We start from the raw sequence: 46404 nt of genomic DNA, 5'->3' as shown, positions 1-46404 counted from the left end.
AAGGCTTGTAGCAGATACCGAGAACGAATAACTAAATCAGCTTTTTCAGATTGAAGATTTTGCCTGGCGGCAATAGCGCAGTGGAACCACCTGACCCCATGCCGAACTCAGAAGTGAAACGCTGTAGCGCCGATGGTAGTGTGGCATTCGCCATGCGAGAGTAGGACACTGCCAGGCACCCAATTGAAGAAGCCCGCTCATTTGAACGGGCTTTTTTATTGCCTGAAATTCAGTCATTTCAGCACAATTTCCCGTGCTATTCCCTCCGCACAGGGCAGCTCCATGTTGACTACCCCATCTTCCAGCTGGATATCGATCTTGAAACCAAGCCGTTTGGCCAGGTTGATCATGCCGCGGTTGCTGGGCATGGTCATGCCCGACAGCTGGCCAATGCCGCGCTCCCTGGCATAACGCACGATCTTCTCCATCATCAATTTGCCAAGCCCCAACCCTTTCAGGTCGGACCGTACCAGAATGGCAAACTCGGCATCGCTCAGATCCGGCGTCGAAATGGCGCGAACCACCCCTAAAATCTGATCTTTTCGTTCCCCATCCTGTCCCACGGCGACAAAGGCCATCTCCCGGTCGTAATCGATCTGGGTCATGCGGGCCAGCTCTTCGTGCCCTAGCTCCCCCACATCGGCGAAGAAGCGCTTGTACCTGTCTTCATCCGATACCTTGAGGACAAATTGCTTGTGGGCAGGTTCATCCTCCGGTCGGATGGGGCGCAGCAGCACATGGCTCTGATCCTTGAGCCAGGCCCCCTCTTCCAGCTCGGTGGGATAGGGACGGATAGCCAGCCTGCAGCTGCCTTCTTCATGGGGTTGCAGGGTCAGGCTGGCGTCCAGCACCACCATCTCGGCGCCGCAGGCCTGCAGCGGGTGCAGATCCAGCTGCTGGATCTCGGGGAAGGCGAGCAGCAGCTCCGACAGTTGGCACAGCACCTGGCCGAGGGCATCGATATCGAGCCGCTCCGGACTGGCCTGCTCACGGATCTTGCGACTCTTGAGCGCCCCTATGATCTGGTAGCGTGCCAGCGCCTGGTTGAGTGGCGGCAGGGCCGCCATCATCTCCTGCGGTTCAGCCCCTGATTCACCGAGCAGGATGACAGGGCCAAACACCGGGTCTTGTTGCAGCCGGATCCGCAGCTCCAGACCGCCGCTGCGCCGTGCCATCCGCTGTACCAGCAGGCCTTCGATGCGGGCACCGGGGTCGTGTTGCCTGACTCGATCCAGAATGGCGTCCGCAGCCTGGGCGACTTCGGCCGAGGTGCGCAGGTTGAGCATGACGCCGTGCACGGCCGACTTGTGGAGTATGTCTGGCGAGCGCAGCTTGACCGCGACCGGATAGCCGATCTGCTCCGCGGTCAGGGTAGCCTCGATGGCATCGGAGACGATCCAGGTCGGCAGGGTAGAGAGCCCTGCGGCCTGCAGAATGGGGTGTGCCAGATGGGTGTCGAGGGTGAGCTGCTTGCGTTCCAGCGCCTGCCGGATCAGCAGTTGGCACTGGTCGACGTCGAGCCTGTCACCCTGCAGCGATGCAGGGGTTTCCATCAGCTGCTTCTGGTTACGGCGGTACTCCACCATATGCATGAAGGCGGCGACCGCACTCTCCGGGGTGCGGTAGGTGGGGAATCCCGCCTCGCTGAATAGACGACGCCCCTCCTGGGCCGAATATTCCCCCGCCCAGTTGGTCAGGATATTGAAGCGTCTGGCCCTGGGATGCTGCTTGACGTAGTCGATCAGGCTTCGCGCCAAGGCGGCGCCGCGGGCGGTGAGTGAAGGGGCATGGATGAGCAGGATGGCGTCAGCCTCGTCCCCTTGCAGCAGGTCGTCGAGAGCCTGCTGATAGTCATTGATGTCGGCATCGCTGCCGATGTCGCGGGGCGGCATCGCCAACTTGCCGCCACGCTCCAGCAACTTGTCGATCGCCATGTTGGCCAGGCCACGGCCATTGGAGATGATGGCGAGCCGCTCCCCCTTGAGGGTCAGGGAGTGACTCAGGGTCTCGACGGCGGCAAACAGTTCGTGGGTATCCCGTACCCGCAGCATGCCGGCGCGACGAATGGCGGCGTCATAGACATTGTCGAGCCCGTTGTCCGGTTCATGGCGGCCACTCTTGAGCACCAGGATGGGCTTGTTGCGAGCGGCGGCACGGGCGGCCGAGAGAAAATGGCGGGCATCCTGCAGCTTGTCCATGTAGAGCAGGATGGCGCGGGTCACGCTGTCGCGGGAGAGCTGATCCAGCAGCTGGCCGAAGTTGATGTCGCAGTGATCGCCAAGGGAGATGAAGGCCGAGAAGCCGAGTTCATGCTGTTTGGCCCAATCCAGAATGGTGGTGCTGACGGCTGCCGACTGGGAGAGAAAGGCGACCTGACCGGGTTTGGCAGCAATCGGTGAGAAGCTGGCATTGATGCCCTGGCCTGGCAACAGCATCCCCATGCTGTTGGGGCCGAGCAGGCGGATACCGTATTGCCGACTCAGTCGCTGCAGTTGTTCGCGCTCCGTCGGGGTGAAATCGGCCGCCAGTATGATGGCGGCACCCGCTCCCCGCTTGCCGAGCGCCTCGATGAGGGTCAGTACCCGTTCCCGCCGGGTACAGACGATGGCGAGGTCTGGGGCAAGGGGGAGGCTGTCGATGTCGGGATAGGCCAGCACGCCGGCAATGGCCTTGTTGTGCGGGCTGACCGGCAGGATGGGGCCCTTGAACTGACCGGCGAGCAGGTGCCTTATGACCACGTGACCGGCCTTCTGCGGGTCGGTCGAGGCGCCGATGACGGCGATTGACTGGGGTTTGAAGAGCCGATCCAGGCCGCTTGGTTTCATGGGCACTCCCGTGGGTGGCGGATGGTGCCAGTGTAATATGCATTCAGCGCCGGTTCTGTGACCGGCTGCGGATCACTGCTTGCTGAGGGCGTTGGCGCGGAGGTAAAACCTCAGTTCACCCTGGATCTGGCGTACCGCTGCCAGGTGGTGCTCCTGCAGATAGATGTCCTGTTCCTGATCCAGCAAGGTTGAGGGTACCCCCAGGCTTTGCAGGTACTCGTCGAACAGCAGCGAGCTGTTGATTTCGATCAGATTGGACATCATGGCGGGACTCCCTCTTCCACTCAGGTTGAACGTTCAGTCTAGTCTCTGATCTGCCCCTTGCCGTAGCTACTGTCATATTTGACATCGAGTCGCTCACATATCCGTGCTGCCATGCGCCCGGCGGTAGAGGAGGAGAGGTTATAGTGAGGAAGTGACAAGGGGAGGCGTGCAATGATCAGGAGCTGGCTGTGGTGCGTCATTCTGCTGGCTGGCAGCGCGCAGGCGACCGAGACCCCCATCAGGGCCTGGAATCTGCTGCTTGATCACCCCAATCCCGCCGTGGCTGGTCTGTTGCGACTCTCCCTCGATCTGACCGTGCCCGAATACGGTCCTTATCGGCTGATTGCCAGCCCGCCGATGGAGCAGGGTCGGGCGGTCAAGGAGTTGCAGGGGGGCGAACTGGTGCAGGTCGGGGTGTTTGCGCCCGATGAGGAGCGCGAGCGCACCCTGCTGGCCATTCATGTTCCGTTGGCAAAAGGGTTGCTGGGCTGGCGGGTGTGCCTCGTTCGGCAGGGGGACGAGGGGCGGTTCGCCAACATACGATCGCTGATCGACTGGCAGCAGGCCGGGCTTCGCATCGGCCAGCACAGATCCTGGCCTGATACTCGTCTGCTCAAGGAGAACGGCCTCGACGTGGTGGTGGGCGGTCTCTATGAGGCCCTGTTCAACATGCTGCGCAAACGGCGCTTCGACTGCTTCCTGCGCTCGGTCATCGAGATCGAGGATGAGCTCACACAGCATCCGGATCTGGCCATCGAACCCCACCTGGTGTTTCGCTATCCGCTGGCGCTGCTGTTTTTCGTCTCACCCAGGTATCCGGAGCTGGCCAAGCGCATCGAGCTGGGGCTGCTGCGGGTCCGCCAGTCCGGTGACTATGAGCGGATATTCGAGGCGGGTTTTGGCAGCACCATCCGGCGGCTGCAGCTCGATCGGCGGGTGATGCTGGAGCTGAGCAATCCGGATCTGCCGACCGGCAGCCGCGCCATGATGCAGGATCCCTCGCTCATCTATGCACCAGTGTTGCCCGCCTTGTCAGCGCAGTGATCCCTGACCCCGCGCCGTATCCCAGAAGGCGCGGATCAGCGGCTCTTCCAGCCGCTTCTTGAGCACCGCGATGCCGACATCGAATGGCTTGAGCGCCGGCTTGGGCTCGACGATGCGTACCTTCTCACCCATGGGGCTGTGGTCGATCACTGCCGCCGGCACCAGTCCCACGCCGAAGCCGAGCGCCACCATGGCGACAATCCCCTCGTTGCCCGCCACCTCCGCATAGATGTTGGGGGCGATCCCCTTGTTGCGCAGCCACTGATCGCAGCGTTTGCGGGCCAGCCCCTGCTCCGAGAGGATAAGCGGCAGCCGCTCCCAGTCAGGTTCGCCCTGGGAGAACCACTGGTTCTGCTGCGGTGCGGTGCGAGGAGCGATGAACACCAGCGGTACCTGCTGCAGGCTGGCAAACTCCAGCTTGGATGAGAGGGCATCGGGGCGGGCGGCGATGGCGAGATCAGCCTCGTCGGCCAGGATCTTGTCCACCGCCAGCGCCGGGTCGCCGGTTTCCAGTTTGATCTCCAGCTGGGGATAGCGGCGGCGAAAGCGCTCCAGCACCTCGGGCAGCAGAAAGTAGCTGGCGGTGACCGAGCAGAACACTCGCAGCCGACCCTGCAGCGGTTCGTCGCTGCGCTTGAGCTCCTGCTTGAGCTGGCGCCACTCCTGCAGCAGTTCTCCACCAAACTCGCGCAGCTTCTCGCCCGCCACAGTGAGCCGCACCGAGCGGTTGTCCCGTTCGAACAGCACGCAGCCGGTCTCCTGCTCCAGCCGCTGGATGGCGCGGCTCAGGGTGGAGGGACTGACCGCCATGGCGTCGGCGCTCTTGCCGAAATGGAGGGAGTCGGCGAGGTGGAGAAACAGTTCGAGATTGCGAAGGTCCATCTTTCAGCTCCTGGCGCTGGATGTCTGCCCGATATCCAGCTGTGGATAGTTAGCCCCGCCATGTGATCATGAAGGGTTAACGTTTCAATTATTGCAACGTACTGTTTCGAATATATCAGTTCAGGCAATAAGTGTCCCGCGCTATAGTGGTTTCGACAACGCCGCCATCCGGCATGGAATCAATCGAACGGAGCAATCACCATGGCTAACTATTTCAACACCTTGAACCTGCGTCAGCAGTTGGCCCAGCTGGGCAAGTGTCGTTTCATGCAGCGCGAAGAGTTCGCGGACGGCTGCAACGTGCTGAAGGGCAAGAAGGTGGTGATTGTGGGCTGTGGTGCCCAGGGTCTGAACCAGGGCCTGAACATGCGCGACTCCGGGCTGGATATCTCCTATGCCCTGCGCAAGGCCGCCATCACCGAGAAGCGTGCCTCCTGGCAGAAGGCCACCGACAACGGCTTCGCGGTCGGCACCTATGAAGAGCTGATCCCGACCGCCGATCTGGTACTGAACCTGACTCCGGACAAGCAGCACTCCGACGTCGTCAAAACCGTGATGCCGCTGATGAAGCAGGGCGCCGCACTGGGCTACTCCCACGGCTTCAACGTGGTGGAAGAGGGTCAGCAGATCCGCTCCGACATCACGGTCGTGATGGTGGCGCCCAAGTGCCCGGGTACCGAAGTGCGTGAAGAGTACAAGCGCGGTTTCGGCGTACCGACCCTGATCGCCGTTCACCCGGAGAACGATCCCAAGGGTGAAGGCATGGCCATCGCCAAGGCGTGGGCCTCTGCCACCGGCGGTGACCGTGCGGGCGTGCTGGAATCCTCCTTCGTGGCGGAAGTGAAATCCGACCTGATGGGCGAGCAGACCATCCTCTGCGGCATGCTGCAGGCCGGTTCCCTGCTCTGCTACGACAAGCTGGTTGCCGAGGGCGCAGACCCGGCCTACGCCGGCAAGCTGATCCAGTTCGGCTGGGAGACCATCACCGAAGCCCTCAAGCAGGGCGGCATCAGCCTGATGATGGACCGTCTGTCCAACCCGGCCAAGCTGCGCGCCTTTGAGCTCTCCGAGCAGCTCAAGACCCTGATGCGTCCGCTGTTCGAGAAGCACATGGACGATATCATCGCCGGCGAGTTCTCCCGCGGCATGATGGCCGACTGGGCCGAAGACGACGCCAAGCTGTTCGGCTGGCGCGAAGAGACCGGCAAGTCCGCCTTCGAAAACGCCCCGGTCTTTGCAGGCAAGATTGCCGAGCAGGAGTACTTCGACAATGGCGTGGTGATGGTGGCCATGGTCAAGGCGGGTGTCGAGCTGGCGTTCGAGACCATGGTGGCTTCCGGTATCTACGAGGAGTCTGCCTACTACGAATCCCTGCACGAGCTGCCGCTGATCGCCAACACCGTTGCCCGCAAGCGTCTGTACGAGATGAACGTGGTCATCTCCGACACCGCCGAGTACGGCAACTACCTGTTCGCCAACGCCGCCGTGCCCTTGCTGCGCGAGCACTTCATGCCGACCCTGAAAGCGGGCGACCTGGGTGCCAGCAAGGCGGAAGTGCAGAGCGTCGACAACCTGGCGCTGCTGGCGGCCAACGAGGCGACTCGCAACCACCCCATCGAAGCGATCGGCCAGGTACTGCGCGGTTACATGAAGGACATGAAGCGCATCGCCGTCGGCGGTTAAGCCGGCATCGGGCAGGATGATAAGGGGGCGGGGGTGACGATCCCCGTCGCCGGTCGGGCTGGACACCCGACCGGCCAGCCAGCAAAACCAGCCCGACAGCCATAAAAAAGCCCCGCTCATCGAGCGGGGCTTTTGCATTCAGAAAGGCTGGCTAAATCAGGCTTTCCACGCTTTCCAGGTGTTGATCAGGCCGTTGGTGGAGCAGTCGTGGCTGGTGACAGCCTCGGCAGTGTTGAGCTCCGGCAGGATCTTGTTGGCCAGCTGTTTGCCCAGCTCCACGCCCCACTGGTCGAAGCTGAAGATGTTCCAGATTGCGCCCTGTACGAAGATCTTGTGCTCGTACATGGCGATCAGAGCACCCAGGGTTTTCGGGGTCAGGCTCTTGAACAGGATGGAGTTGGTCGGGCGGTTGCCTTCGAACACCTTGAACGGCACCAGATCCTTGACCTGCTCCAGCGTCTTGCCGGCGGCCAGGAACTCGGCTTCGACCTGCTCCTTGCTCTTGCCGAAGGCCAGCGCCTCGGTCTGGGCGAAGAAGTTGGCCAGCAGTTTCGGGTGGTGGTCACCGATCGGGTTGTGGCTGATGGCCGGGGCCAGGAAGTCACAGGGGATCAGCTTGGTGCCCTGGTGAATCAGCTGGTAGAAGGCGTGCTGGCCGTTGGTGCCAGGCTCACCCCAGATGATGGGGCCGGTCTGGTAGTCAACCGGCTTGCCGTTGCGATCCACGTACTTGCCGTTGGACTCCATGTTGCCCTGCTGGAAGTAGGCAGGGAAGCGGTGCATGTACTGATCGTACGGCAGAATGGCTTCGGACTCGGCACCATGGAAGTTGTTGTACCACAGGCCGATCAGTGCCAGCAGCACCGGCACGTTCTGCTCATAGGAGGCAGTGGCGAAGTGCATGTCCATCTCGAAGGCGCCTTGCAGCAGAGCTTCGAAGTTGTCGAAACCGACGGACAGGGCGATGGGCATGCCGATGGCTGACCAGGAGGAGTAGCGGCCGCCAACCCAGTCCCAGAACTCGAACATGTTGTTGGTGTCGATGCCGAACTCGGCCACGGCCTTGCCGTTGGTGGAGAGCGCAGCGAAGTGCTTGGCAACGTGGGCCTTGTCACCAGCGATCTTGATGAACCAGTCGCGGGCGGTCAGGGCGTTGGTCATGGTCTCCTGAGTGGTGAAGGTCTTGGAGGCCACCAGGAACAGGGTGGTTTCCGCATCAATCTCTTTGAGAGTCTCGGCAATGTGGGTGCCATCGACGTTGGAGACGAAGTGCATCTGCAGGTGGTTTTTGTAGGGACGCAGTGCCTCGGTGATCATCACAGGGCCCAGATCAGAGCCACCGATGCCGATGTTGACCACGTGCTGGATCGCCTTGCCGGTGTAGCCTTTCCATTCGCCGCTGATGATCTTCTCGCAGAAGCCCTTCATCTTGGCCAGCACGGCGTTTACTTCCGGCATCACGTCCTTGCCGTCGCTCTCAATGGGGCGGTCGGAGCGGTTGCGCAGGGCCACGTGCAGTACCGAGCGGCCTTCGGTCATGTTGATCTTGTCGCCATTGAACATGGCGTCGATCGCGCTGCGAAGATCGGTCTCTTTGGCTAGATCAACCAGCAACTTGAGGGTTTCTTCGGTGATCAGGTTCTTGGAGTAGTCGACCAGGATGTCGCCGCCGAAGGTGAGGGAGAATTTGTCGAAACGCTGGGGATCCTGGGCGAACAGATCCTTGAGCCGGGTCTCTTTGTTCGCTGCAAAGTGGGCTTCCAGTGCCTGCCAGGCCTGGGTCTGGGTTGGATTGATGTTTTTCATAGGATTATCAGTCTTCCAAGTTGTGTATGAACCTTGCAGGCAAGGCTCCCGCCAAACCTTATTATTCGAGCACTATACCGGGCCCATTATACCGAGCCCATGGTGCGGCCCGTGTAACAGAGCTTTACCAATTGTCTGCCATCGACCGAGTTTACAACCAAAACGCTGCGATTATGAGTCACTCATGGCAGCCGGATCTTGCGTTTGCGCATACTTGGTCGGGCTTGCCGCCGCTGAAAGGGCTTTCAGGGCGGGGGCATGCTGCGAGCGGGGTGGCAACCTGGCATGGCAGCCAAAAGAGTATTCGATAGGCGCCTTTTCGCTCATTTCATGCGCAGGCGCAAATTGTCGGCGGCCCAAGATGGCTAGCATGGGTGTCGCATGGACGAGATCTCCCAGGGATGGCTACTGTCTGGAGTGAGGAGATCGCTATGAAAGCTGTGTTGTCCCTGTTTGCCCTTAGCCTGATCGCCACCGGCCTCATCGGCCTGTTGACCCTGGTGCTGACCAGTGCGGCCCCTACCTTGCCGCTGCGGGTACTGGCGGTGATCGGTGCCGTGCTGGGGGGATATGTGCTGGTGCAACCGCTGCTCAACCGGGTGGCACGTCGGCTGGTGTAAGCCGACGCCACCGGAATGCTGAAAACAAAGTCCGGCCCATTGTGGCCGGCTTTTTTTATGGTCGTGTTCGCCCCTGCCGAGGCCAGAGACGACAATGCCAGCCCGAAGGCTGGCATTGTGGGTGGCTGCAAAACCGCGTTTACGCCTGCGGCTTTTGCATGTGCATGACCATCTGCGGGAAGGGGATCTCGATGCCTTCGGCATCGAAGGTGAGCTTCACCTTCTCGTGGAAGTCGAACCAGACTCCCCAGTAGTCGCCGGTCTTGACCCAGGGGCGCACGACTATGTTGACCGAGGAGTCGGCCAGCGCGGCGACGGCGATGGTGGCTGCCGGCTCCTTGAGGATGAGCGGCTCTTCGTTCACCAGCCGCTCCAGGATCTGCTTGGCCTTGCGGAGATCCGAGCCGTAGCCGATGCCGAAGGTCATGTCGACGCGGCGGGTATCCATGCGCGAGTAGTTGACGATAGTGCCGTTGAGGATGGCGGAGTTGGGCACCACCACCATCTTGTTGTCACCTGAGGTGAGGGTGGTGGTGAACAGCTGAACGGATTGCACCACGCCATTGGTGCCGGCCACCTCGATGAACTCGCCTGCCTTGATGGGGCGGAAGATGATCAGCAGGAAGCCGGCGGCGAAGTTGGAGAGCGAGCCCTGCAGCGCCAGACCGATGGCCAGACCGGCGGCACCGATAATGGCGACGAAGGAGGCGGTCTGCACCCCGACCCGGCCCAGCGCGGCGATCACCACGAACACCAGGATGGCGTACTTGAGGATGCTGCCGACGAAGTGGGTGACAGTGGTGTCCAGCTTGCGGGACTGCATCACCTTGACCACGGCGCCGCTGATGAGGTTGGCGGCGATGTAGCCGACCAGCAGGGTGAGCAGGGCGGCCGCGATGTTGACGGCATACTCGATCAGCAGGCCCTGGTTGTTGACCAGCCAGGTCTGCGCTTCGGTAATGATTTCGGGTTCCATAGGGTGTCCTGTCAGGCGATAAAAGGTTTATGACGCATGAATCTAACATTGGCATGCGACAGTCCGGGTCGCATCTGGTGCTCACCGCCTCTTTTGTGCCACAAAAAACAAGGGAGGCCAAGGCCTCCCTCTTTACAGCAACTCACCTGGTGCGGCGTTGCCGCGGCTGATTGCGAATGCATTGTCGCCGGGCGTACTGCTCAGCTCTGCAGCAGCTGGCTGCGGATAAACTGCCACTGATCTTCAAACCCGGCGGTGGGTTTGATTTTGAACTCGGAGCGGACGAACTGGCTGATGCGCCCTTCGGTGTAGGCCAGCAGCAGGTTGGCCAGCATGGTTTCGTCGAGCTGGAAGCCCTGGCCTTCGCGCAGCCGTTTTTCCCGCAGCACCTGCTTGATCTGGGTCTCAAGCTTGTCGAACAGGATGCTGATGCGATCCCGCAGCCGGTCGTGCTCGCCCAGCAGGGCGTCGCCGTTGAGGATGCGGGTGATACCGGGATTGCGCTCGGCGAAAACCAGCAGCAGCTGCAGTATGTGGTGGCAGCGGCTCATGGTGTCCTTCTCTTCGGCCATGATCAGGTTGACCCGTGACAGCAGGGAATCTTCGATAAAGTCGATCAGCCCCTCGAACATCCGCGCCTTGCTGGGAAAATGTCGATAGAGGGCTGCCTCGGAGACCCCCACCTCGGCCGCCAGACGGGCCGTGGTGATGCGCTGGCCTGGGCTGGTCTCCAGCATGTGGGCGAGCGCCTGCAGGATCTGATCGCGCCGACTCTGTTTCTGATTACTGCTTGCCATGGATTCCCCTAAAAAAACAATGGCCTGATTCTGTTATTAGGCACCGCCGCTCGGGCCGGTGTGGTCTGTTATTGGCGACCAGAAGAACCAAAACCGCCTTCACCTCGTTCGCTCTGATTGAACTCATCGACCAGTTGGAAGCTGGCCTGAACCACCGGCATGATCACCAGCTGGGCGATGCGCTCGCCAGGCTGCATGGTGAACGCCTCTTTGCCGCGGTTCCATACCGAGACCATCAGCTGGCCCTGGTAGTCGGAATCGATGAGGCCCACCAGGTTGCCCAGCACGATGCCGTGTTTATGGCCGAGGCCGGAGCGGGGCAGGATGGTGGCGCACAGGCCCGGATCCTGGATGTGGATGGCCAGCCCGGTCGGTACCAGGGTGGTATCACCCGGGGCCAGCGTCAGCGGGGCATCCAGCAGGGCGCGCAGATCCATGCCGGCGGAGCCCGGTGTGGCGTAGGCAGGCAGCGGATAATCGGTGCCGATGCGGGCATCCAGAATCTTCAGTTCAATTTGTGTTGTCATAAATCGTTTTTATTGGAGTGGAGGTGGTCGATTGACTGGCTCAGCGCCGGTAATGGCGTGCAATCAGGGCAATCAGGTGACGAGCCAGCGTCAGCTTATCGGTCAGGGGCAGAGGGGCTTGACCCCCTTGCCAGAACACGGTGAGGGCGTTGTCATCGGCATTGAAGCCCTGGCCCGCACGGGATACGTCGTTGGCGGCGATCATGTCCAGCCGCTTACGCTGCAGTTTGTCGAGGGCGTATTGTTCCACATCCACGGTTTCTGCGGCAAATCCGACGGTGAAGGGTTTGTCTGACAAGGCCCCCACGGCGGCGATGATGTCGGGGTTTTTGACCAGGGTCAGCTGCATCTGGTCGTTGTCGCCGGTCTTCTTGATCTTCTGCTCGGCCACCTGGGCGGGGCGATAATCGGCGACGGCGGCGCAGCCGATGAAGAGGTCGCTCTCGCCGACCCGGCTCATGACCGCCTGATGCATCTGCTCGGCGCTCTCGACGTCGACGCGGGTGACGCCGGCCGGGGTGGCCAGTGCCACCGGGCCGCTCACCAGTGTCACCTCGGCACCCGCTTCACGGGCGGCGCGGGCGATGGCATAGCCCATCTTGCCTGAGCTGTGGTTGCTGATGTAGCGCACCGGATCGAGTGCTTCACGGGTCGGCCCTGCGGTCAGCAGCAGTCTGACGCCGGCCAGCAGCGGCTCGGCGGCGAGCTGCTGGCAGCAACGCTCTACCAGCTCGAGGGGATCCAGCATCCGGCCCGGGCCCACGTCACCGCACGCTTGGCTGCCGGAATCCGGCCCCCACAGCAGGATGCCGCGGCTGGCGAGGGTCTTGAGGTTGGCCTGAGTGGCGGCGTTGAGGTACATCTGCTGGTTCATGGCCGGCGCCAGCGCCACCGGTGCCGGGGTGGCCAGGCAGAGGGTGGTGAGCAGCTCGTCGGCCATGCCGGCGGCCATGCGGGCCATCAGATTGGCGCTGGCGGGGGCGATCAGTACCAGATCGGCCCACTTGGCCAGCTCGATGTGGCCCATGCCCGCCTCGGCGGCCGGGTCCAGCAGACTGTCGGCCACCGGGTGACCGGAGACGGCCTGCAGGGTCAGCGGGGTGATGAACTCCTTGGCGGAGCGGGTCATCACCACCCGTACCTCGGCGCCCTGATCTTTCAGGCGGCGTACCAGCTCGGCACTCTTGTAGGCGGCGATCCCGCCACTGACACCCAACAGGATGCGTTTATCGGCCAATCTCATCTGCTGTTTCTCTTCCGGCTCACTCTGACTGGTCGGCTAAGATACCACAGGCAGCAGTCGACGACAGAGGCTGACATGGGGGTCTTGTGGCCGGGCTCCCGTGATTTCTTTGCTATGTTTTCTCTCAATAGTGCAAAGGAGAGACAAATGAGCATCAAGGAGTGGCCAGAGGATGAACGACCCCGTGAGAAGCTGCTGCGTCACGGCCCTGGCGGCTTGTCTGATGCCGAGCTGCTGGCGATCTTCCTGCGCACCGGGGTCAGTGGCTTGAGTGCGGTCGATCTCTCCCGCAACCTGTTGAATCAGTTCGGATCGCTGCGCAATCTGCTGGGGGCGGACCGACGTGCCTTCTGCGAGGCGCATGGCCTGGGCCCAGCCAAATATGCCCAGCTGCAGGCGGTGCTGGAGATGGGCAAACGTCATCTGGCGCAGCAGCTGCAACGGGGGGATGCGCTCACCTCGCCCCAGCTGACCCGGGACTATCTGCAGGCCCAGCTGCGGGATCGACCGCGGGAGGTGTTTGCCCTGCTGCTGCTCGACAATCAGCACAGAGTGATTCAATTCGTTGAACTTTTTTACGGCACCCTCGACTCGGCGAGCGTCTGGCCCAGAGAAATCGTGCAGATCGCACTCAAACATAATGCAGCCGCCGTGATTCTGGCGCATAATCACCCGTCCGGCGTCGCCGAGCCCAGTAGGGCCGACCGCCAGATCACGGATCGGATCACGGCCGCCCTGGCCCTGATCGATATCAGAGTGCTGGATCACTTGGTGATCGGTGATGGCATCACGGTTTCTTTCGCCGAGCGCGGTTGGTTATGACTGTGCTCTGGCGCCGTATTAGTTGATCTTTGATCACGGATGCTGTATAAAATGCCGCCTTCTGTTTGCCCCGCAATCGAAGGCCAGCGGGGCAGATATTTGCTCGAGCAATGAAGTAAGATTTGGAGAGACTGACATGTCTAGAGTATGCCAAGTAACCGGCAAGCGCCCGGCAGTTGGTAACAACCGTTCGCACGCTAACAACGCTACCAAGCGTCGTTTCCTGCCGAACCTGCACACTCACCGTTTCTGGGTTGAGAGTGAAAAACGCTTCGTAAGCCTGCGCGTATCCGCAAAAGGCATGCGTATCATCGACAAGCGTGGCGTTGAAGTGGTTCTGGCTGAACTGCGCGCCAGCGGTGTTAAGGTATAAGGAATTAGATCATGGCTAAAGGTATTCGCGAGAAGATTCGCCTGAACTCCAGCGCCGGTACTGGTCACTTCTATACCACTACCAAAAACAAGCGCACCATGCCCGAAAAAATGGAAATCAAAAAGTTTGATCCCGTTGTTCGTCAGCATGTGATCTACAAGGAAGGCAAAATCAAGTAATTACTTGATGCTGCATTCCCAAAAACCCGGCCCTGTGCCGGGTTTTTTTATGGCTGGAATTCAGTACACTGCCGGTTCGAAGGGAGGCTTGCCATGTTCAAATTGAGCCGCAGAGGCTGGAACAACGTGATCATTGTGGTGGTGCTGATCGTGATCACCCTGTTGCACCGGCTGGAGATCGCCCAGCAGGAAAACACCGCCAAGCGGGCGCGTCCGCTGTTGCCGGAGAGCGCCGTGGTGCTCACCTGGCAGGGGCCGAGCTGGCAGATAGAGCGCATCGGACAGGGCTGGCGCAGCGGGCCGGATCTGGGGCTCGACAGTACCCAGCTGGCGGCGCACATCGAGGCCTGGCAGGGTTGGCTGCTGCCACCCGGTGAAGCCGTGCGCGGCAATCCGGTTACCCTCAAGATCTGGGTCGCCGGCCAGAGCGACCCCATCGAGGTGGGGCTCTATCAGGATGACGGCAAGTTTGCCGCCCTGCTGCCCCCCTCGACCTGGCTCAGCCTGAGCCAGGAGCAGTACCGCAGCCTGCTGCGTCCCGCACCCTAACCCATTTTTCAGCGTCAGCACGAGGATCCCATGCCTGAATTACCGGAAGTCGAAGTCAGCCGCCAGGGCATCTCGCCCTGGCTTGCCGGCATCAAGGTCACCCGGGTGGTGGTACGGGACGGCCGCCTGCGCTGGCCGGTGCCGGGGGAGATCCAGGAGCTGGTGGACCTCACCATCCACCGGGTCAGCCGCCGCGCCAAGTACCTGCTGCTGGAAACCGACTTCGGTACCGCCATCCTCCATCTGGGCATGTCGGGCAGCCTGCGGGTGCTGGACATCGGCACCCCTGCCGAGAAGCACGATCACGTGGATATCGAGCTCGAGAACGGCAAGCTGCTGCGGCTCAACGATCCGCGCCGCTTCGGCGCCCTGCTGTGGACCCGCGAGCCGGCCGAGGCGCATGCGCTGCTGGCCAAGCTGGGGCCTGAGCCGCTCACCGACGCCTTCAACGCCGATTACCTGCGTGAGCGTGCCAAGGGGCGCAGTACCGCCATCAAGACCTTCCTGATGGACAACCAGGTGGTGGTCGGGGTGGGCAACATCTACGCCAACGAGGCGCTCTATGCCGCCGGCATTCATCCCAAGCGGGCGGCGGGCAATATCAGCGCCGAGCGGCTGGGCACCCTGGTCGGGGAGATAAAGCGGGTGCTGGCCGAGGCGATTCGGCAGGGCGGCACCACCCTCAAGGATTTCACCAGTGCGGACGGCAAACCGGGTTATTTCGTGCAGCAGTTGCAGGTGTACGGGCGGGGTGGCCAGCCCTGTTTTCACTGCCACACCCTGCTCAGCGAAATCCGGCTTGGGCAGCGCACGACCGTGTTCTGCTCCCACTGTCAGCGCTGAATCGCGGTTTTTTCGGCCTGAAACGGCCAAGTTGTAAGAGAGTATTTCCAGTCTGTTGAATATTTGCTCGCCCGTCACTACTATCTCGGCCGTTCAGGCGGTTTGAGACAATAAAATGACAGCTAAATCAATAGACTGGGACCATTTGTCCCGGCAGGGGCACTATTGTGCCCAAAAAATGGCGCGCTTCCTCTATCCCGATGACAGTGCCCGCAAGACCTTCAATCGCGCCAAGTTCGTGCTGCGCAGTCTGCTCTATCGGCAGCAGCTGAGCCGGGTGTTCGAGCTGTTCCAGGCCGAACCGCTCAAGGCCCTGCCTGCCCATTATCCCGAGCTGCTCGACAAGCCGATGCGACCCTATCGCTTCGCCGGCTCCACCGCGACCGAGCGGGCCGAGATGCTGGAAAACCACTACCGGCTGATGCTGGCTCGCTACCCGGATCTGATCGACCCGCTCTATCTGGGGGATGGCATCGAACTTGGCCGTTATCCCGAGAGCGGCTGCCGCATCGTGCTGCGCCACGACGGCACCTTCCGCCGCGAGGCGGAGCTGGCCCTCTCCATCGTCGACCCGCAGGGCAAGCGGCTCTACAGCTGCGCCTTCTCGCTGGCCGGCACCCCCAACCGGCTGGCGGTAGTGATCGGTTCGGTACAAGGGCCGGAGCCCTGCATCGAGCAGGCGCAGGACAAGGTGCGTGCGCTGACCAAGGAGGGCCACGGTCTGCGGCCCAAGTCGCTGGTGGTGATGCTGGTGATGCAGCTGGCCGAGGCGATGCAGGCCGAGCATATCTCGGCGGTGCGGATGAAGGCTCACATCTATCAGGCCCGGCGCTACAGCAAGAAGAAGAAGGCCTGTCTGCAGGCGGACTATGACGAGCTGTGGCAGGAGTTCGGTGCCACCGATCTGGACGCCAACTTCGTGCGGCTGCAGCCCGCCCAGCGCAAACCGCTGGAGGAGATCGCCTCCAAGAAGCGGGCCATGTACCGGCGCCGCTACGAGTGGCTCGATCAGCTGACCCAGGCAGGCCAGCAGCTGCTGGGCCCGCGTCTGGCGGGCTGAGTCGCACAGGCCCCCAGCAGCAAACAGGCTACCCTCGGGTAGCCTGTTTCGTTGTTACTTGGTCTGTTTGGCCTTGATGGCGGCTGCCACTATGGGGTCGACGAACTGGCGGATGTCGCCGCCGTGCAGGGCCACCTCCTTCACCAGGGTGGAGGAGATGAAGGAGTTCTCCTCGGCCGGGGTGAGGAACACGCTCTCCAGCTCCGGCATCAGGCGGCGATTCATGTTGGCCAGCTGAAACTCGTATTCGAAGTCGGAGACGGCGCGCAGACCGCGGATCAGCACGTTGGCCTGCTGCTCCCTGGCGAAATCCACCAGCAGGCCGGAGAAGCCGACCACCTTGACGTTGGGAAGGTGGGCGGTTACCTGGCGGGCCAGCTGAACCCGCTCGTCCAGATCGAACAGCGGCCGCTTGCTCGGGCTGTTGGCCACCCCGACCACCACCTGGTCAAACAGTCTGGCGGCCCGGCCGATGAGATCGGTGTGGCCGTTGGTGACGGGATCGAAGGTGCCGGGATAGATTACCTTGTTGGTCATGCTGCTGATTCCTGCAACCGGGAAATTTGGTCGCATTATAGGGTCTGTTGGGGGATTGGCGCGACCGCCTTGGGGCGAGTTTTGGCGCCCCGATGGTGGCTTTGCCGCGTCAAATCAGCACCGACGGGCGTCTTCGCTTGAGAATAGCGATACATCAGGCAAGAATACCGCATCGCGCATCAAGCCTCCTTGCGTTGGTGACAGGGAGCAAAGGGATTTTTTATGAAACGTATTCTGGTAGTCCGCAATGACAAGATTGGTGACTTCATGCTGGCCTGGCCGAGTTTTGCCATGCTCAAGCGCTCCATGGAGTGTCATGTGACTGCCCTGGTTCCCGCCTACACGGCGCCGCTGGCCCGCCTCTGCCCTTGGATTGACGAGATCATCCTGGATCCGGGCTCACGGGCCGACAAGGAACAACAACGTGCCTTGCAGGCACGCATCAAGGCGGCCGCCTTCGATGCCTCCATCTGCCTCTTCTCCAACTCCCGCAACGCCATGCTGGTGTGGAAGGCGCACATTCCCTACCGGCTGGCGCCGGCCACCAAGCTGGCCCAGGTGCTCTACAACCAGCGCCTGATCCAGCGCCGCTCCAGCTCCCAGAAGCCGGAGTACGAATACAACCTGGATCTGGTGCGCCGTTTCCTTGCCGACCAGCAGGTGAGCGCGGTGGAGCCGCAGGGCCCCTACCTCAGCTTCGATGCCGAGAGCCTGCAACAGGTGCGCGAGCAGGTTGCCGCCCGCCTGCGGCTCGATGCCGGTCGCCCCTGGCTGATGGTGCATGCCGGCAGCGGCGGCTCGGCCAACAACCTCTCCATCGAGCAGTACGCCCGCCTCATCATCAAGCTCAACCAGGCCTGTCCCGAGCTGCAGTGCATCCTGACTGCAGGGCCGGGGGAGGAGAAGATCGCCGAACAGCTGGCGGCCGAGCTGCTGGCCCACGGCGGCAACGGCTGGATCTACCGCTCCGAGGAGGGGCTGCCCAAGTTCTGCCAGGTGATGGCCAACGCCGCCCTGTTCGTGGCGGGCAGTACCGGGCCGCTGCACATCGCCGCGGCGCTGGATGTGCCCACCATCGGCTTCTTCCCGGCGCACCGCTCGGCGACGCCGCTGCGCTGGCGTCCGCTCAACAGCGAGGGGCGCCACCTGGCGTTCAGCCCGCCGGAAGACAGCGATCACCCGGAAGACATGAGCCAGCTCGATCCCAAGACCATGGCGGCGGCGATCGCCCGCTGGGCACCGCCGTTCTGGCGCAGCGAGCAGTGATAGCGGATAGCGCAAATGCAGACAGGGCCCTTCAAGGGCCCTGTCTCGTATGGGGGGCTGCTCGCTGGCAGCGCCCGTCTGCGGCGGTTTACTTGTCAGCCTGCCCCGGTGCCTGCGGCTGCTGGCGGATCCAGAGGTCGGCGTACTTCACGAAGGTGGAGTGAGCCGACAGTATGGCCAGCAGGAGCCCCTGCTTGCCGTCGAGGAAGCCGGCCTTGAGCAGGTACATCTTGAGGAAGCAGCCCAGCGCGTGCACCAGCCCCTGGCCGAGAGAGCCCTTCTTGCCGCGAGCGGTGCGCTGATCGGCCCAGGCGCGGGCATAGCCGGCGGATTTGACCAGATAGTGCTCCAGATCCCGATAAGTGAAGTGGAGCAGGTCGCCGTGCAGGTTGACGATCTTCATGTTGGCGCGCACCTCCACCTTCTCGTGCACCAGCACCTCGTTGTAGCTGGTGAGCGCCTTGGGATAGAGGCGCAGCACCCGGTCCGGATACCAGCCGCTGTGGCGGATGAAGCGGCCGAATACCCAGGAGAGGCGCGGGATCGAGTAGATGGTGTCGCTGGCCGGATTGGCCATGACGGCGGCGATGGCGGCTTTCAGCTCGGGGGTGAGCCGCTCGTCCGCATCCAGCCACAGCACCCAGTCGGATTGCACGTGGGACTGGGCGAGCCGGCGCTGGCGGCCGAAGCCCGGCCACACCGGGTTGACGAAGAAGCGGGCGCCGAATTCGGCGGCGATGGCCGGGGTCTCGTCCTGGCTGCCGGAGTCCATGATGACGATCTCGTCGACCAGCCCGTCGAGGGAGGCGAGGCAGGGGCGCAGGTTTTCGGCTTCATTCTTGACGATAAGGACAGCCGCCAGAGTCGGTTTGTTCACGGATTAAAGGCTCTTGTTGGCGCCCGACTGGCGGGCCATGCTCAAATTGGCGCCCATTCTAGCCTAAAACGGCAGGCGGAGCATGGTTCCGGCGGCGGGATACTTGTCGGTTTCAAATGGGTTGTTTTTTGGCGCCAGGATGCATGGCAGCGGGATCTTCTGTTATTTCTCGGGCCATTCTTCGGGCATAATCTCGGCCAGCAACGATTAACCGCAGGGCGTGGCCCTGGAGAAGTGCGAGATGAAAATATTGGTGATCGGCCCCTCCTGGGTCGGCGACATGGTGATGTCCCAGAGCCTCTACAAGGCGATCAAGGCCAACCACCCCGACAGCGAGCTGCACGTGATGGCGCCCGCCTGGTGTGGTGCCCTGCTGGAGCGGATGCCGGAGGTGGACAAGGCCATCCCGATGCCGCTCGGCCACGGCGACTTCAAGCTGGGAGCCCGCCGTCGGCTCGGCAAGCAGCTGGCGGCCGAAAAGTACGATCAGGCCATCATCCAGCCCAACTCCATGAAGTCGGCGCTGATCCCCTGGTTTGCCCGCATCCCGGTGCGCACCGGCTGGAAGGGCGAGCACCGCTTCGGTCTGCTCAACGACATGCGCAGCAACAAGTCCGCTTTTCCGCTGATGGTGGAGGCCTACCTGGCACTGGCCTATCCCAAGTCGCAGATGAAGAGCCGGGCCGACATCCCGACCATTCCCCAGCCGGCCCTCAACGTCGATCTCGTCAATCAGGAGAAGGCGCTGGCGCGGCTCGGGCTGGATCGCGCCCGTCCGGTGCTGGTGCTCTGCCCGGGGGCCGAGTTCGGCCCGGCCAAGCGCTGGCCGGAGGGCCACTACGCAGTGGTGGCACAAAAGCACCTCGACGAGGGCTGGCAGGTGTGGATCTTCGGCTCCGGCAAGGACGCGGTGGTGGCCAACACCATCCGCGACCGGATCAACCCGCTGTCGCGCCCCAACTGCCACGTGCTGGCGGGCAAGACCAGCCTGTACGAGGCGATCGACCTGATGGCGCTGGCCGGGCGGGTGATCGCCAACGACTCCGGCCTGATGCACGTCGCCGCCGCCCTCAACCGGCCGCTGATCGGGGTCTATGGCTCCACCTCGCCGCTCTACACCCCGCCGCTGGCGGACCGGGTCGAGATCGTCCACACCGACATCGAGTGCCGCCCCTGCTTCAAGCGCACCTGCAAGTTCGGTCACCTCAAGTGCCTGATCGAGCTGATGCCGGAGCAGGTCATCGAGGCCGGCCGCCGGCTGGAGTGCAGCGAGACGCCGGCCCCGCCGCTGGCGCCCGGCGAACCGCCCCGTTTTGTCGCCGAGCCGGGCAAGCGCAGGGAGCCGCACTAGCATGGGCTATCGGCTGCTCTACAACCTGCTGATCCACCTGGGGCTGCCGCTGGCATTGCTGGCGCTCTACAAGCCGAAGAGGGGCAAACCAGGTTTTGGCAAGCGCTGGAGCGAGCACCTGGGGCTAACGCCCGCCACCGGGCAGGAGGCGCCGCTCTGGATCCATGCGGTGAGCGTGGGGGAGACGCTGGCCATCAGCCCCTTAATCCGCGCCCTCAAGGCCGAGCGGCCCTTCTTGCCGATCCTGCTCACCACCACCACCCGTACCGGCGCCGAGCAGGCCGCCAGGTTGGGGGATCTGGTGGAGCACCGCTACGCGCCGCTCGACTACCCTTGGGCGGTGGCGGCGTTTCTCAAGGCCGTCAAACCGCGCGCGCTCTGGGTGATGGAAACCGAACTGTGGCCGAACTGGCTGGCCGCCTGCGAGGCGCGCCACCTGCCGGTGACCATCATCAATGCCCGCCTCTCGGAGCGATCCTGCCGGCGTTACGCCCGTTTTCAGGGTGCCTTCGATGCCCTCAGCCGGCCGCTGACCCACCTGCTCTGCCAGCACCAGGACGATGCGGATCGCTTCCATCGGCTGGGGTTGGGGCGTGAGCGGCTGGCGGTGACCGGCTCCATCAAGTTCGACATCCAGCTCGATGAGCAGGTACAGACCAAAGGTCGTGCCCTGCGCCAGCTGCTGGGGGCGGAGCGGCCGGTCTGGATTGCCGCCAGCACCCATCAGGGAGAGGACGAACAGGTGCTGGCCGCCTTTGATCTGTTGCTCAAACGTCATCCCGCTGCGCTGCTCATTCTGGTGCCGCGCCACCCCGAGCGGTTCGAGCGGGTGGCAGCGCTGTGCGCCCCCTACGGCTGCGTGCGGCGCACGGCGGGCAGTGCGGTGGGCGAGCGCGACAAGGTCTACCTGGGGGATACCATGGGCGAGCTGCCGCTGATGCTGGCGGCGGCCGACGTGGCCTTCGTCGGCGGCAGCCTGGTCAAGGTGGGCGGCCACAACCTGCTGGAGCCTGCTGCGCTCGGCAAACCCTGCCTAAGCGGCCCCGCCTACTTCAACTTCAGCGACATCACCCGCCAGCTGGTGGCCCAGGGTGGCGCCGCCGTGGTGGCCGATGCCGCCGAGCTGGGGGAGCAGGTGAGCGCGCTGCTGGCCGACGAGGGCCGGCGCCGGGAGATGGGCGAGCAGGCTCGCGCCGTGGTGCTGCGCAACCAGGGAGCGCTGGCGCGCACCCTGTCTCACTGCCTCGCCAGCCTGGAGAACGACTGAGTCGGGAGTGGTGGGCATAAAAAAACGGAGCGCTTCGCGCTCCGTTTTGCATTTCAGAGACCGGCTCAGCGCATGATAAGGCCAAGCAGGATCCCCACCACGCCGAAGTCGGCATCGCTGAAGGTGGTGTTGGCAAAGCCGAGATCCCCCAGCACCGGCAGCAGGAACACCGGCAGGAAGGTGATCAGCAGGCCGTTGGCGAAGGCCCCGAGCAGAGCGCCGCGACGGCCGCCGGTGGCATTGCCGAACACCCCGGCCGCCGCGCCGACGAAGAAGTGCGGCACGACGCCTGGAATGATGACGGTGAGCCCCAGCAGGTAGAGCAGCACCATGCCCACCAGACCGGCGGCAAAGCTCGACAGGAAGCCGATCAACACCGCATTAGGGGCATAGGGGAAGACGATGGGGCAGTCCAGCGCCGGCTTGGCGTTGGGCACCAGCTTGTCGGAGATCCCCTTGAAGGCCGGCACGATTTCGGCGATGACCATCCGCACCCCCTGCAGGATCACGTAGACACCGGCGGCGAAGGTGATGGACTGCATCAGGGAGAACATGAACCAGTGCTTGCCCTTGGCGACTTCCGATACGTAATCCGCACCGGCAAACAGAGAGGTGATAAGGAAGATGATGCCCATGGTGAAGGAGATGGCCACCGGGGTATCGCGCAGGAACAGCAGGCTCTTGGGCACTTGCACCTCTTCGCTGCTGTGGGCCTTGTTGCCGAATTTGGCGCCGATCCAGCCGGCCAGCACGTAGGAGCAGGTGGAGAAGTGGCCGAGTGCCACATCGTCGGAGCCGGTGATCTGCTTCATGTAGGGGTGGGCGAGGGCCGGGAACAGCACCATGGTCACGCCGACCACCAGGCTGCCCACCGCGATGAGCGGGATGCCGCTCATACCGCCGGCGGAGAGGATGGCCGCCACCATCATCGACATGAACAGGGTGTGGTGACCGGTCAGGAAGATGAATTTCCACGGGGTGAGCCGGGCGATCAGGATGTTCACCAGCATGGCGAAGAACATGATCATCGCCATCTCCTTGCCGAACGACTGCTGGGCGATGGAGACGATGGCCTCGTTGTTGGGGACGACCCCCTTGATGCCGAAGGCATGCTGGAAAATGGTGGCGAAGTCACCCAGCGAGTTCACCACCAGGGTGGCGCCGGCCCCCAGGATGACGAAGCCCATGATGGTCTTGACCGTGCCCTTGATGCACTCGGTCACCGGTTTCTTCTGGGCGATCAGGCCGATGAGGGCGATCAGGCCAACCAGCACGGCCGGCTCCGACAGCACGTCAAACATCAGAAAATTGAAAAATTCCATGGTCAGCTCCAAGCAGATGGAAGCGGCGGCTCACCGGCCGCCCAGACAGTCGCAAAGGGGTTAGAGTGCGCCCAGCTCGCGCAGGGCGATGGCGAGTTTTTCTTTCATGGCGGCCTTGTCGACCATGTTGTCCAGGGATACCAGCCGGCCGTCGACCCCCATGCTGATCAGCTGTTCGGCGATGTCGCGGGTGGCGACAAAGATCTCGGCGCTCTCGCTGCCGGCGGAAGCGAGATCCCGGTGATCCACCTCGGCCGTCACGGCCAGCTCCTTGAGAATGCTCTTGATGCTCATCTCCATCATCAGGCTGGTACCCAGGCCGTGTCCGCATACAACCAGAATCTTCATGTTCTCTTCCTCTATCGGGCGCAGGGCGCCACTCAATAACGCGCCAGGATGCGCAAGATGTCGTCTTTGCTGGTGGCCGCCATGATGGCCGCCACGTCTTCTTCATTCATGAACAGCTCGGCCAGCTGGGCGATGGTCTCCACGTGGGAGTTGCTGTCGCTGGCGGCCAGGGTTACCAGCAGCCGGACCGGGTCGTTGCCCTCGGAGCCGAAGTTGACCCCCTCCTTCAGCACGGTCAGCGCCAGTCCCAGCCGGTTGACGCCGTCTTCCGGGCGGGCGTGGGGCATGGCCAGGCCCGGGCCCAGCACGTAGTAGGGGCCGAGCTCTTCGTGGGAGCGATAGAGCGCCGCCACATAGGATGGCTCTATGGTGCCGTTGGCCAGCAGGGGGGCGGTGGCCAGCTCGATGGCGTGACGCCAGTCGCGGGCGCCCGCTTCGATGGAAATGACCTCCTCGGTCAGCAATTGGGTCAGCATGGCAGTGTCCGGGCTGGATAAGATGGCGCCAATCTAGCGATCTTGCCGGCTGATAACTGTGAGCCTGATCGCGAAAGTTAGCGCTACCAGATAGCGCTAACATCGAACTGTGATAGCGCTATCATTTCTCTCACAGAAGGGATTCATCCTGCCCCTTGTCGGCCTCAAAGGGGGTAAAATCCGGTTTGAGCAAATAGTCAGTGCCGCGCTTTTGCCTTAAAGTGAGCACCCGTATGCCGAGGAAGGGAAAGGATGTCAGAAGCGAAGAAACGCCGTAGCACGGGTCGGGTGACCCTCAACGATGTGGCCCAGCTGGCCGGCGTGGGGGCCATGACGGTGTCGCGCGCCCTGCGCACCCCCGAGCTGGTGTCCGACAAGATGCGCGAGCGCATCGAGGCGGCGGTGGACGAACTCGGCTATATCCCCAACCGGGCGGCGGGGGCGCTGGCTTCCGCCACCTCCCAGACCATAGTGGTGATCGTGCCCAGCCTGACCGACTGCGGCTGCGGCGAGGTAATTGCCGGACTGCAGCAGAGCCTGCGCCGGGAGGGTTACCAGATCATGCTGGGGGATGCCCAGCACCTGAAACAGCAGGAAGAGAACCTGCTGACCAGCTTTCTGCAGCACAATCCGGCGGCCGTGGTGCTGTTTGGCAGCGATCCCGGCGAGACCATCCGCCAGCGGCTGAAGGCGGCCCGCCTGCCGGTGGTGGAGGTGGGGGCCATGGCCCGCAGCCCCATCGACATGAACGTCGGGGTCTCCAACTTCGATGCCGGCTATCAGCTGACCCGCCACCTCATCGAGCGCGGCTACCGCAATATCGGCTTTCTCTGCGCCCGCCAGGAGCAGTGGATGCTGCAGCAGCGCATGCAGGGCTGGCAGAAGGCACTGCTGGACAACTACCTCTCCCCCGACGCCATCATCAACACCTCGGAGCGACCCAGCTTCAGCACCGGGGCGGCCATGCTGGGGGAGTTTCTGCTGCGCTGGCCCGAGCTGGATGCGCTGGTTTGCGTCAACGACGAGCTGGCGGCCGGGGTGCTGTTCGAATGCCAGCGCCGCCACCTGAACGTGCCGGGCAAGCTCGCCATCGCCGGTTTCGACGATCTGGACGTGGCGCGCGCCTGCTACCCGGCCCTCACCTCGGTCCGCATCCCCTATCAGCGGATGGGGCAGGAGGCGGCCGATCTCATCTTGCGTCAGCTGGCCGGTGAACCCGTCATGGGCTCGGCGCTGACCCTCGACTTCCAGCTGCAGAAGCGGCAAAGCAGCTGATCCTTTTCACACTCATCAAAGAGGCAACCATGTTCAAGGCTCTGTTACTGGAAAACCAAGAAGGCAAGACGGTACCGACCCTCACCCGGCTGGGCGAGAGCCAGCTGCCGGAAGGCGAAGTGCGGGTGGCGGTGAGTTACAGCTCCATCAACTACAAGGACGGGCTGGCCATCACCGGCAAGGGCAAGATAGTGCGCCAGTGGCCGCTGGTGCCCGGCATCGACTTCGCCGGTACCGTGCTCGAGTCTGCCGACGAGCGTTATCAGCCGGGCGACAAGGTAGTGTTGACCGGCTGGGGTGTGGGGGAAGGGCACTGGGGCGGCATGGCCGAACAGGCGCGGGTCAAGGCCGACTGGCTGGTGCCGCTGCCGGCCGGGCTGGATGAGCGCCAGGCCATGTGCATCGGCACCGCCGGCCTGACCGCCATGCTCTGCGTGCTGGCGCTGGAAGAGGCGGGAGTGACCCCGCAGAGCGGCGAGATCCTGGTGACTGGCGCCGCTGGCGGGGTGGGCTCCACCGCGGTCGCACTGCTGGCCGCGCTGGGTTATCAGGTGGCGGCGCTGACCGGTCGTCCCGAGGAGCAGGGCGAGATGCTGACCGCGCTCGGTGCCAGCCGCATCGTGCCGCGCAGCGAGCTGCTGGAGCCTGCCAAGCCGCTCGAGAAGCAGCTGTGGGCCGGGGCGATCGACAGTGTCGGTAGTCAGGTGCTGGCCAAGCTGCTGGCCCAGATGAACTACGGCGGCGCTGTGGCGGCCTGCGGCCTGGCGGGCGGCTTCGATCTGCCCACCAGCGTGATGCCTTTCATCCTGCGCAACGTGCGGTTGCAAGGGGTCGACTCGGTGATGTGCCCGCTGGCACGTCGCCAGCTGGCCTGGCAGCGACTGGCCCGGGATCTGCCCGCCAGCTTCTTCGCGCAGGCGGTGACCGAGATTGGACTGGAGCAGGTGGTGGAGGCCGCCGAGGCCATCACCCAGGGCAAGATTGCTGGCCGCACCCTGGTCAAACTTTGAACTCCCGCTGACTGGCGAGCCCCATTTTTCTGGATAGACTTTGAGTGCGGGTGCACTATCCAAGGAGAATGAGCATGGGTGGACACAAGCCGGATTACGACCTCGACGACGAGTGGGAGCCGGAATCCTGGGAGGACGAGCTGGATGAATGGGAAGACGAGAGCTGGCAGGACGATGACCCTCTCGACGACCAGTAATCCGCGTATTGAATACACAGGCGGGCCTCGGGCCCGCCTGTTTTTTTGGGCGGCTCACAGGAATGGGGAGAGGCACTTGGAGGCCGGCGGCGGGCTGGCTAGAATGAACTGCCCAAACGACACTCAAGGATGACTATGCGACTCTCGGTGATAGTGTTTGCCGCCCTGCTTGGGGGCTGTGCCTCCCACTCGGATGATCCGTGCGAGAAGGTGTGGAGCGAGGTGGGGGAGGCGGATGGCAAGCTGGGCCTCACCGCCGAGCGGGTCGAGTTCCATCAGGCCCAGTGCGGCGAGAAGGTGGATGCCGAGCTGTGGAAACAGGGACACCAGAAAGGGCTGGCCTGGTACTGCCGACCGGAACATCTCTATCTGGCGGGCCGTTCCGGTGAGGAGTACCGCGGGGTCTGCCCCAACGACGTCCAGGCACGCCGGCTGTTCGAGCAGGGGCGCCAGGGCTGGACCGATCAATAGCCGGTCAGGCTTCTTTCTCTTTCAACCGCAGCGGCTGACACAGATAGCTCTTGTCGTTGGCGCTGCGGGCACACTTGCCGCAGACGAACTTGGGTTTGCGCACGATTTTGCGCAGGGTCTTGAGATCGGCCGGGATCTCGCTGCGACGCCATTCACACAGGGTCTTGTTGCCCATTCCGACTACCTCGACAACTCAGTGGGCCCTAGTGTAATCAATTTTCATTTCTAAAACAGCGAGCGGGCCCGGATGATCGCATGGCCCGCTCGTGATGACGGGAGATTACTGATAGAGGAATTTGGTGAAGATGAGCTCGCGTATCGCCTTCTTGCCGCTCTCTTTCACCAGCAGCTCGTTGGCCCGGGTCTCGCACTCCTTGCGCAGGTCTTCACGGCTGACCAGGGACTTGATCTGATCGGCGGTCTTGCTGCCCATCAGGCGGATGATGGCGTCGCGGATCAGGGGGTCATGCTGCTCCAGCAGCTTGAGGTCGGCCTCGTTCTCGGCCATCAGCTCCACCGTCACCCGGACGTAGCCGAGGGTTTTACCGTCGCTCAGGTAGTTGGTGATGATGTCGGGATCCAGCAGGTGGTAGAGGAATCCCGGCTTGGCCGCCGCCGCTTCTCCTTCTGCGGGTGCTTCCCCCCCTTCGGAGGCATAGGCCTGGAGTGCACCGCAGCTCAGCAACAACACCAGCAGAAATTTGAATAGCTTCATATGGATGGCTCATCAGCAAGAGATACCCCATTTTTGATGTTGCCATCGGGGCCGTCAAGCACGGATGTTCTTACAATTCTCGATTGATTTACGGATAATAAACCGGATTTTAACCTGATAACGGAAATCTCCGGATGGTGAAGCTGTGAAGTCCGAGTTGACTGTTCCCCTTGTCCGGCTGGAGCCCTGGCGGACTCCCGCGCAGTGCGAGCCGCCCGAGGCCTTGCTGCCCTGGTTGCTGGAGGCGGACTCCATGACCCGGCGCCTGCGCCGCCATAATCACCACTTTTCGGTGCAACTGCTCGGCAACCGCAGCGTCCCCCTCGATGCCGACGAGCAGCAGCTGGTGGCCGCCGATCATCCGGCTGGCCTGTGCCGCGAGGTGATCCTGCACGGTGATCGTGGGCCGGCCCTGCTGGGCTGGACCCTGTTCGCCGAGGCTGCCTTGCCGGACAGCGGCTTGCGCGAGCTGGGCGAGCAGCCTCTGGGTGAGCGTATCTTCGGTGACGAGCCTGCCCGGCGCGATCACCTGCAACTGGCCTGTTTCGAGATTGCGAGCAATCCCTGGTGTCCGGCCGGCATCGTGTGGGGACGCCGTTCCCGTCTGTTTCTGGGGCAATGGCCACTGCTGGTCCATGAACTCTTCTTGCCCTCTCTGTCATGCAACAAGGAGCTGGAGTGAATCTGTTAACCAAGGAGCGGGGACTGGCCTACGTGCAGTTGGCTCGCATCGACAAGCCCATCGGTACCCTGCTGCTGCTGTGGCCGACCCTGTGGGCGCTCTGGCTGGCGGCCGATGGCCTGCCGGATCTCTGGACCCTGCTGGTGTTCGTGGTGGGGGTGTTTCTGATGCGCTCCGCCGGTTGCGTCATCAATGACTATGCGGATCGCAACTTCGATGGTCACGTGAAGCGTACCGCCGGCCGACCGCTGCCCATGGGCAAGGTCAAGCCGCGTGAGGTGCTGGCGCTGTTCGCCGTGCTGGCGCTCATCTCGTTCGCCCTGGTGCTGACCATGAACCCGCTCACCATCGGCCTGTCGTTCGCGGCCCTGCTGCTGGCGGTCTGCTACCCCTTCATGAAGCGCTACATCCCGATCCCCCAGCTGGTGCTCGGCATGGCCTTCTCCTGGTCCATTCCCATGGCCTACGCGGCCCAGGCCAACGCCCTGCCGGCCGTGGCCTGGCTGGTGTTTTTCGCCAACCTGCTGTGGACCATCGCCTACGATACCGAGTACGCCATGGTGGACCGGGACGATGACCTCAAGCTCGGTCTCAAGTCGAGTGCCATCCTGTTCGGCCGCCACGACAAGCGGATCATAGGCGCGCTGCAGCTGCTGACCCTGCTGATCCTGCTGCTGGTGGGCCAGCTGAGCGAGCTGGGATCTAGCTACTACTGGTCGTTGCTGGCGGCGGCAGCCCTGTTCGTCTATCAGCAGCGGCTGATCCGCGAGCGGGCGCGGGAAGCCTGCTTCCAGGCGTTCCTCAACAACAACTACGTAGGGGCGCTGATCTTCGCCGGGGTGGTGATCAACTACCTGTGAACTCGTTTTCCCCAATGAAAAAGGCCGCGACATGCGGCCTTTTTCATTGGTGTGTCCCGGCTCAGGTCCGGTTGCCCGCCTGAATGGTGCGGCGGATCTTGGTGCTGAGCAGCGGCACTATGTTGTCGGCCAGCGCCTGGAAGCGGCCCAGATCCGGCTTGCAGCCCGGATCCAGATAGCCTTCGCTGCGCAGGGTGTGGATCAGGGTGCTGAACAGCTTCTGGTCGAAGAACTCGGGGGCGTTGATGCCGTGCAGGGTGCCGAGGCGCTCCGCCATCATCAGGCCGTCAGCCTCCAGCTGCTCCGCCTCGATACGGGGCTGGGCCAGTACCCGGGTCAGCACGATGGCGTAACGCTGCAGGGTCTCCTGGATGCTCTCGGCCAAGAGCAGCAGACGGGTCTGGTTGACCGGATTGACCCAGAAGCCGCCGTCGCGGGCCTCGATCAGCTGCTGGCGCTGCAGTTCGGCCAGCAGGGCATCGACCAGCTCTGGCAGCTCATCCTCTTCGTAGCGCAGGAACAGCTCGGTCTTGAGCAGCGGGTAGATGTCGATGCAGCGGGCGACGATCTCGCCGCGGGAGATCCCCTCGCAACGCTCGATCAGGGCCGCCACCAGCGAGGGCATGGCGAACAGGTGGAGGATGTTGTTGCGGTAGTAGGTCAGCAGGATCGCCTGATAGCGGTCCAGGCTGACGATCTGTCCCAGCTTGTCCTCGCTCACCTCGAACTTGTTGAGCTCCATCGCCTGATCCAGCAGGGTTTTGGCATCCTCGGCCGGCATGGTGCTGTGCGGGCTGTAGGGCACCTGCTTGAGCAGGTCCAGATAGGTGTTGAGCTGGGCCTGCAGTTCGTCGCGGGTGAGGGCGTGGCGTTCGGCGGCCAGCAGCGCCAGCGCGCTCAGGGTCAGGCCGTTGACGGCGGCGGCGCCGTTGATGCGGGTCATCAGCAGCTCGGCCAGCTGGTTGACGGTGCCAGCCATCCACTCGGGACGCTCCTCCTCGCCGATGTGCTCCTTCCAGGTCGGCACGTGTTCGTTGAGGTAGCTGTTGAGGGTCAGTGGCTCGCCGAAGTTGACGAAGCCGCGGCCGTAGTTGCGCAGCTTGCGCAGGATGCCGAGCACCTGCAGGAAGCTCTCCTTCTCCTTGCGGCTACCCTTGAGCTCGTTGTGGTAGGTGTTCACCTCCATCACGTGCTCATAACCCAGGTAGACGGGGACGAAGGTGAGCGGCCGATCGAGCCCGCGCATCATGGCCTGCAGGGTCATAGCCAGCATGCCGGTCTTGGGTGGCAGCAGGCGACCGGTACGGGAGCGACCGCCCTCGGTGAAGAACTCCACCGAGTAGCCCTTGGCAAACAGCAGGTTCAGGTATTCCCGGAATACCGTGCTGTAGAGCGGGTTGCCCTTGAAGGTGCGGCGGATGAAGAAGGCGCCGCCGTGGCGGAAGATGGGGCCCGCCGGCCAGAAGTTGAGGTTGATGCCGGCCGCGATGTGGGGCGGCACCATGCCCTGGTGATAGATGACGTAGGAGAGCAGCAGGTAGTCCATGTGGCTGCGATGGCAGGGCACGTAGACGATCTCGTGACCCTCCTGGGCCAGCTGGCGCACCTTCTCGGCGCCGTTGACCGACAGGCCGCGATAGAGCTTGTTCCACAGCCAGCCGAGGAAGCTCTCGCCGAGCCGGATCAACCGGTAGGAGAAGTTGGAGGCGATCTCGTCCATGTAGCCATGAGCCCGTTTCTGGGCTTTATCGAGGCTGATACCCTCGCGCTGGGCCTCCTCCTCGATGGCCTGCTGGATCACGCCAGAGTCGAGCAGCTGCTTGAACAGCAAGTTGCGGTTGGGCAGCTTGGGCCCGGTGGCGGCCAGCTGCTGGCGGCTGAAGTGGGTGCGGGCCACCCGTGCCAGCTTGTGGGCGATGGCCTCGTCGGTGCCGTGCTTGTCCGCCATGTAGCGCAGGGAGAGCGGCGGAGAGAAGCGCACCAGGTTCTCGCGTCCTTTCAGGATCACGATCAGCGCCTTCTTCAGGCGGTTCGGTGCCAGGCTGCTGATGATGTTCCAGCCGGAGGCCTCCTCGCCTTCCCGACCCGGGGCACGGCCCCAGAACAGGGTGACGGGCACCACCTGGATGTCCAGCGCCGGATCCTGCTTGTGCAAATCCAGCAACTGGTGGAACTCCTGCAGGAAGGGGAGCGGCTTGCTGCGTTTGCCGAACAGGGGAGGCGGACGATCCAGACAGACATAGCGCGGCAGCAGCTGGCCGTTCAACTCCAGCGGCGTGAAGGGGCCGGGCAGACCGAGATCCTCGCAGCACTGCTGCAGGGTCATCAGGTCGGTGATCGAGCTGGTCTTCAGGGCATAGACGATGGGTCTGGCCGGATCCAGCTTGAGTTCCGTGATAGGGTTTTCCGGCAGGCTCTTGTGATTGACCAAGCCGCTGACCGGCCATTGCAAGATGGCTCTGGAAATCTTCTGTCCAAGGGACATGTGCGTCTGCTCTCCAAAAAAATGCGGCGTGAGCATAGCAAATCACCGACTGCTTGTCGCCGAGAGGTACGATGAGTCGGCTGCGCGGGATCAAAACCATGGCAAATGAACAGAGGGCTGCGACAAATGTCAGCTGCGGCTTGCCTTGGCCACTGCACTGTATATACTGCCAGTGTGCTGTATAAAAAGACAGGTGCCCATGCTATGAAACCCCTTACTCCCCGCCAGGCCGAAGTGCTGGAGTTGATCAAGGCGAACATGAACGAGACCGGCATGCCGCCGACTCGCGCCGAGATTGCCCAGAAGCTTGGTTTCAAGTCGGCCAACGCGGCCGAGGAACATCTGAAGGCCCTGGCCAAAAAGGGGGTCATCGAGATCATGCCGGGCACGTCCCGCGGCATCCGCCTGCTGCTCGAAGAGGAAGAGCAGCTGGAAGAGAGCGGTCTGCCGCTGATCGGCAAGGTGGCTGCCGGCGAGCCAATCCTGGCGCAGGAACACATCGAGAGCCACTACCAGGTGGATCCCGCCCTGTTCCACCCGCGGGCAGACTTCCTGCTGCGGGTGCAGGGCATGAGCATGAAGAACATCGGCATTCTGGATGGCGACCTGCTGGCGGTGCACAAGACCCAGGAGGTACGCAACGGTCAGGTGGTGGTGGCGCGGCTCGACGAAGATGTCACCGTCAAACGCTTCCAGCGCAAGGGCAGCCAGGTGTGGCTGCTGCCGGAGAATGAAGAGCTCTCCCCCATCGAGGTGGATCTCGCCAGCCAGCACCTTACCATCGAGGGGCTGGCGGTCGGCGTCATTCGCAACGCCGACTGGATGTAATCCGTGCCAACAGGGCCTCCCATGGGAGGCCCTGTTGTTTCTGCGCTCCTTTCCCCGTGATTTCAATCAGATCCTGATACCCGGCACTTTTGTCTGCGGGCGCTCGCCGCAGGCGATTCATTTCAGATATATCATTTGGTAAGGCTGGCTCACTGGCGTGAGCCGCCCCCCGATGCTCGGCAAGACGCGCAGCTTCGCGTCGCTGGTGGCAGGAACCCCGAGGGCAGCAGGGAATAACAAGCGCTTCGCGCCCGGTGCAGGCAGCATGTGTGCCTCGTCCGGGGGCAGAGGCGTCAGCGGGATAGAAGGGAGAGTGGCCAGCAGGGCGCCGGCAGTCGGCACAACAGCGGCACACTCGCGCAGTCGACACGCGGCAGTCATCGGGTCGCCCCTTGCGGTGGTGGACGGTGCCGGTCGACGTGACCTGTTGATCAAGGAGGACAGGTATGGCTTCAAGCTCGCCATGGGATCCGGGTCTGGCATCGCCCGTTTCTTCCATCACCCGTTTCATCAAGGGTAACCGGATGACCCGTTTCTACGCGCTCTGGGTGCACCACAAGGGCGCCTGCTGGACCATCTGGCTGGGGTGCCCGAAGGACAAGATTGTCCGCCTGGTGCGCCTGTTTCACAGCCATCACGAGCAGGGGTTGGCTGATGATCTCTGGACCGCCCCTGTCATCCCGCTGCGCGCCTCGAGCCGCCGCCTGCACGAGCGGCGCCGACAACAACCCTGACCCCGTTAACAGCCCCACCTCCCGGTGGGGCTGTCGTTTTGGGCGATCCGGCGTCGCTTTGCAGACCCTGGCGTCATCTTCTGACCAAAGTTGGCCAGCGAACGGGCAACCGTGACAAGGGAGTGACCGGCCCGGTGCTCACTGGGTTACAATAACCCTTTCATTCTGGCCCGGCTGGCGGGCGTGTCGACGTAAAGGGTTTGTTTTTTATGGTGAAACCACGTTACCCCTTGCTGTTTCTGCTGCTGGTCGGGGGCATGATGGGCGGTTTTTACTGGAGCCAGCCCTCCCTGCCCGAGCATGCCGACTACTACCCGGCGGGGCGGGACATCAATCCGTTTGCCTTCACCGATCAGGATGGTCAGCCCTTCGTGCCGGCCAGCCTGACCGGCCACTGGACCTTCCTGTTCGTCGGCTACACCTTCTGTCCCGACATCTGCCCGACCACCCTGGCGGATCTGCGTTCCGTCTATCCCGAACTGAAAAAGATAGCTCCGAGCAGCCAGGTGGTGTTCATCTCGGCGGATCCCCAGCGGGACGACGTGGCCCGCCTCAAGACCTATACCGCCTTCTTCAACCCGGAGTTCAAGGCGGCGACCGGCCCCCACGACAAGCTGTTTCCCTTCGTGCGCAATCTGGGGCTCATTTACTCCATCGCCGATCAGGGGGAGAAGGATTACCTGATCGACCACTCCGCCTCCATCGTGCTCATCAATCCGGCCGGCAAACTGGAAGCCGTGTTTCGCCCCCGTCTGAGCGAGGACGGGGTGCCCAGGGTGGTGATGGCGAGCATGGTGTCGGACTTTGCCAGGATAGTGCGGCTGGATGGCGAATAGTGATGAGCAACGGACGTCCTCCGGCATGCTGACCCCCGCCTGGTGGCGAGACGGGCGCCGCCATCGCGCCGTGTTTGCCCTCGCCCTGCCCATGGTCTTTTCCAATGTCACCACCCCGCTGCTGGGGCTGGTGGACACCTGGGTGATCGGTCATCTCGGCCAGGCCTGGTTCCTCGGCGGCGTGTCGGTTGGGGCCACCCTCATCAACCTGCTGTTCTGGCTGCTCGGCTTTCTGCGGATGTCCACCACCGGCCTGACCGCCCAGGCCCATGGCGCGAGCAGCCCGGCCGGCCAGCTCGACACCCTGGCCAGGGCGCTGGGTCTCGCCATCGCACTGGGGCTGGCGTTGTTGCTGCTGTTGCTGCCGTTGCTCCCCACCCTCATCGCCCTCAGCGGTGGCTCCGCCGAGGTGCAGCACTATGCCGCCGAGTATGTTTCGGTACGGATCTGGAGCGCCCCGGCGGCGCTCTGCAACCTGGTGATCATGGGCTGGTTGCTGGGCATGCAGGATGCGCGCAGCCCCATGCTGCTGCTGATCTTCACCAACCTGGTCAACATGGGGCTCGATGCCTGGTTCGTGCTGGGGCTGGGCTGGCAGGTGAAGGGGGTCGCTGGCGCCTCGCTGCTGGCGGACTACAGCGCGCTCGGGTTGGGGCTCTGGCTGGTGAGCCGTCACCTGCGCCGGCTGGCGCCGGTGGCGTGGCAGGGGGCCTGGCAGCGCTGGCGCCAGTGGCCCGCGTTGCTGCGACTGTTGGCCCTGAACCGGGACATCTTCATCCGCTCCCTCTGTCTGCAGCTCTGTTTCGCCTTCATGACCCTGCAGGGGGCCAGGCTGGGAGACGTGGCGGTGGCCGCCAATGCGGTGCTGCTCAATTTCCTGATGCTCATCTCCTACGGGCTGGACGGCTTCGCCTATGCGGTGGAGGCCATGGTGGGGCGCGCCATCGGGCGGCGGGATCGGCAGGGACTGCGCGAGGCCATCGGCCTCAACCTAGGCTGGGCACTGCTGATTGCGCTGGGCTTCAGCCTGCTGTTTGCGCTGGGAGGCAGCCGGCTGATTGAGTACATCACGGATCTGCCGGCGGTGATCGCCGCGGCCAATGCGCAGCTGCCCTGGCTCATCGCCATGCCGCTGCTGGCGGTCTGGTGTTTCCTGCTGGACGGGGTCTTCATCGGGGCGACCCGGGCCCGGGAGATGCGTAACAGCATGCTGGTGGCGGCCCTCGGCGGCTTCTTCCCGGTCTGGTGGCTCTGTCAGGGCTGGGGCGTGGCGGCCTTGTGGGCCGCGATGGCGGCCCTGATGGCGGGGCGGGGACTGACGCTGGGCTGGCTCTGCTGGCAGCTGGAGCGCGATGGTCGGCTGCTCCACTCACCCCACGGGGCGGGGGAGGCGCAGCAGGCCTCCTCCTGAGCCCGCTATCTACTCAGGCAGATCCGGTTCAGACCTGCAGCGAGCCGGGGTAGCCCAGCTGGCGCCAGCTTTCGTAGACGAATACCGCCACCGCGTTGGAGAGATTGATGCTGCGGCTCTGGGGCAGCATGGGGATGCGCAGCCGCTGCTCGAACGGCAGGCTCTCGATGATCTCGATGGGCAGGCCGCGGCTCTCGGGCCCGAACAACAGGGCGTCCCCGGCGGCAAACTGCACTGCCGAATGGGCGGTGCGTCCCTTGGTGGTACAGGCAAATACCCGCGTCGGCGCTACCGCCGCCAGGAAGGCCTCGAAGTTCGGCCAGCGCTTCACCTCGGCGAACTCGTGATAGTCGAGCCCCGCCCGTTTCACCCGCTTGTCATCCCACTCGAACCCCAGCGGCTCTATCAGGTGCAGCCGATAGCCGGTGTTGGCGCAGAGGCGGATGATGTTGCCGGTGTTGGGCGGAATTTCCGGTTGGTAGAGCACGATGTCGAGCATGACGGCGTCCTGATGGGGTGAAAAGGGCGCCAGCATACCCAGCGCCCGGGCGGATGAAAAGGGCCTGCTCAGCCGATGGGCAGGCGGATGGTGATGGTCAGCCCGGCCGGGTGGTTGCTGCTGGCGCGGATGGTGCCGCCGTGGCGCAGGATGGCCTCCGCGGCGATGGCCAGCCCCAATCCGGTGCCGCCGGTCTTGGCGTTGCGGGCATCATCCACCCGGAAGAAGGGCAGGAACAGCTGCGGCTGCTGCTCCACCGGTACGCCTGGGCCGTCGTCGCGGATGGTCATCACCCACTCCCGTCCCTCCCGGTACCAGTCCACCTTGATGAACTCGCGGGCATATTTGAGCGCGTTGCGCAGCGGGTTTTCCAGCGCCCGGGCCAGCAGATCGGGCCACATCCGCAGGGAGTCGGTGGGCAGCGGCGGCAACCTGAGCTGCTTGCCGCTCTGGTTTGCCTCGAACATGGCGTCGTCCAGGATGGGCTCCAGCAGATCGGCCAGCGGCATCACCACCGGCGCCTCCACATGTTGCTGCACCCGCGACAGGTCGAGCAGGTCGCCGATCAGCTTGTCGAGCCGGCCGATCTCCGATTCGATCCGGGCCAGCTCGTTGCTGTCACCCTGTTTGCGGCGGATCAACGCCTGCGCCAGCTGGATGCGGGTGAGCGGGCTGCGCAGCTCGTGGGAGATGTCGGAGAGCAGCTGTTTCTGCTTCTGGATCATGTTCTTGAGGGTATCGACCATGTGGCTGACGTGATCCGCCAGCTGGCCTATCTCGTCCCGCCGCCCCAGGTTGGGGATCTGCGCCTCCAGATTGCCCTCCGCCAGTTGGGAGACCGACTGCTGCAGCTGCAGGATGGGGCGGGTCAGCCGCCAGGCCAGCAGCAGGCAGAGCGGGGTGCTGACCAGCATGGCGATGCCGAGGATCTGGATCGGGTGATCCAGGATCTGGATGAACAGGAACAGATAGGAGTTCTCGACGTTGAGGCCGAAGTAGACGTGGTAGATCTGGCCGCGATGCTCCATCTGGAAGGGGCCGGCGATGGCCCGCTTGTGCTCGCTGCCCAGCATGGGCTTGGCCGGGTTGTCCGAATCGAGCATGAAACGGACCACGAACTTGCTCAGGCGGGTGCTGGACTGCATCTGTCCCTTGGCATCGCGCAGGTAGATGTTGTCCACCGGCAGCAGGCCGGCGGCGTCGATGGCTTGGGCCAGATCGAAATCCTGAGTGGGGTCCGCCCCCTTCTGCAGCGCCTTCAGATTGTTGTTGAGGCGGGCGATCTCGTGGGCCGGCAGTGGGATGATGTTGCGGGGATCCAGGGTCGGCAGGATCACCACGGCGGCCACCACCAGCAACAGCATGAACCAGAACCAGAGGAAGATCTGGGTGGAGAGACCGTTGAAGGTGCGGGCCGTTCTCATGCCTGTTCCAGCCACAGGTAACCACGGCCGCGCACCGTCTTGAAGCGGGGCTGGCCGTCGGTGCGCTCAGGCAGCTTCTTGCGCAGGTTGCTCAGGTGCATGTCGATGGCGCGATCGAAGGGCTCCAGCTTCTTGCCCAGCACCAGCTCGGAGAGCTGGCTCTTGCTGACGATCTGGCCCGGGTTGCGCAACAGGCACTCCAGCAGGCCGAATTCGGTGGCGGTCAGCTCCAGCATATCGCCGTGGCAGCTGGCCTGCTGCAGACCGGGCTGCAGCACCAGATCCATGAAGCGTACCTCGTCAGAACTGCCGCCGCGCTGGGGCTGGCTGCCCTGGGTGCGGCGCAGGATGGCGCGCACCCGGGCCAGCAGCTCCCTGTCATCGAACGGCTTGGCCAGGTAGTCGTCGGCCCCGGCCTCCAGACCGTTGACCCGATCCTGGCTGTCGCCGCGGGCGGTCAGCATCAGCACCGGGGTGTCGTGGGTCTTGCGCAGCCGGGTCAGCATGGCGAAGCCGTTGAGCTTGGGCATCATCACGTCCAGCAGGACCAGGTTGAAGTGCTGTTCGGCCAGCCGCTGCAACCCCTCTTCGCCATCCTCGGCGACGGTCACCTGGAAGCCTTCCAGGGTCAGAATTTCGGTGAGCAACTGGGTCAGCTCGAGATCGTCGTCGACCAGGAGTATTTTGTGCATCTGAAGTCATTCCGCTGATTTTTCGCGCCAGACTGGCGCAGGGGTCAGGGTATAATAGATTTTTAACCGCAAGAGGAAAGCCGGTTTTGAGCCATCAACAATATTCCCGCTGGGTGACGCTGGCCAGCATGGCCGCCGTCACCACCGCTACCCTGCTGATCACCGGCAAGCTGATCGCCTGGCTGATGACCGACTCCTCGAGCCTGCTGGCCTCTCTCACCGACTCCTTCATGGACGTGAGCGCCTCCATCATCAACCTGCTGGCCATTCGCTACGCCCTGTCACCGGCCGACGACGAGCATCGCTTCGGCCATGGCAAGGCGGAGTCGCTGGCCGGGCTGATCCAGTCAGCCTTCATCTCGGGCTCCGCCCTGCTGCTGGTGATGCACGGCATATCCTCCCTGCTCAAGCAGGCACCGCTGGAGCGGCTCGAGGCGGGTCTGTGGGTCAGCGGTGGCTCCATCGTGCTGACCCTGCTGCTGGTCAGCTTCCAGAGTTTCGTCATCCGCAAGACCAACAGCGTGGCCATCAAGGCCGACATGCTGCACTACCGCTCCGATCTGCTGCTCAACGGTGGCGTGCTGCTGGCACTGGTGCTGGCGGGGCAGGGCTGGTACTGGGCCGACGGCCTGTTTGCCATCCTGATCGGGCTGTTCCTGCTGTGGGGGGCGTTGCACATCGGTTATGAATCGGTGCAGGCGCTGCTCGATCGTCAGTTGCCAGCCGAGGAACAAGCGAGAATAATGGCCCTCTGCTGTGCCGTCGAAGGTGTACACGGGGTGCATGATCTGCGCACCCGCCAGTCCGGTCCGACCCGCTTCGTGCAGTTGCATCTGGAACTGGACGATCAGCTCCCTCTGGTCAAGGCCCATCAGATTGCCGATGAAGCCGAACTGGCTGTTCGTCAGGCATTCGAGCGCATGGATGTCATCATCCACATGGACCCCATCTCCGTGGTGCACAAGGAACAGCAAGGCACTCCCTCAGAACAACAGTAGGCTGCAACATGGATGATCTGGTTGCCAGAACCTGGCAAAAAATTCAGCAAGAAGCGGCGAGCATGGCGACCGAAGAGCCCATGCTGGCCAGCTTCTTCCACTCCACCATTCTCAATCACAAGAACCTGCGTTCGGCTCTCAGCTTCCAGCTGGCCAACAAGCTCGACAGCGCCACCATGCCCGCCATCGCCCTGCGCGAGGTGATCGAGCTGGCCCTGCGCAGCGAGCCCGAGCTGCTGACCATGGTCGCCGCCGACATCTGCGCGGTGCAGGAGCGCGACCCGGCGGTCGACCTCTTCTCTACCCCGCTGCTCTATCTCAAGGGGTTCCACGCCCTGCAGGGCTATCGGGTCGCCAACTGGCTGTGGCGCCAGGGGCGTCGTTCGCTGGCGCTCTACCTGCAGAACCAGATCTCCGTGGTGTTCGGGGTGGACGTGCACCCGGCCGCCCGCATTGGCAAGGGCATCATGTTTGACCACGCCACTGGCATAGTGGTCGGCGAGACGGCGGTGATCGAGGACGATGTCTCCATCCTGCAGAGCGTCACCCTGGGCGGTACCGGCAAGGAGAGCGGCGATCGCCATCCCAAGATCCGGGAAGGGGTGATGATAGGGGCGGGCGCCAAGGTGCTCGGCAACATCGAAGTGGGCATGGGCGCCAAGATCGGCGCCGGCAGCGTGGTGATCAACCCGGTGCCGCCGCACACCACCGTGGCGGGCGTGCCCGCCAAGATCGTGGGTCGTCCGGAGTGCGAGAAGCCGTCGCTGGACATGGATCAGTGTCTCTGATCCCCTGACCGAGGCGAGTCGATGGCCAAGCGCTGGTCGGGTTATCTGATCCTGGGGATGTGGCTGCTCAACCTGCTGCACCTCTATCTGGGGTTCTCCCCCTGGCCGGCGGCCATCGCCGCCTGGGGAGCCTCCCTGCTCACCTGGCCCTGGCTGGTTGGGGCGGCGCGCCGTCAGGCGCTGGCCCTGTACGGGGCGGCACTGGCCCTGCTGATCTTCTCCTGCTGGCAAGGCGCTAGCCTCCAGCCGGCGGACTGGCTGCTGCCCAACATCAACATGCTCACCATGTTTGCGGCGGTGAGCACCCTCAATCTCGCCACCTCGGGCCTGCTGACCGGCACCACCTCATGGCAAGGGCGCAAGGGGCTGTGGAGCACCATGGCCAGCCTCAACCTGCTGGGGGCCGTCATCAACCTCTCGGTGCTGTTCATCATCGGCGATCGGCTGGAACGGAGCGGCACCCTGGAGCGGCGTCAGGTACTGGTGCTGAGCCGGATCTTCTGCGCCGCGGCCTTCTGGTCCCCCTTCTTCGTCGCCATGGCGGTGGCGCTTACCTATGCCCCCGGTCTGCAACTGTCGCAGATCCTGCCGTTCGGGCTGGTGGCGACCCTGCTGGCGATGGGATTGACCGCCTGGCAGGTGGAGCGGCTGGGGGTGGTGGATTTTGCCGGCTACCCGCTGCGGCTGCAGACCCTGGGGCTGCCAGTTGCCCTGGCCGGGCTGGTGCTGCTGATCAAGCAGATCTGGCCGGATCTCGGCATCCTGGCGGTGATCGCCCTGGTGGCGCCGCTGCTGGCGTTTGCCTTTATGCCGAGCACGGGGCGAGGCCCTGCCCTCAAGCGGCAGGTGGTGGAGCGCTTTCCCGCCATCGGCGGTCAGATTGTGCTGTTTCTGGGGGCTGGCCTGCTGGCTGCCGGCATTAACAGCGCCTTGTCGGTACTCGAGCTGGGCGGCGGCCACGGCTTGCCCTTCTTCCATCACTTCGGCTGGCTGGAGGCCTCGCTCACCCTGCTGCTGATCCTGTTGGTGGCCATCGTCGGAGTACACCCGCTCATCAGCATCTCCGGGCTGGCGCCGCTGCTGTGGCCACTGGCACCGGATCCCAGCCTGCTCGGCATGACCTTTTTGCTGGGGTGGGGGCTGGCCACCGGCACCAGCCCGCTCTCCGGCTCCAACCTGGCGCTGGCCTCCCGTTACAACCTGAGTGCCGGGGCCATTTTGCGCGGCAACCTGCTCTACGGCCTGCTGATGTACGGGGTTGCCTGTCTGCTGCTGGGGGCCTATATCGCCCTGCACAGCTGAGGCGTCCGGTTGATGTGAATAGGGGAGCAGATCGGATGCAATGGCGGCTTGTGCGGGCCCTGCCGTGGCCCCGGCGCAGGATGCGAGAAAAATAGACGCATATTTAGTCAATACATCCATGGAAGGCGCATTTTACAGCGCACCGGCTTGTTTGTGCCGATGCCATCAGGGTATGCTGGCTTCACGCGCTTGAATCGCCCTCTGTGGGGCATCGCAATTGAACATACAGGTATGCATATGTCACTAGAAGTCCTTGAGCAACTCGAATCCAAAGTACAATCCGCCGTCGACAACATCTCCCTGCTGAAGATGGAGCTGGACGAGCTGAAAGAGCAGAACAGCAAGCTGCAAGACGAGAACCATCAGCTGCGCAACGAGCACGTTGCCTGGCAAGAGCGTCTGCGTGCCCTGTTGGGCAAGATGGATCAGATGGGCGAAAGCATCTAATCCGTCGCTATACGCGAGAATTGAAAACGGGCCGCTCCATGAGCGGCCCGTTTGTTTGGGTCAATCTGGCAGTCAGAGCGCCAGCAGCTGCTTGACGGTCTTCTCGATGCCGTCCGCCGCTTCCACTATATTGCTGGCCAGCATGTAGGCGGGGGTGGAGATCACCTTGCGTTCCTGATCCACCACGAACTCGTTGACCGGGCAGTTGAGATGGCTGCCCCCCATCGCCTCGATGGCGTTGGCGGTGCCCTCGTCGTGGCCTATGGTGGCCAGGGTGCCGGCGCCGTAGATGAGCGGGATCATGGCCGGTGCGATGCAGATGTAGGCCGCTGGCTTGTTGGCCTTGGCAAAGCTCTGGCACGCCTTCAGCACATCCGGCTGGATTTGGCACTCGGCTCCCTTGATGGCGAAGTCGCACAGGTTCTTGGCGGCGCCGAAGCCGCCCGGCACCAGCAGGGCATCGTAGTCGGCTGCATCCAGCTCTGCCACGTCCTTGATCTGGCCGCGGCAGATGCGGGCGGCTTCGACCAGCACGTTGCGGCTCTCTCCCTCGCTCACTTCCCCGCTCAGGTGGTTGACGACATGGAGCTGCGGAACATTGGGCGCGAAGCACTGCACGGCGGCGCCCTGCCTGGCCAGCGCCAGCAAACTGATGACGGTCTCGTGGATTTCGGCCCCGTCAAAGACGCCACAGCCACTCAAGATCACGGCCACTTTTTTCATGACAGACTCCTCGTTGTTGAAAATGTGAGCCAGGATGGATTGTTGTACTTTTGTATGGTTATCGTTCGTCCTCCGCTGGTCAAGTCATCTTGCTGTGCTAGGATTGTTTCGTTTCGGATCCTGCCGCGTTTACTCCCTTAAATCTTTTTCCACATTGATCGAGATCATTTCAACGGTCTGGCGATCGGTTTTAACGATCTCAATTCGTTGTTATATATGCGATTTTCATTTTTTATCCACAGTGGTTTCACTGGGCTTCATCAATCACGCCATTTTTGAGCACAGAGTTATCCACAGCGTGGCAGTCGATGAGGATCCCTCGACCGGGTCGCCCCCCCTCTTGGTGCGAGGGGGGCCCTGTGGCATCCTAGCGGCTGTTTATCTCTGGCAGGACGATTTCATGGCCCCTAGCAATCCCCTTATTCTGGTCGACGGCTCCTCTTATCTTTACCGCGCCTTCTTTGCCTCTCAGCAGGCCGATCTGCGCACCTCGACCGGTTTGCCGAGCGGCGCCGTCCGTGTCATGGCCAACATGATGCGCAGCCTGCGCAAGCAGTACCCCGACTGCCATGTGGCCGTGGTGTTCGATGCCAAGGGCAAGACCTTCCGCGACGACATCTATCCCGAATACAAGGCCAACCGGGCCAGCATGCCGGATGATCTGCGCAGCCAGGTCGCCCCCATCCACCAGATGATCAAGGCGATGGGTTTCCCCTTCCTGATGGTGGAGGGAGTGGAGGCGGACGACGTGATCGGCACCCTGGCCCGTCAGGCGACCGAGAAACAGCTGCCGGTGCTGATCAGCACCGGCGACAAGGACATGGCGCAACTGGTCTCCGACCATGTCACCCTGATCGACACCATGAAGGACGTGAAGACCGATCGGGAAGGGGTGATCGAGAAGTTCGGCGTACCGCCAGAGCTCATCATCGACTACCTGGCTCTGATGGGGGACAAGGTGGACAACATCCCCGGCATGACCGGCGTCGGCGAGAAGACAGCCTTGGCCCTGCTGCAGGGGATCGGTAGCATCGACGAGATCGCCGCCAACCTCGACAAGGTGGCGGCACTCGGTTTCCGCGGCTCCAAGGCATTCGCAGACAAGTTCCGCGAGCAGGAGGAGCAGGTACGCCTCTCCTATCTGCTGGCTACCATCAAGACCGACGTTGAGCTGGAGCAAAGCCTGGAAGAGCTGGAGCTTGGCCCCATCGACAAGGAAGCCCTGCTGGCGGTCTATCGCGAGTATGAGCTGCGCAACCTGATAAAAGAGCTGGAGTCCGGTGGTGAGGAAGGGGCCGCTTCGACCGAGGGAGATGAAGACGCCGCACCTCAGGAAGCGGCCATCGAAACCGACTACTGCTGTATTCTGGACGAGGCCGAGTTCGACGACTGGCTGGCACGCCTGCAGGCGGCGCCGCTGTTTGCCTTCGACACCGAGACCACCAGTCTCGATTATATGGAGGCGCGGGTGGTTGGCGTCTCCTTTGCCATCGAACCGGGCAAGGCGGCCTATGTGCCCTTCGGTCACGACTATCTGGGGGCGCCGGTGCAGCTGACCGAGGCCGTGGTGCTCGGCAAGCTCAAGCCGCTGCTGGAAGATCCGACCCGACTCAAGGTGGGGCAGAACCTCAAGTACGATCGCAACGTGCTGCTCAATCACGGCATCGAGCTGCAGGGTATCGCCTACGACACCATGCTCGAGTCCTATGTGCTCAACTCCACCGCCAGCCGTCACGACATGGACTCGCTGGCTCGCAGGTATCTGAACGTCGAGACCATCTCGTTCGAAGATATTGCCGGCAAGGGGGTCAAGCAGCTCACCTTCAACCAGATCGAGCTGGAGCAGGCGGCTCCTTACGCGGCGGAAGATGCCGACATCACCCTGCGTTTGCATCAGGCGCTGTGGGGCAAGCTCGCTGCCGAGCCGGGCCTCGCCAGGGTATTCAGCGAGATCGAGTTGCCATTGCTGCCGGTGCTGGCACGGATGGAGCGGCTCGGGACCACCATAGAGCCCAAGCTGCTGCATCAGCAGAGCCAGGAGATCGAAGTGCGACTGGCGGAGCTGGAGAAGCAGGCCCACAAGCTGGCCGGGCAGGAGTTCAATCTCTCCTCGCCCAAGCAGCTGGGGGAGATCCTCTTCACCAAGCTGGGGCTGCCGATCATCAAAAAGACCCCCAAGGGAGCGCCATCCACTGCGGAAGAGGTGCTGGCCGAGCTGGCGGAGACCTATGAGCTGCCGCGTCTGCTGATGGAGCACCGTGGGCTGGCCAAGCTCAAGTCCACCTACACCGACAAGCTGCCGCTGATGATCAAGCCGCAGACCGGGCGGGTGCACACCTCCTATCATCAGGCGGTGGCGGCGACCGGTCGACTGTCGTCAACCGATCCCAACCTGCAGAACATCCCGGTACGCAACGAACAGGGGCGCCGTATTCGGCAGGCCTTCATTCCGTGCGCCGGTTACAAGCTGGTGGCGGCGGATTACTCCCAGATCGAGCTGCGCATCATGGCCCACCTCTCCGGTGACAAGGGGCTGCTGACCGCCTTTGCCGAGGGCAAGGACATCCACAAGGCGACCGCTGCCGAGGTATTCGGCGTCGCGCTCGATGCGGTGACCAGCGACATGCGTCGCAGCGCCAAGGCAATCAACTTCGGTCTCATCTATGGCATGAGCGCCTTCGGTCTGGCCAAGCAGCTGGGTATCGGCCGTGCCGAGGCGCAGAAGTACATGGATCTCTACTTCGAGCGCTACCCAGGGGTGCTGGAGTACATGGAGCGCACTCGCCAGCAGGCGGAAGCCCAGGGCTATGTCGAAACCCTGTTTGGTCGCCGCCTCTATCTGCCGGACATCAAGTCGCGCAATGCCGGTCTGCGTAAAGCTGCCGAACGGGCCGCCATCAACGCACCTATGCAGGGTACGGCCGCCGACATCATCAAGCGCGCCATGATCAACGTGGATGACTGGATCCGTGGGATTGAAGACGAGTCGATCCGCATGTTGATGCAGGTACACGATGAACTGGTGTTCGAGATCCGCGAAGAGAAGCTGGAGGAGTGCATCGCCATCATCAAGGATAAGATGTCAGCCGCAGCAGAACTGCATGTGCCGCTGGTGGTGGAAGCGGGCACCGGTGACAACTGGGATCAGGCCCACTGATCGTTGGCAGTCGTCATCGACACCTATATAGCTATATAAGACGCGAAGCCCGGCCTCATGCCGGGCTTCCTGTTTGTGGCTATCTGGATTCAGGCCTCTTGCAGGTATTCGTCCTTGAGCAGGACATAGTTGTCGGCCGAGGTTTTGAGGAAGGCGATCTCGGCCGGCTTGAGAGGGCGTGCCTGCTTGATGGGATTACCCATATAAAGAAAGCCGGCCTCGAGCCGTTTGCCCGGTGGCACCAGACTGCCGGCACCGATCATCACATCATCTTCGACCACGGCCCCGTCCAGCAGGATGGCACCCATGCCGACCAGCACCCGGTTGCCTATGGTGCAGCCATGCAGCATCGCCTTGTGGCCGACCGTGACATCTTCCCCGATCAACAACGGATAGCCGACAGGGTTGCTGGTACTCTTGCGGGTCAGGTGCAGCACTGTGCCGTCCTGAATGTTGCTGCGCGCACCGATGCGGATATGGTTGACGTCCCCTCTGGCGGCCACCATGGGCCAGATGCTGGCATCATCACCCAGCTGGATATCGCCCACCAGGGTGGCGCAGGGGTCCACATATACCCGTTTGCCCAGTTGCGGGCGTTTTCCCTTGTAGGGTCTCAGTCGCAAGTCCATCTTGGCCTCCTTGTTTTCGGCCATTCTAGCAATTCGGTGCTGGTTTCTGTGGATAAGTTTGTATAAAAGCTGTGCTTGGATATGAATAACTAAAAAAGTGCAGTTTTTTGCAATTTTATTGCAGGGGAGGGGTTGCCAGAACGAATTCACTCCCTATAATGCGCCTCCATCGACACGGCAAGCGGCAACGCAGAAAGCCAAGTCAGTAACCTCGAAAAGCCTTTGAAAATAAGGCTTGACTCGAGAAGGCGGTTGAGTAGAATGCCACTCCCGCAGCAGCCAAAAGCTGCGTCGCTCTTTAACA

48 protein-coding genes and 1 rRNA gene are annotated in these 46404 nt (G+C 62.9%); 28 read left to right on the top strand and 21 right to left on the bottom strand.

Translation table 11 applies throughout. From position 1 onward, the window contains the following. The first annotated feature begins 62 nt into the window (after nucleotides 1-62). A 5S ribosomal RNA gene (gene rrf / locus AB5Y94_RS11800) occupies nucleotides 63-177 on the top strand. Between the two features lie 56 nt (nucleotides 178-233). On the opposite strand, the gene AB5Y94_RS11795 is transcribed toward rrf, so the two are convergent. Both AB5Y94_RS11795 and AB5Y94_RS11790 read right to left on the bottom strand, forming a co-directional pair. After that, the gene (locus AB5Y94_RS11795) at nucleotides 234-2825 is read right to left on the bottom strand and encodes a bifunctional acetate--CoA ligase family protein/GNAT family N-acetyltransferase (RefSeq protein WP_258120034.1); all 2592 of its coding nucleotides are present in this window, start codon (nucleotides 2823-2825) and stop codon (nucleotides 234-236) included. A 72-nt stretch (nucleotides 2826-2897) separates the two neighbouring features. Beyond that, a complete protein-coding gene (locus AB5Y94_RS11790; RefSeq protein ID WP_124250627.1) occupies nucleotides 2898-3089 on the bottom strand; it encodes a hypothetical protein in 192 nt (63 codons plus the stop codon). A 171-nt stretch (nucleotides 3090-3260) separates the two neighbouring features. On the opposite strand from AB5Y94_RS11790, the gene AB5Y94_RS11785 reads away from it, so the two are divergent. Further along, nucleotides 3261-4133, top strand: a complete 873-nt coding sequence (locus AB5Y94_RS11785) for a hypothetical protein (protein ID WP_368205562.1) — start codon at nucleotides 3261-3263, stop codon at nucleotides 4131-4133. On the opposite strand, the gene ilvY is transcribed toward AB5Y94_RS11785, so the two are convergent. Beyond that, complete coding sequence (ilvY, locus tag AB5Y94_RS11780; protein WP_010635531.1) at nucleotides 4122-5015, bottom strand: HTH-type transcriptional activator IlvY; 894 nt, start codon at nucleotides 5013-5015, stop codon at nucleotides 4122-4124. The two genes, AB5Y94_RS11785 and ilvY, sit on opposite strands and share 12 nt — an antisense overlap. 201 nt (nucleotides 5016-5216) lie before the next feature. Here ilvY and ilvC point away from each other — a divergent pair, with 201 nt between their 5' ends. Further along, nucleotides 5217-6698 (top strand): ketol-acid reductoisomerase, encoded by a 1482-nt coding sequence (gene ilvC, locus AB5Y94_RS11775; protein WP_226009188.1) that lies wholly within the window; start codon nucleotides 5217-5219, stop codon nucleotides 6696-6698. A 156-nt stretch (nucleotides 6699-6854) separates the two neighbouring features. Here the strand turns inward: ilvC and pgi are convergent, their stop codons facing one another. Beyond that, complete coding sequence (gene pgi, locus AB5Y94_RS11770; RefSeq protein WP_226009187.1) at nucleotides 6855-8504, bottom strand: glucose-6-phosphate isomerase; 1650 nt, start codon at nucleotides 8502-8504, stop codon at nucleotides 6855-6857. A gap of 431 nt (nucleotides 8505-8935) precedes the next feature. Here pgi and AB5Y94_RS11765 point away from each other — a divergent pair, with 431 nt between their 5' ends. After that, nucleotides 8936-9124 carry a holin gene (locus AB5Y94_RS11765; protein WP_005307469.1) on the top strand — a complete coding sequence of 63 codons (189 nt, stop codon included), beginning with the start codon at nucleotides 8936-8938 and terminating at the stop codon, nucleotides 9122-9124. A gap of 139 nt (nucleotides 9125-9263) precedes the next feature. Here the strand turns inward: AB5Y94_RS11765 and AB5Y94_RS11760 are convergent, their stop codons facing one another. From AB5Y94_RS11760 to coaBC, 4 genes are all read right to left on the bottom strand, one after another. Beyond that, on the bottom strand, nucleotides 9264-10100 hold the full coding sequence (locus AB5Y94_RS11760; protein WP_368205561.1) for a mechanosensitive ion channel domain-containing protein: 837 nt from the start codon (nucleotides 10098-10100) through the stop codon (nucleotides 9264-9266). Nucleotides 10101-10300: 200 nt separating this feature from the next. After that, the gene (gene slmA, locus AB5Y94_RS11755; protein WP_005307475.1) at nucleotides 10301-10897 is read right to left on the bottom strand and encodes a nucleoid occlusion factor SlmA; all 597 of its coding nucleotides are present in this window, start codon (nucleotides 10895-10897) and stop codon (nucleotides 10301-10303) included. Nucleotides 10898-10965: 68 nt separating this feature from the next. Beyond that, nucleotides 10966-11424: a dUTP diphosphatase gene (gene dut, locus AB5Y94_RS11750; RefSeq protein WP_005307478.1), complete on the bottom strand. Its 459-nt coding sequence runs from the start codon at nucleotides 11422-11424 to the stop codon at nucleotides 10966-10968. A 40-nt stretch (nucleotides 11425-11464) separates the two neighbouring features. Further along, nucleotides 11465-12667: a bifunctional phosphopantothenoylcysteine decarboxylase/phosphopantothenate--cysteine ligase CoaBC gene (coaBC, locus tag AB5Y94_RS11745; protein ID WP_368205560.1), complete on the bottom strand. Its 1203-nt coding sequence runs from the start codon at nucleotides 12665-12667 to the stop codon at nucleotides 11465-11467. Nucleotides 12668-12814: 147 nt separating this feature from the next. Between coaBC and radC the strand changes: the two genes are divergently transcribed. From radC to AB5Y94_RS11715, 6 genes are all read left to right on the top strand, one after another. Then, complete coding sequence (radC, locus tag AB5Y94_RS11740) at nucleotides 12815-13489, top strand: DNA repair protein RadC (RefSeq protein WP_005307485.1); 675 nt, start codon at nucleotides 12815-12817, stop codon at nucleotides 13487-13489. Nucleotides 13490-13625: 136 nt separating this feature from the next. After that, complete coding sequence (gene rpmB / locus AB5Y94_RS11735) at nucleotides 13626-13862, top strand: 50S ribosomal protein L28 (protein WP_005307492.1); 237 nt, start codon at nucleotides 13626-13628, stop codon at nucleotides 13860-13862. Nucleotides 13863-13873: 11 nt separating this feature from the next. Beyond that, entirely contained in the window at nucleotides 13874-14041 is a 168-nt protein-coding gene (rpmG, locus tag AB5Y94_RS11730; RefSeq protein ID WP_005307500.1) for a 50S ribosomal protein L33, read from the top strand. 93 nt (nucleotides 14042-14134) lie between these two features. After that, the gene (locus AB5Y94_RS11725) at nucleotides 14135-14590 is read left to right on the top strand and encodes a hypothetical protein (protein ID WP_368205559.1); all 456 of its coding nucleotides are present in this window, start codon (nucleotides 14135-14137) and stop codon (nucleotides 14588-14590) included. A gap of 30 nt (nucleotides 14591-14620) precedes the next feature. Continuing rightward, the gene (mutM, locus tag AB5Y94_RS11720; protein ID WP_017766502.1) at nucleotides 14621-15433 is read left to right on the top strand and encodes a bifunctional DNA-formamidopyrimidine glycosylase/DNA-(apurinic or apyrimidinic site) lyase; all 813 of its coding nucleotides are present in this window, start codon (nucleotides 14621-14623) and stop codon (nucleotides 15431-15433) included. 178 nt (nucleotides 15434-15611) lie between these two features. Continuing rightward, on the top strand, nucleotides 15612-16493 hold the full coding sequence (locus AB5Y94_RS11715; protein WP_324055116.1) for a VirK/YbjX family protein: 882 nt from the start codon (nucleotides 15612-15614) through the stop codon (nucleotides 16491-16493). Nucleotides 16494-16547: 54 nt separating this feature from the next. Here the strand turns inward: AB5Y94_RS11715 and coaD are convergent, their stop codons facing one another. Then, nucleotides 16548-17030 carry a pantetheine-phosphate adenylyltransferase gene (coaD, locus tag AB5Y94_RS11710; protein ID WP_017780816.1) on the bottom strand — a complete coding sequence of 161 codons (483 nt, stop codon included), beginning with the start codon at nucleotides 17028-17030 and terminating at the stop codon, nucleotides 16548-16550. Between the two features lie 222 nt (nucleotides 17031-17252). On the opposite strand from coaD, the gene AB5Y94_RS11705 reads away from it, so the two are divergent. After that, nucleotides 17253-18296, top strand: a complete 1044-nt coding sequence (locus tag AB5Y94_RS11705; RefSeq protein WP_368205558.1) for a glycosyltransferase family 9 protein — start codon at nucleotides 17253-17255, stop codon at nucleotides 18294-18296. An 88-nt stretch (nucleotides 18297-18384) separates the two neighbouring features. Here AB5Y94_RS11705 and AB5Y94_RS11700 read toward each other — a convergent pair whose 3' ends face one another. Further along, complete coding sequence (locus AB5Y94_RS11700; protein ID WP_201972085.1) at nucleotides 18385-19173, bottom strand: glycosyltransferase family 2 protein; 789 nt, start codon at nucleotides 19171-19173, stop codon at nucleotides 18385-18387. 241 nt (nucleotides 19174-19414) lie between these two features. On the opposite strand from AB5Y94_RS11700, the gene waaF reads away from it, so the two are divergent. Both waaF and waaA read left to right on the top strand, forming a co-directional pair. Beyond that, complete coding sequence (gene waaF, locus AB5Y94_RS11695) at nucleotides 19415-20524, top strand: lipopolysaccharide heptosyltransferase II (protein ID WP_017783652.1); 1110 nt, start codon at nucleotides 19415-19417, stop codon at nucleotides 20522-20524. A gap of 1 nt (nucleotide 20525) precedes the next feature. Beyond that, nucleotides 20526-21791: a lipid IV(A) 3-deoxy-D-manno-octulosonic acid transferase gene (gene waaA, locus AB5Y94_RS11690; protein ID WP_368205557.1), complete on the top strand. Its 1266-nt coding sequence runs from the start codon at nucleotides 20526-20528 to the stop codon at nucleotides 21789-21791. A gap of 65 nt (nucleotides 21792-21856) precedes the next feature. On the opposite strand, the gene AB5Y94_RS11685 is transcribed toward waaA, so the two are convergent. From AB5Y94_RS11685 to AB5Y94_RS11675, 3 genes are read right to left on the bottom strand one after another with little or no spacing between them, the layout of a single operon-like run. Then, the gene (locus tag AB5Y94_RS11685; RefSeq protein WP_017783654.1) at nucleotides 21857-23113 is read right to left on the bottom strand and encodes a PTS ascorbate transporter subunit IIC; all 1257 of its coding nucleotides are present in this window, start codon (nucleotides 23111-23113) and stop codon (nucleotides 21857-21859) included. Nucleotides 23114-23173: 60 nt separating this feature from the next. After that, a complete protein-coding gene (locus AB5Y94_RS11680) occupies nucleotides 23174-23461 on the bottom strand; it encodes a PTS sugar transporter subunit IIB (RefSeq protein WP_005307531.1) in 288 nt (95 codons plus the stop codon). Nucleotides 23462-23493: 32 nt separating this feature from the next. Then, nucleotides 23494-23937 carry a PTS sugar transporter subunit IIA gene (locus tag AB5Y94_RS11675; protein WP_005307534.1) on the bottom strand — a complete coding sequence of 148 codons (444 nt, stop codon included), beginning with the start codon at nucleotides 23935-23937 and terminating at the stop codon, nucleotides 23494-23496. Nucleotides 23938-24189: 252 nt separating this feature from the next. Between AB5Y94_RS11675 and AB5Y94_RS11670 the strand changes: the two genes are divergently transcribed. The 4 genes from AB5Y94_RS11670 to AB5Y94_RS11655 all read left to right on the top strand — a co-directional run bounded on the left by AB5Y94_RS11670 (nucleotide 24190) and on the right by AB5Y94_RS11655 (nucleotide 26890). After that, a complete protein-coding gene (locus tag AB5Y94_RS11670; protein ID WP_201893105.1) occupies nucleotides 24190-25212 on the top strand; it encodes a LacI family DNA-binding transcriptional regulator in 1023 nt (340 codons plus the stop codon). Nucleotides 25213-25241: 29 nt separating this feature from the next. Next, nucleotides 25242-26222, top strand: a complete 981-nt coding sequence (locus tag AB5Y94_RS11665; RefSeq protein WP_017766512.1) for an MDR family oxidoreductase — start codon at nucleotides 25242-25244, stop codon at nucleotides 26220-26222. Between the two features lie 74 nt (nucleotides 26223-26296). Beyond that, nucleotides 26297-26419, top strand: coding sequence for a hypothetical protein (locus tag AB5Y94_RS11660; RefSeq protein WP_005307545.1), 123 nt, complete (start codon nucleotides 26297-26299; stop codon nucleotides 26417-26419). A 135-nt stretch (nucleotides 26420-26554) separates the two neighbouring features. Further along, nucleotides 26555-26890 (top strand): DUF2799 domain-containing protein, encoded by a 336-nt coding sequence (locus AB5Y94_RS11655; RefSeq protein WP_010635514.1) that lies wholly within the window; start codon nucleotides 26555-26557, stop codon nucleotides 26888-26890. A 4-nt stretch (nucleotides 26891-26894) separates the two neighbouring features. Here the strand turns inward: AB5Y94_RS11655 and AB5Y94_RS11650 are convergent, their stop codons facing one another. Together AB5Y94_RS11650 and AB5Y94_RS11645 are read right to left on the bottom strand one after the other, a co-directional pair. Further along, nucleotides 26895-27065, bottom strand: a complete 171-nt coding sequence (locus AB5Y94_RS11650) for a hypothetical protein (protein ID WP_005307551.1) — start codon at nucleotides 27063-27065, stop codon at nucleotides 26895-26897. A 105-nt stretch (nucleotides 27066-27170) separates the two neighbouring features. Then, nucleotides 27171-27605 (bottom strand): flagellar basal body-associated FliL family protein, encoded by a 435-nt coding sequence (locus AB5Y94_RS11645; RefSeq protein WP_005307553.1) that lies wholly within the window; start codon nucleotides 27603-27605, stop codon nucleotides 27171-27173. Between the two features lie 145 nt (nucleotides 27606-27750). Here AB5Y94_RS11645 and AB5Y94_RS11640 point away from each other — a divergent pair, with 145 nt between their 5' ends. Then, the gene (locus AB5Y94_RS11640; protein ID WP_005307556.1) at nucleotides 27751-28287 is read left to right on the top strand and encodes a chorismate lyase; all 537 of its coding nucleotides are present in this window, start codon (nucleotides 27751-27753) and stop codon (nucleotides 28285-28287) included. Further along, complete coding sequence (gene ubiA / locus AB5Y94_RS11635) at nucleotides 28284-29147, top strand: 4-hydroxybenzoate octaprenyltransferase (protein WP_005307559.1); 864 nt, start codon at nucleotides 28284-28286, stop codon at nucleotides 29145-29147. Before AB5Y94_RS11640 ends, ubiA begins: the two co-directional genes overlap by 4 nt. 61 nt (nucleotides 29148-29208) lie before the next feature. Here the strand turns inward: ubiA and plsB are convergent, their stop codons facing one another. Further along, nucleotides 29209-31632, bottom strand: a complete 2424-nt coding sequence (plsB, locus tag AB5Y94_RS11630) for a glycerol-3-phosphate 1-O-acyltransferase PlsB (RefSeq protein ID WP_368205556.1) — start codon at nucleotides 31630-31632, stop codon at nucleotides 29209-29211. Nucleotides 31633-31836: 204 nt separating this feature from the next. On the opposite strand from plsB, the gene lexA reads away from it, so the two are divergent. From lexA to dinF, 4 genes are all read left to right on the top strand, one after another. Then, nucleotides 31837-32460: a transcriptional repressor LexA gene (gene lexA, locus AB5Y94_RS11625; protein WP_005307564.1), complete on the top strand. Its 624-nt coding sequence runs from the start codon at nucleotides 31837-31839 to the stop codon at nucleotides 32458-32460. 446 nt (nucleotides 32461-32906) lie between these two features. Continuing rightward, nucleotides 32907-33194: a hypothetical protein gene (locus AB5Y94_RS11620; RefSeq protein WP_005307567.1), complete on the top strand. Its 288-nt coding sequence runs from the start codon at nucleotides 32907-32909 to the stop codon at nucleotides 33192-33194. Between the two features lie 209 nt (nucleotides 33195-33403). Further along, nucleotides 33404-34030: an SCO family protein gene (locus tag AB5Y94_RS11615; RefSeq protein WP_005307570.1), complete on the top strand. Its 627-nt coding sequence runs from the start codon at nucleotides 33404-33406 to the stop codon at nucleotides 34028-34030. Further along, nucleotides 34020-35441, top strand: a complete 1422-nt coding sequence (gene dinF, locus AB5Y94_RS11610; RefSeq protein ID WP_279452096.1) for an MATE family efflux transporter DinF — start codon at nucleotides 34020-34022, stop codon at nucleotides 35439-35441. Before AB5Y94_RS11615 ends, dinF begins: the two co-directional genes overlap by 11 nt. Nucleotides 35442-35469: 28 nt before the next feature. Here the strand turns inward: dinF and trmL are convergent, their stop codons facing one another. The 3 genes from trmL to AB5Y94_RS11595 form a co-directional block, all read right to left on the bottom strand. After that, the gene (gene trmL, locus AB5Y94_RS11605) at nucleotides 35470-35940 is read right to left on the bottom strand and encodes a tRNA (uridine(34)/cytosine(34)/5-carboxymethylaminomethyluridine(34)-2'-O)-methyltransferase TrmL (RefSeq protein ID WP_005307574.1); all 471 of its coding nucleotides are present in this window, start codon (nucleotides 35938-35940) and stop codon (nucleotides 35470-35472) included. 68 nt (nucleotides 35941-36008) lie between these two features. Next, nucleotides 36009-37364, bottom strand: a complete 1356-nt coding sequence (locus AB5Y94_RS11600; protein ID WP_005307577.1) for an ATP-binding protein — start codon at nucleotides 37362-37364, stop codon at nucleotides 36009-36011. Then, the gene (locus tag AB5Y94_RS11595) at nucleotides 37361-38056 is read right to left on the bottom strand and encodes a response regulator (RefSeq protein ID WP_005307580.1); all 696 of its coding nucleotides are present in this window, start codon (nucleotides 38054-38056) and stop codon (nucleotides 37361-37363) included. The genes AB5Y94_RS11600 and AB5Y94_RS11595 overlap by 4 nt, the downstream gene beginning before the upstream one ends. 86 nt (nucleotides 38057-38142) lie before the next feature. Here AB5Y94_RS11595 and AB5Y94_RS11590 point away from each other — a divergent pair, with 86 nt between their 5' ends. The 4 genes from AB5Y94_RS11590 (at nucleotide 38143) to AB5Y94_RS11575 (ending at nucleotide 41591) form a co-directional block, all read left to right on the top strand. Further along, on the top strand, nucleotides 38143-39054 hold the full coding sequence (locus AB5Y94_RS11590; protein ID WP_010635505.1) for a cation diffusion facilitator family transporter: 912 nt from the start codon (nucleotides 38143-38145) through the stop codon (nucleotides 39052-39054). Nucleotides 39055-39062: 8 nt separating this feature from the next. Continuing rightward, nucleotides 39063-39842: a serine O-acetyltransferase gene (cysE, locus tag AB5Y94_RS11585; protein WP_005307587.1), complete on the top strand. Its 780-nt coding sequence runs from the start codon at nucleotides 39063-39065 to the stop codon at nucleotides 39840-39842. Nucleotides 39843-39863: 21 nt separating this feature from the next. Then, complete coding sequence (locus AB5Y94_RS11580) at nucleotides 39864-41144, top strand: hypothetical protein (RefSeq protein WP_005307590.1); 1281 nt, start codon at nucleotides 39864-39866, stop codon at nucleotides 41142-41144. A gap of 237 nt (nucleotides 41145-41381) precedes the next feature. Then, a complete protein-coding gene (locus AB5Y94_RS11575; RefSeq protein ID WP_005307594.1) occupies nucleotides 41382-41591 on the top strand; it encodes a cell division protein ZapB in 210 nt (69 codons plus the stop codon). A gap of 72 nt (nucleotides 41592-41663) precedes the next feature. On the opposite strand, the gene elbB is transcribed toward AB5Y94_RS11575, so the two are convergent. Beyond that, the gene (elbB, locus tag AB5Y94_RS11570) at nucleotides 41664-42314 is read right to left on the bottom strand and encodes an isoprenoid biosynthesis glyoxalase ElbB (protein WP_005307597.1); all 651 of its coding nucleotides are present in this window, start codon (nucleotides 42312-42314) and stop codon (nucleotides 41664-41666) included. Nucleotides 42315-42714: 400 nt separating this feature from the next. Here elbB and polA point away from each other — a divergent pair, with 400 nt between their 5' ends. After that, entirely contained in the window at nucleotides 42715-45471 is a 2757-nt protein-coding gene (polA, locus tag AB5Y94_RS11565) for a DNA polymerase I (RefSeq protein WP_368205555.1), read from the top strand. A gap of 89 nt (nucleotides 45472-45560) precedes the next feature. Here polA and AB5Y94_RS11560 read toward each other — a convergent pair whose 3' ends face one another. Further along, entirely contained in the window at nucleotides 45561-46100 is a 540-nt protein-coding gene (locus AB5Y94_RS11560) for a gamma carbonic anhydrase family protein (protein WP_005307602.1), read from the bottom strand. Between the last annotated feature and the right edge of the window lie 304 nt (nucleotides 46101-46404).

Source organism: Aeromonas sp. s5, from assembly GCF_040907865.1.
Taxonomy (GTDB): Bacteria; Pseudomonadota; Gammaproteobacteria; order Enterobacterales; family Aeromonadaceae; genus Aeromonas; species Aeromonas dhakensis.
Note: the sequence above shows the minus strand (reverse complement) of the source record. Positions and strands in the feature narration are given on the sequence as shown.

Excerpts from the sequence above, each read along its gene's own strand:
- AB5Y94_RS11795 (WP_258120034.1), bottom strand. The coding sequence starts at position 2,825 with ATGAAACCAAGCGGCCTGGATCGGCTCTTCAAACCCCAGTCAATCGCC.
- AB5Y94_RS11790 (WP_124250627.1), bottom strand. The coding sequence starts at position 3,089 with ATGATGTCCAATCTGATCGAAATCAACAGCTCGCTGCTGTTCGACGAG.
- AB5Y94_RS11785 (WP_368205562.1), top strand. The coding sequence starts at position 3,261 with ATGATCAGGAGCTGGCTGTGGTGCGTCATTCTGCTGGCTGGCAGCGCG.
- ilvY (WP_010635531.1), bottom strand. The coding sequence starts at position 5,015 with ATGGACCTTCGCAATCTCGAACTGTTTCTCCACCTCGCCGACTCCCTC.
- ilvC (WP_226009188.1), top strand. The coding sequence starts at position 5,217 with ATGGCTAACTATTTCAACACCTTGAACCTGCGTCAGCAGTTGGCCCAG.
- pgi (WP_226009187.1), bottom strand. The coding sequence starts at position 8,504 with ATGAAAAACATCAATCCAACCCAGACCCAGGCCTGGCAGGCACTGGAA.
- AB5Y94_RS11765 (WP_005307469.1), top strand. The coding sequence starts at position 8,936 with ATGAAAGCTGTGTTGTCCCTGTTTGCCCTTAGCCTGATCGCCACCGGC.
- AB5Y94_RS11760 (WP_368205561.1), bottom strand. The coding sequence starts at position 10,100 with ATGGAACCCGAAATCATTACCGAAGCGCAGACCTGGCTGGTCAACAAC.
- slmA (WP_005307475.1), bottom strand. The coding sequence starts at position 10,897 with ATGGCAAGCAGTAATCAGAAACAGAGTCGGCGCGATCAGATCCTGCAG.
- dut (WP_005307478.1), bottom strand. The coding sequence starts at position 11,424 with ATGACAACACAAATTGAACTGAAGATTCTGGATGCCCGCATCGGCACC.
- coaBC (WP_368205560.1), bottom strand. The coding sequence starts at position 12,667 with ATGAGATTGGCCGATAAACGCATCCTGTTGGGTGTCAGTGGCGGGATC.
- radC (WP_005307485.1), top strand. The coding sequence starts at position 12,815 with ATGAGCATCAAGGAGTGGCCAGAGGATGAACGACCCCGTGAGAAGCTG.
- rpmB (WP_005307492.1), top strand. The coding sequence starts at position 13,626 with ATGTCTAGAGTATGCCAAGTAACCGGCAAGCGCCCGGCAGTTGGTAAC.
- rpmG (WP_005307500.1), top strand. The coding sequence starts at position 13,874 with ATGGCTAAAGGTATTCGCGAGAAGATTCGCCTGAACTCCAGCGCCGGT.
- AB5Y94_RS11725 (WP_368205559.1), top strand. The coding sequence starts at position 14,135 with ATGTTCAAATTGAGCCGCAGAGGCTGGAACAACGTGATCATTGTGGTG.
- mutM (WP_017766502.1), top strand. The coding sequence starts at position 14,621 with ATGCCTGAATTACCGGAAGTCGAAGTCAGCCGCCAGGGCATCTCGCCC.
- AB5Y94_RS11715 (WP_324055116.1), top strand. The coding sequence starts at position 15,612 with ATGGCGCGCTTCCTCTATCCCGATGACAGTGCCCGCAAGACCTTCAAT.
- coaD (WP_017780816.1), bottom strand. The coding sequence starts at position 17,030 with ATGACCAACAAGGTAATCTATCCCGGCACCTTCGATCCCGTCACCAAC.
- AB5Y94_RS11705 (WP_368205558.1), top strand. The coding sequence starts at position 17,253 with ATGAAACGTATTCTGGTAGTCCGCAATGACAAGATTGGTGACTTCATG.
- waaF (WP_017783652.1), top strand. The coding sequence starts at position 19,415 with ATGAAAATATTGGTGATCGGCCCCTCCTGGGTCGGCGACATGGTGATG.
- waaA (WP_368205557.1), top strand. The coding sequence starts at position 20,526 with ATGGGCTATCGGCTGCTCTACAACCTGCTGATCCACCTGGGGCTGCCG.
- AB5Y94_RS11685 (WP_017783654.1), bottom strand. The coding sequence starts at position 23,113 with ATGGAATTTTTCAATTTTCTGATGTTTGACGTGCTGTCGGAGCCGGCC.
- AB5Y94_RS11680 (WP_005307531.1), bottom strand. The coding sequence starts at position 23,461 with ATGAAGATTCTGGTTGTATGCGGACACGGCCTGGGTACCAGCCTGATG.
- AB5Y94_RS11675 (WP_005307534.1), bottom strand. The coding sequence starts at position 23,937 with ATGCTGACCCAATTGCTGACCGAGGAGGTCATTTCCATCGAAGCGGGC.
- AB5Y94_RS11670 (WP_201893105.1), top strand. The coding sequence starts at position 24,190 with ATGTCAGAAGCGAAGAAACGCCGTAGCACGGGTCGGGTGACCCTCAAC.
- AB5Y94_RS11665 (WP_017766512.1), top strand. The coding sequence starts at position 25,242 with ATGTTCAAGGCTCTGTTACTGGAAAACCAAGAAGGCAAGACGGTACCG.
- AB5Y94_RS11660 (WP_005307545.1), top strand. The coding sequence starts at position 26,297 with ATGGGTGGACACAAGCCGGATTACGACCTCGACGACGAGTGGGAGCCG.
- AB5Y94_RS11655 (WP_010635514.1), top strand. The coding sequence starts at position 26,555 with ATGCGACTCTCGGTGATAGTGTTTGCCGCCCTGCTTGGGGGCTGTGCC.
- AB5Y94_RS11650 (WP_005307551.1), bottom strand. The coding sequence starts at position 27,065 with ATGGGCAACAAGACCCTGTGTGAATGGCGTCGCAGCGAGATCCCGGCC.
- AB5Y94_RS11645 (WP_005307553.1), bottom strand. The coding sequence starts at position 27,605 with ATGAAGCTATTCAAATTTCTGCTGGTGTTGTTGCTGAGCTGCGGTGCA.
- plsB (WP_368205556.1), bottom strand. The coding sequence starts at position 31,632 with ATGTCCCTTGGACAGAAGATTTCCAGAGCCATCTTGCAATGGCCGGTC.
- lexA (WP_005307564.1), top strand. The coding sequence starts at position 31,837 with ATGAAACCCCTTACTCCCCGCCAGGCCGAAGTGCTGGAGTTGATCAAG.
- AB5Y94_RS11620 (WP_005307567.1), top strand. The coding sequence starts at position 32,907 with ATGGCTTCAAGCTCGCCATGGGATCCGGGTCTGGCATCGCCCGTTTCT.
- AB5Y94_RS11615 (WP_005307570.1), top strand. The coding sequence starts at position 33,404 with ATGGTGAAACCACGTTACCCCTTGCTGTTTCTGCTGCTGGTCGGGGGC.
- dinF (WP_279452096.1), top strand. The coding sequence starts at position 34,020 with ATGGCGAATAGTGATGAGCAACGGACGTCCTCCGGCATGCTGACCCCC.
- trmL (WP_005307574.1), bottom strand. The coding sequence starts at position 35,940 with ATGCTCGACATCGTGCTCTACCAACCGGAAATTCCGCCCAACACCGGC.
- AB5Y94_RS11600 (WP_005307577.1), bottom strand. The coding sequence starts at position 37,364 with ATGAGAACGGCCCGCACCTTCAACGGTCTCTCCACCCAGATCTTCCTC.
- AB5Y94_RS11595 (WP_005307580.1), bottom strand. The coding sequence starts at position 38,056 with ATGCACAAAATACTCCTGGTCGACGACGATCTCGAGCTGACCCAGTTG.
- cysE (WP_005307587.1), top strand. The coding sequence starts at position 39,063 with ATGGATGATCTGGTTGCCAGAACCTGGCAAAAAATTCAGCAAGAAGCG.
- AB5Y94_RS11580 (WP_005307590.1), top strand. The coding sequence starts at position 39,864 with ATGGCCAAGCGCTGGTCGGGTTATCTGATCCTGGGGATGTGGCTGCTC.
- AB5Y94_RS11575 (WP_005307594.1), top strand. The coding sequence starts at position 41,382 with ATGTCACTAGAAGTCCTTGAGCAACTCGAATCCAAAGTACAATCCGCC.
- elbB (WP_005307597.1), bottom strand. The coding sequence starts at position 42,314 with ATGAAAAAAGTGGCCGTGATCTTGAGTGGCTGTGGCGTCTTTGACGGG.
- polA (WP_368205555.1), top strand. The coding sequence starts at position 42,715 with ATGGCCCCTAGCAATCCCCTTATTCTGGTCGACGGCTCCTCTTATCTT.
- AB5Y94_RS11560 (WP_005307602.1), bottom strand. The coding sequence starts at position 46,100 with ATGGACTTGCGACTGAGACCCTACAAGGGAAAACGCCCGCAACTGGGC.